Consider the following 54,948-nt stretch of genomic DNA (forward strand, 5'->3'; position numbering starts at 1 on the left):
GCTCAGGTGCGAGAAAACCGTCAGTTCATTCGAAGCCTTCGTCAACCTCGCATGTACAATGGCATGGATCGCTTAAATGCAGACGCTGCCTAGGGCTATCACTGCAAAGCACGAGTTCATTGGCATTCTCGAGTTCAACGAGTGACTTGGCAATTGCTTGAGCAAGGCTTCTTTCATCTGCTATCAATTTGCACCTATCCGATACACGACCATAGCAACCCAAGTTCGCACGAGCTAGGCGAGCCTCCCTGTCATTTACAGCAGTATCTTCAAGCTCTGGGAAGATCGCAAGAGCTGCCTTCCAAACATCGTGCAGTATCTGTCAATTTGAGCTGATTGTGTTGAGAAACTCTGCAACCTGAAAATCGCCTCAATCCTGACATCGCTGTAATTGGTGCCGATGGCTCTCATGCGAACTTCGCCCTCGCCCGACCACACCCCGTAATGCCATATCCTTCACCTCGCCTAATCACGGCCTGCACACCGCGTGCCGACACCCCGGTTATGACGCAAACTGATTAACCGGGCGTTACCCCGAGGCGCGCCGGTTTCCGCAACGCCCCAAACACCCCGGTTTGCGCCCCTCATGGACGCAAATTCCCGAACACCCCCCGATTTTCGTACAAAACCCGCGTACACATCGTACAAAACGTACGAAACTCAGACCGGCTTGGCCTCGGGCTTGGGTTTGGGCTTGAGCACCTCCAGCGGGCGGCGCACCGTCTCGCGCAATCCCGGCCCCGACGGGGCCTGCACCCGCTTGGTCGCCTCGACCAGCAGCACGCCCCCCGACACCACCATCGAGAATCGTCCGCCCAGCCGCTCCCACATCCCCGCCGTCCTGCGCCAGAACCGCCCTTCCGAGGGCGGCTGGTACAGGGTCGTCGCATGGCCGATGGGCAGAAAGCTGTGCAATTTCAACTGGTTCTCAAGCTGGCTTTGCGAATAGGGGCGGCCGTATCCGAACGGTGTCTTGTCCGAGCGCGACCACAGCCCGGCCCGGTTCGGCACCATGAACAGCGCCGATCCCCCCGGCCCCAGCACCCGCCAGCATTCCTCCAGCAGCGCACCGGGGTTCTCGCTGGTTTCCAGCCCGTGCATCACCAGCAACTTGTCCACCCGCCCCGTTTCCAGCGGCCAGAGGGTCTCCTCGCACAGCACCGAGACATTCGCCATCCCCTGCGGCCAGCCGATAACCCCTTGAGGTCCCGGCATTAATCCGATCACCCGCCGCGCATCCTGGAGGTAGGGGCGCAGGAAGGGCACCGCGAATCCGAACCCCACCACCGTCTGCCCCTGCGCCTCGGGCCAGAACTGCAACACCTGTTCACGCACCGCCTTCTGCACCGCCCGCCCCAATCGGCTGCGATAATAGAAGTTCCGAAGGTCCTGCACGTCCAGATGCATTGCAGCCAAGCCCATGATCGGTCAGTCTTGGCTTATCATTAACCGGCAATCGGGAAAACACCATGACCCTTGAGATCGAAACCATTCCCTGCCTTTCGGACAATTACGCCTATCTGGCGCATGACCCCGATACCGGCATGACCGCGGCCATTGACGTCCCCGAGGCCGCGCCCATCCTCGCCATGCTGGACGAAAAAGAGTGGCTTCTCAGTCATGTGCTGATCACGCATCATCATGCCGACCATGTGGATGGCCTTCCCGAACTGCTGGAAAACGCGCCCGCCAGGGTGATCGGCGCCGCCGTCGACGCCCACCGCCTGCCCCCCCTCGACATCGCGGTCGAGGACGGAGACACGATCACCATCGGCAACGCCACCGGCCATGTCATGGACGTATCCGGCCACACCGTCGGCCATATCGCCTTTCATTTCCCCGAAAGCGCCGCCGTGTTCACCGCCGACAGCCTGATGGCGCTCGGCTGCGGGCGGGTGTTCGAGGGCACGATGGAGCAGATGTGGAACAGCCTGTCCAAGCTCGCCGCCCTGCCCCCCGAAACCACCGTCTGTTCAGGCCATGAATACACGCAGGCAAACGCAAAATTCGCGCTGACTATTGACCCCGACAATCCTGCGCTTACATCACGTGCAGCCGCGGTGGACGCCGCCCGCGCCAAGGGCCACCCCACCGTTCCCTCGAAACTGTCCGAGGAACTGGCCACCAATCCGTTTCTGCGCGCTGCAGACCCCGCGATTCAGGCCAACCTCGGCATGACCGGCAAGGACCCAGCTGAGGTGTTTGCCGAAATCCGGCGCCGCAAGGACCGGTTCTGATGTCCGATATGCCGCAAATCCCGTCTCGCGCCGCGAAAGTGAACGGATTTGTCCAAAAAAAACTTGAAGCCACGGCCATATCGACCAAACTTTAATACTATGAGGCCACGGTCGGACCGACGCCTCCGACCCAGATCAGAAGGAGCATCCTCGTGCCTTCATTCTCGAACACGCTGGAACAGGCAATCCACGCGGCACTGGCCCTGGCCAATGCCCGCCAGCACGAATTCGCCACGCTCGAACATCTTCTGCTGGCACTGATAGACGAACCCGACGCCGCCCGCGTTCTCAAGGCATGCAGCGTCGACACCGAAGATTTGCGCGGCACCCTGGTCGAGTTCATCGACGAAGACCTCTCCAACCTCGTGACCGACATCGAAGGCTCCGAGGCCGTGCCGACCGCCGCCTTCCAGCGTGTGATCCAGCGCGCGGCGATCCATGTCCAGTCCTCGGGCCGGACCGAAGTCACCGGCGCAAACGTGCTGGTCGCGATTTTCGCCGAGCGCGAATCGAATGCCGCCTATTTCCTTCAGGAACAGGACATGACGCGCTATGACGCGGTGAACTTCATCGCCCATGGCGTGGCCAAAGACCCTGCTTATGGCGAGGCCCGCCCGGTCAGCGGCGCCGAAGAAAACGACACCGATAACTCACACACGCAGTCCGAATCCGACGCGGTCGAAGCCAGTGAATCCGCGCTTGCCAAATATTGTGTCGACCTGAACGAGAAATCGCGCCGCGGTGACGTGGATCCGTTGATCGGGCGCGCCTCCGAGGTCGAGCGTTGCATTCAGGTGCTGTGCCGCCGCCGCAAGAACAATCCGCTCCTGGTCGGCGACCCCGGCGTCGGCAAAACCGCTATCGCCGAAGGCCTGGCGCACAAGATCGTCAAGGGCGACACGCCCGAGGTTCTGGCCAACACCACGATCTACAGCCTCGACATGGGGGCGCTTCTGGCCGGTACACGCTATCGCGGCGATTTCGAAGAGCGGCTCAAGGCCGTTGTGACCGAGCTCGAGGCCCACCCCGACGCGGTGCTGTTCATCGACGAAATCCATACCGTGATCGGCGCGGGCGCCACCTCGGGCGGGGCGATGGATGCCTCGAACCTGCTGAAACCCGCGCTTCAGGGCGGCAAGCTGCGCTGCATGGGCTCGACCACCTACAAGGAATTCCGCCAGCATTTCGAAAAGGACCGCGCGCTGTCGCGCCGGTTCCAGAAAATCGACGTGGTGGAACCCACCACCGACGATACGGTCAAGATCCTCAAGGGCCTCAAACCCTATTTCGAGGAACATCACAGCGTCAAATACACCAATGACGCCATCAGGACCGCCGTCGATCTGTCGGCGCGTTACATCAACGACCGCAAACTGCCCGACAAGGCCATCGACGTGATTGACGAGGCCGGTGCCGCCCAGCATCTGTTGGCCGCCTCCAAACGCCGCAAATCCATCGGCACCAAGGAGATCGAGGCGGTTGTCGCCAAAATGGCCCGCATCCCGCCCAAGAACGTCTCCAAGGACGATGCCGAGGTGCTGAAAGACCTTGAGAAAACGCTCAAGCGTGTCGTGTTCGGACAGGACAAGGCGATCGAAGCGCTGTCGAGCGCGATCAAGCTGTCGCGCGCGGGCCTGCGCGAGCCGGAAAAACCCATCGGCAACTACCTGTTCGCCGGTCCCACCGGCGTGGGCAAGACCGAGGTCGCCAAGCAACTGGCCGATACCCTGGGCGTGGAACTGTTGCGTTTCGACATGTCCGAATACATGGAGAAACACGCCGTTTCGCGCCTGATCGGCGCGCCTCCGGGCTATGTGGGCTTTGATCAGGGCGGTCTGCTGACCGACGGTGTCGATCAGCACCCGCATTGCGTGCTGCTGCTGGACGAGATCGAAAAAGCGCACCCGGATGTCTACAACATCCTGTTGCAGGTGATGGATCACGGCACGCTGACCGATCACAACGGCCGCACCGTGGATTTCCGCAATGTCGTGCTGATCATGACCTCGAACGCGGGCGCCACCGAACAGGCGAAATCCGCCGTGGGCTTTGGCCGCGACCGCCGCGAGGGCGAAGACACCGCCGCGATCGAACGCACCTTTACGCCGGAATTCCGCAACCGTCTGGACGCGGTGATTTCCTTCGGCCCGCTGCCGAAAGAGGTGATCCTGCAAGTGGTCGAGAAGTTCGTGCTTCAACTCGAAGCGCAACTGCTGGATCGCAACGTGACCATCGAACTGACCAAACCCGCCGCCGAATGGCTGGCCGACAAGGGCTATGACGACAAGATGGGCGCTCGCCCCTTGGCCCGCGTCATTCAGGAACACATCAAGAAACCCCTGGCCGAGGAATTGCTGTTCGGCAAACTGGCCAAGGGCGGTTTGGTCAGGGTTGGCGTCAAGGACGGTCAGATCGACCTGCACCTCGCCGGACCGGACCGCCCGCGCCTGTCGGGCAAGAAACCACCCTTGCTGACGGCGGACTGATGCCGGGCCTGCGGGCTGCGTTCTGTACATTCCTGCTTTCGGCGGCCGCCCCCGCGGTCGCCGAAATGCCGCGTTTGTCCCTGCCCATCGACTGTGCGCTTGGCGAAACCTGCTATGTCGAGGATTACGTCGATACCGATCCCGGCTCCGGACAGCGCGACTATGCCTGCGGCTTGAAAAGCCGCGACGGCCATCGCGGCACCGATATCGTCCTGTTGTCCTTCGAGGCGATGGACCAGGGTGTCAGGGTTCTGGCCGCCGCACCGGGTATTGTTGCCGCCACCCGCGATGGTGTCACGGACGTGGCCGTTACGCCGGATAACCGCGCCGGTATCGAGGGCCGCGAATGCGGCAATGCCGTGCGGATCGACCATGGCGATGGCTGGCAGACGCTCTATTGCCACATGAAACAGGGCAGTATCGCGGTTGAAAAGGGCCAGAAGGTGCAGTCGGGCGACATTCTCGGGCTCGTCGGCCTCAGCGGGCTGACGAACGTGCCCCATGTCCATCTGGGCGTGCTGAAGGACGGGCAGATCGTCGATCCGTTCCAGCCGCAGGCCACCGATACATGCGGCATGGCCTCGGGCGGGGGCATGTGGCGCGATGCCCCCGGCTATGACCGCGCGGGCCTGTTCACCGCCGGGTTTTCCACGGCAGTTCCCGGGTTCGACGCCGTGAAATCGGGCGCTGCACGGGTGCGCGAAACCGCACCGGATCAGGCACTGGTCCTCTATGGCCACGCCTTCTATGCCAAACCGGGCGATGTCCTGACCCTCAGCGCCGCTGGCCCCAAGGGTGAGATTTTCCGCCAGGAGATCACACTGGAAAACCCGCAGGCGCAACTGTTCCGGGCCTTCGGGCGCCACGCCCCCGAAGATGGCTGGCCCCAGGGCGATTATCGCGGCTATGTCCGGCTGACGCGCGACGGGCGGGTGATCGCCGTGCGCCACGCCGATATCGCCGTTACTTCCCGGTAAATTTCAACTCGATCCGCCGGTTCTGCGCCCGCGCCTCCGCTGTATCGGCGGGGTTGACCGGCTGGTATTGCCCGAACCCGTTGGCCGACAGCCGCGCGGGCGGCAGCCCAAGCGCGTCGATCATATAACGCACCACCGACAAGGCCCGTGCCTGACTGAGTTCCCAGTTGTCGGCAAAGGCCGCGCCGGGGCGAACCGGCACATCGTCCGTATGCCCATCCACCTGCAAGACCCAGTCGATCTCGGGCGGGATATCGTCGATCACATCGCTCAGAATGTCGGCGACATTGGCGATCTGCCCGCGTCCGGCAGCAGACAATTCCGCCTCGCCCGGCGCAAACAACACCTCCGAGGAAAACACGAACCGGTCGCCTTCGATCCGAATCCCCTGATGCGTGCCCAGAACGTCGCGCAACCGCCCGAAGAATTCCGAACGATAGCGTTCCAGATCCTCTTTCTGCTCTTCCAGCAATTTCGCACGGGCCTCTTCGGCCTCGCGGCGGCGGCGTTCTTCAGCGGCGACACGGGCAAGCGCGGTGTTCAACTCGTTACCGAGCGATTGCAACTGCACGTCCGAGGCCGCCTCACGCGCCCGCGCGTCATCCAGCAATCCCTGCAATTGCGATAACTGCTCTCGCAACGCGGCGACCTGACGGTTCAAAAGTGCCTGCTGCTTCTGCGCTTCGCTGGCGACCTCCTGTTGCTCGGCCAGTTTGTCCCGCGCCTGCGCCAACAGCACAGCGCGCTGTTCGGCTTCGCTCATCCGGTCTTCGGCGCGTGTTTCGGCCTCGGCCCTGGCCGCCAGGGCCGCAGCCAGACGCGCACGCAGATCACCGACATCGCCCATTTCGGCCAGTTGCGCCTCAAGCTCGGCAATCCGCGCCTCGCTCTGCGCCAGATCCTCGCCGGTCTCCTCCCGTGCCAGCAGCGCGGCAGCCAGACGTTCGTCCAGATCCTCTTGCGCGACCTCGGCAGCGGCCAGCAGCGTCAGGGTTTCCTCGGCGCGCTTGCGCTGTTCCTCCAGTGCCAAGGTCATCGAGGTCAGTTCCGCATCGGCATTCTTCAGCTTTTCACGCAACGCTTCGGCGGCGGCGGCCTCGGCCAGACGCGCCTTTTCCTCTTCGCTCAACTCGGTCTCAAGCTGATTGACCTGCCGTGTCAATTCCGCCTGCTCCGCTTCGCTGTCCGCCGCGTCGGCACGCAGATCGGCCACCAAAGCCTCGAGCGCCTCGCGTCTGGCGGCGGCCAGACGGGCGGCCTCTTCGCCTGCGCTCACCTCGTCCCGCAGGTTCGACAAGGCCAGTTGCAGCGCCTCCTGCTCCGAGATCAACTCCGCCCGCTCGCTTTCCAGATCGGAAACCTGCCCAAGCGCGCGATCCCGCTCCGACAGCAACCCGGCGACCTGTTCCTCGAAACTTGCGATCCGGCCCTGCGCCGCACCGAGGGCTGCCGCCTGCTCCTCGGTCTGGCTGCGCAGGGTCGCGATCAGAGCCGCCTGTTCTTCCTGCCGGGCGCGGGCATCGCCAAGCGTGACCGTCAACTCACCCACGCGCTCGCTCAACGTCGCATTGCGGTCGCGCTCCAGCCCTAGCGCCTGCGCCAGCGCATCCACCTCCGCCGACAATTCATCCAGTTTGCTGGCCTGCCCGGTGATGGTTTCCCGCAGAGCGAACTGCACGATCATGAAAATGGTCAGCACGAACATCAGAACCAGCAACAGGCCGGTCATCGCATCCACGAATCCCGGCCAGATCGAAGCCTGGAAACGTGCGCCGGTGCGCCGGGACAGCGCCATCGCCTAGCTCTCCTGCCTGTCGTCGGCGTTCGGATGCATGGGCGGTGTCATACCGGGCCGCGTGTCGCGCATCTGGTTGAAAATCCGGGTCAACGCCGCCAGATCGGTGCGCAGTTCGGTCATCGTTTCCTGACGCCCGGCGCTGATCTCCTCGAGAATGCGCAGCATCTGCACGTCGATCGAGCGCAGGCGCATCCGGCTTTCGGCATCCAGACCGGACTCCCCGCCACTCTTGACCTGGTGCTCCTGAATAACGTCGATCAAACGTTCCTGCCCCTCGGCCACCCGTGTCAGGGCCGCGTTCACCGGGTTTGAGCCGCTCATCCGGTGGGTCAGGCGTTCGATGGAATCCGCCAGAACGCCCAGTTTTTCATCCACCATGGCACGGCTGACATCGGATTGGGTCAGCACCGTCTGAAGGCTGTCCATCTGCCCGGCCATGTAATCCAGCACATGTGCCACGGCACCGGCCTCCCCGCTTCCTTCCCCGTCCCCCGAGGAAAAGCCGACCCGCGTGATCGTGGACATCCATTCCTCGAGCTCGCGATAGAACCGGTTCTGCCCGTGACTGGCGAACAATTCCAGCAGGCCCACCACCAAAGACCCGGCCAACCCAAGCAGGGACGAGGCAAAGGCCACGCCCATGCCGCCAAGCTGCGCCTCCAGCCCGGTCATCAGCCGGTTGAACACCTCGACACCGCCTTCGCCCTCTTGCGGGGCAAGGCTCCGGATCGTGTCGACCACCGCCGGAACAGTGGTGGCAAGACCATAGAACGTCCCCAGAAGGCCAAGGAAAATCAGCATGTTGACGATATAACGCGTGATCTCGCGCGCCTCGTCGATCCGCTGCGCCACCGAATCCAGTATCGACCGCGCCGAGGTCGAGGCGATCTGCATCCGCTTGCCGCGCTGGCGCAACAAGGTGGCCAGCGGCGCCAGCAACAGCGGCGCCTTGATCATCTCGTGGCCCGGATACTGGGCGGCAAACCCTTCGATCCAGCGGACCGATCCGATCAGCTGGAACACCTGCCAGAAACAGGCCACCACGCCGATCACGAACACGAACAGGATGAACCCGTTCAGCCACGGATTGGCCTGAAATACCGGCAACACCCGCGGCAGGGCCAGAAAGGCCCCGGCGGCTGTCAGCCCCAGAACGATCAGCATCAGAACGATCTGGCGAACAGGGCGTGAAAACTGCGGCTCGACCTCGCGGTCCGGCTGGTCCATCTGGACGGCTCCCGGCTCTGGTTCTCGTTGCGCCAACCCTACGCGCACACGGCTTTCAAGCCAAGGGCTTATGCGCCGATCGCCCGCACCCGCCGCGTCAGCCACGCCAGATCGCTGTCGATGATGCCCAACTCGTCCAGATGAGCGGCAGTGTTGAACAGATATTCGGTGTTCGGCCCGCGCCCGCCCACGGCCCGCGCGATGATATGCGCCTGCTCTTCCAGGTCCATCCCCCCGCAATACTGCACATGATCCGGGTCGATCACATAGGTCAGCGCCTCGACCTCGCGGCCATCGGCCAGATGGATGGTCAGCCGTTTTTCCAGATAGGCCGACGAAATGAGTTCCCGCTCGCGCAGATAGGCCAGAACCTGATCCTGCTCGTGATCGGCCACCGACAGGCCCACGCCCCGGCACTGCGCGCCCTCGGCAGCATCCAGCGCCAGCACGAGGCCCGGCTCGGCCTCGGTGCCCCGGTGATGGATCGAGCGCATGCAGAAACTGCGGTGATAGCCCGGCAAGGTGGCGATCACCCGATCCTGCACGTCAAAGCCCGGATTCCACACCAGCGATCCATAGCCAAAGACCCACATCGTCATTTTACTGTCCCTCGCGCTTTTGAAGTCTTAAACACCATCGCGAACCGTCATGAAAGGGCGCGCAATGCTGAGATTCCTGATCACCGTGATTCTGCTCGCCGCCGCGGCCTGGGCCGGGTACTGGTTCATCGGCTCGACCGGCGTGCAATCGGGCTTTGCCACGTGGTTCGATCAGCGCCGGGCCGAAGGCTGGGTCGCCGATTACACCGCGCTCGACGTCCAGGGCTTTCCCAACCGGTTCGACACGGTGGTCACCGGCCTCACGCTGGCCGACCCCGACACCGGGCTGGCCTGGGACGCGCCGCAATTCCAGATCAACGCGCTCAGCTACCGGCCCAACCACGTGATCGCCGTCTGGCCCGAGACGCAGCGCCTTGCCACCCCGCTGGCGAAATACGACCTGCAAAGCCAGGACATGCGCGCCAGCCTCGTGCTGGAACCCAACACCAGCCTGACCCTGCAACGCACCACCCTGACCGCCAAGGAACTGGAGATTCACCCGCTGGACGACAGCGGCGACACATCGCTGCAAGCGTTGCGGCTGGCCGCCGATCACGTCCCGATGCAGAATCTCGCCACCTACCGGCTGGGTCTGGCCGCCGATGGGCTGTCCCCCGCGTTGTCCTGGCGCGAAACCGTCGATCCCTCAGGGCGCCTGCCCGAAACCTTCGACGCACTCAACATCGACCTGACCGTCGAATTCGACAAGCCATGGGATCGCACCGCCATCGAAGACGCCCGCCCGCAACCGCGCCGGATCGACATCCGGCTGGCCGAGGCCCGCTGGGGCCGGCTGGAATTGCAAATGGCCGGCGAAATGAGCGTCGATGCCTCGGGCCACCCCGAGGGCGAGGTCATGATCAAGGCCCGCAACTGGCGCGATATCCTCGATCTGGCGGTGAATGCCGGGGCGATGCCGGAAGGCATGGCCGGAACCGTGGCTGACGGACTGGGCCTGATTTCGCAAATGGCGGGCAACCCCAGGACACTGGATATCCCGCTGAACCTGCGTAACGGCAGTGTTTTTCTGGGGCCGGTCCCCATCGGCCCCGCACCGGTGCTGCGCCTGCGATAACCGGGACAAAGGGGGCGTTGCCCCCTCGGCCTGCGGCCTCACCCCCAGAGTATTTCAGGAAAGATGAAGATACGCCTCAGCGGCAATACGGCCCATAGCCGTGTTCGGCCGTATCGAAATGGAAATGGTCCTGATGGTGCGGGTCCGAGTTCGGCCCCAGAACCGTCCCGAACGGCCCGCAGGCTGCGCCGTGCAATTTCCGCAGGATGCGCCCGTGCTTGCCCCGCCCCCAATCCTTCAATACCGAAATTTCCGACCCGTCGGCCAGTTGGATGGCGGCGATGTCGATGGCCTTGCCCTTGGCGTGTTCGGACAGGCGCGCGCCGGAGCGGTGATTGCGCGTCCGGCAGGCGTAATGCGCCGGCACCCGCAGGGCCGTGGCCCCGCCGCCGGTCTTGCCGACCGCCGGAATCATGTCGCGGTCGATCCACCCCTTGAGGGTGCGCGCGGTGTTGCATTCCATGGCCGACGGCTGGCTCAGCGCAATTCCGCCGATCCGGCGCACGCGCACGGCCGCCTGTATTCCGCAGCCCCCCGGCCCCGGCAACTCGCCCACGATTTCGCCCTTGATCGAAGGATCGCCGCAAACCGATCCGCGGCTGGAGACGACCGGCTCTTTCTGGCCGCCACCGGGGATCATGGAACATCCCATGAGGATCAGTGGGATAAGCAGGATCTTGCGCATCTCGTCAGCCTTTTTTTACCCGTCCGAAATCCGGCGCATCGGTATCCTGCCCCGCTTCGATAATCCCGCGCCGGATGGCGCGCGTGCGGGTAAAATACGCGAACAGGTGATCGCCGTCACCGGTGCGGATCGCGCGTTGCAGCGCGAACAGCTCTTCGGTGAAGCGGCCCAGGATTTCCAGCGTGGCCTCCTTGTTGTTCAGGAATACGTCGCGCCACATGGTCGGATCGCTGGCGGCGATCCGGGTGAAATCGCGAAACCCCGCGGCGGAATACTTGATCACCTCGCTGTCGGTCACCCGGCGCAGATCGTCGGCCACGCCCACCATCGTGTAAGCGATGAGGTGGGGCGCGTGGCTGGTCACGGCCAGAACCAGATCGTGATGCTCGGCATCCATCTCATCGGTCTGCGCGCCCATGCCCTGCCACAGGGCCTCGACCCGCGCCACGGCATCGCGATCGCTGCCCTCGACCGGAACGATCAGGCACCAGCGATTGTCGAACAACTCGGCAAAGCCGGCGCGCGGGCCGGAATGCTCGGTGCCCGCCAGCGGGTGGGCGGGCACGAAATGCACCCCCGCGGGCAGGTGCGGGGCAACGGCCTCGATCACCGCCTTCTTGACCGATCCGACATCGCTGACCGTCGCACCGGGCTTGAGGGCCGGGGCGATCTCGGCCGCGACCGCGCCCATCGCGCCCACGGGAACGCACAGCACCACCAGATCGGCGCCTTCGACGGCCTCGGCGGCGCTGTCGCAAACCCGGTCGCACAGGCCGATTTCGCGCGCGGTATCGCGGGTTTCGACCGAGCGGGCATAGCCCGTCACTTCACCGGCCAGCCCCGCGCGCCTGATCGCCCAGAACATGGACGAGGCGATCAGCCCCAGACCGATCAGCGCGACGCGGTCATATACCTGCGCCATCACTCATCCCCCATGAACTGCCCCACCGCATGGGCCACCCGGCGGCAACTGGGCTCATCGCCCACGGTGATGCGCAGGCAATTGGGCAGCTTGTAGCCATGCACCCGGCGCACGATCAGCCCCTCGGATTTCAGGTATTCGTCGCAGGCCTCGGCCTCTTCCCGGCTGGAAAACCGCGCAAGGATGAAATTCGCCATCGACGTGTCCGACGGCACCCCGTGCCCGGCCAGAGCCTCGGCCAGCCAGGCGCGCAGGCGCGTGTTGTCGTTGCGGCACTTCTCGGCCCAGGCGGTATCGCGCACCGCGGCCTCGGCCGTGACAAGGGCGGGCTGCCCGAGGTTGAAGGGGCCGCGAATGCGGTTCAGCACGTCGATCACATGCTGCGGGCCATACCCCCAGCCCACGCGCAACCCGCCAAGCCCGTAGAGCTTGGAGAACGTGCGCGTCATCATCACGTTTTCGCGGCTCTCCACCAGCCGCGCGCCGCCATCGTAGCCTTCGACATATTCGGCATAGGCCCCGTCGATCACCAGCAGGACATGATCGGGCAGGCCATCGGCCAGCCGCGTCAGTTCGCCCTCGCCGATCATCGTGCCGGTGGGATTGTTCGGATTGGCGATGAACACCAGCCGCGTGGCGTCGGTGCAGGCGGCCAGGATGGCATCCACATCCGTGACCCGCTCGCGCTCGCGCACCTCGACCGGGGTCGCGCCATTGGCCAGCGCGCCGATGCGATACATCGCAAAGCCATGCTCGGTGTGGATCACCTCGTTGCCCGGCCCGGCATAGGCCTGACACAGAAAGGCGATGATCTCGTCGCTGCCCGCGCCGCAGATCACCCGCGCGGGATCGAGGCCGTGCACCTCGCCGATCGCCTCGCGCAGCGCGCGGTGATCGGTCGAGGGATACCGGTGCAGGTCGAACCCGGCCTTGCGGAACGCGTCCTTGGCGGCCTCGCTCGGACCGAACGGGTTTTCGTTCGAGCTGAGCTTGACCACGTTCGACACTCCCTCGATATGCGAGGCCCCGCCCTGATACAGGTCGATCTCCAGAATACCCGGTTGTGGCGTGATCTTGGTCATGGCGCATACTCCCCTGCCGGTGTTCTAGCTTTGCCCCCTGGCCTTGGCCAGCTTCAAAAGACACGGCGCAAGGCTGGCGTCCAAACGTGGCAGCTCTGCCACTCCTGCACATCGGCACAAATGAGAAAGGCCGCGCCGGGCATCCCCGTCGCGGCCTTTTTCCAGCGTATGCAGAACGCTTAGTTCTGCGCGTAGAATTCGATGACGAGGTTCGGTTCCATCATCACCGGATAGGGCACGTCGCCCAGGCCGGGGGTCCGCACGAAGGTGGCGGTCATCTTGGAATGGTCGGCCTCGATGTAATCGGGCACGTCACGCTCGGGCAGTTGGGTGGCTTCCAGAAGCGCCGCCATCTGCTTGGAGCGGTCGCGCACTTCGACCACGTCACCCTCTTTCACGCGGTAGGAGGGGATGTTGACCTTCTTGCCGTTCACCCGGACATGGCCGTGGTTCACGAACTGACGCGCGGCAAAGATCGTGGGCACGAACTTGGCACGGTAAACGACGGCGTCCAGACGGCGCTCCAGCAGGCCGATCAGCAATTCACCGGTGTCGCCGCGCAGACGCTCGGCTTCGGCATAGATACGGCGGAACTGTTTTTCCGTCAGATCACCGTAATAGCCCTTCAGCTTCTGCTTGGCGCGCAGTTGCAGGCCAAAGTCGGACATCTTGCCCTTGCGGCGCTGACCGTGCTGGCCGGGGCCGTATTCGCGGCGGTTGACGGGGGATTTCGGACGGCCCCAGATGTTTTCGCCCATCCGGCGGTCGATTTTGTACTTGGCAGACGTGCGTTTGGTCACGGCTGATCTCCTTCGTTCAGGTTTCGAAGGGCGTTGTCCTCTTCCCGGTATTTGCCGGGATGACAGGAATCCCCTTGCGGGGGCCACCAACACCAATGAAGCCGCGCTTATACGCCCCTTCCGGGCAGAGTCAACCGCTCATCGCCCAAACGCCGGAGCCCTGCCGGGTCAGGCCGCCTCATACCGCAAAACCGCGGCTTCCGACGCACTCAGGCTGCGCCGGGCAAAGCCGCCATAGCGCTGCGGTTCGGCCTCCAGCGACGCATCCAGCGCCAGCAGGCGCGCCCGGTCTTCGCCATCCAGCGTCGACAAGGCCGTGCTGGCGGGATGGAAGCTTTCGGTTTCGATCCCGTTGGCCCATAGCACAGCATGCGCGGGCAGCAGCAGGTGAATATAGGTCACCTCGCGCACCGCGACATCCACCGCGATCGTGCCGTTATTGATCAAATCGCGCGCCCGCACCAGAACCTCGGGCGTGTTGAACAAGGCCCTCGCCTCGTCGCCCTTGATCAGCATGCGATGCTCGGGCGAGACCAGCAATTCCTGGTCGGGCCGCTCCACACCCAGGGCCCCGGCCCGGATACGCACCGGCCGCAAATGCGGCATCGCGAACAGGCGCGCGCCGCTCATCCGGCGGCTGCCGATCCACTGCACCTCCTGCGCGCCGTTATCCTTGGTCTGCACCAGATCGCCCTCGCGCAGGTCCTGCACCAGTCGCGGCCCTTGCGGCGTTTCCAGCCGCGTCCCCGGCGTAAAACAGATCACACCGCCGGTTTCCGGCCCGGTCGAGGCAACCTTCTGCGCCGCCTCGAAGGAATGATGCACCACCCACATTTCGGTATCCGAAGGCGGGATATCGTCCACGAACAACAGCAAGGGCGGCGCGCCGCCTCCGACTTCGATCATCGTGACCGTGAAACTGCGCGATCCGTTCGTGACCACGAAACCGCTATCCGTCAGCGGATCGTCCACGTCGATCCCGTTCAGGTTTCGCTGATTTGTACGCGCGGCCCCCACCAACCGCCGCACCAGCCGTGCCGCTCGCTTGCGGCAATTCATATCGCCGTCTGCCCGCTCAAGGCGCAGTACTTCATTTGGGCCATCCACCCGAACAAGATCGCCCCGCCAGGACCATGCGGCCCCGACGCTCAGCGCCTGTACCGGAGCGGAAACCAATCCGTCCACTTCCGTCTGCGACCAGGAGATGACAAACGCGCCTCTAAAGCCCGTTTTCATAGCCTGTATGCCTGCCTTTTATTTTTTTATTAACCAGAGGTTAGCAGACGCGAATCACCCTGGGAAGTCCTGCAAAGACCTTTGTTGCCAAAAAACAGATGGCGTCACCCGCAGCCCACAACCGGCACCTAAACGACATGCGGCCCGTAGGGTGTATCGTTCAGCACTTCGGCCCCGTCCGGCCCCAGCAGAACGGTATTGGAGACAAAGAAATTCCCGCGCCCGGTTTCGGTGAACCATGACATCAGGTGAAACGTCATGCCCTCCTGCATCTCAAGCTCCGAGTCATGCCGCAACCCCGTCACGCGCGGCCCGCCCGTCCATGACGGCGGAAACCCGATCCCCACCAGATACCCGCAATGATGCCGCCGGTACTCCGGCATCCCGGCAGCATCGACCACAGCCTGCCATCCATCGTACACATCGCGCGCCCGCACACCGGGGCGCAGCGCCGCCAGCGTCGCATCGAAGGCCCGCTTGCTGATGTCGGCCATCGCCGCATCTTCGTCGGATATCTGCCCGATGCTCACCAGCCGCCCCATCGGCGCGTTGTAGCGGGCAACGCACCCGGCGACTTCCAGAAACACCGCCCCTTCATGGGTGCCCTCGCCCCAACTGGTATGCTCTTCGGCCATGCGGGCCGCCGGGCGCAGGAACGGGCCGAACCCTGGCGGCGTACCGCCTGCACGGGTCATCGCCGACAGGCATTCGGCGGCAACTTCCGCCTCTTGCGCGCCATCGTGAATGGCCGCAATCGCCGCTTGTGTTCCCGCATCCGCCGCCCTGGCCGCCCGGCGCATGAATCCCTCTTCCTCGGGCGATTTCACCAGCCGCAGGGTATCGACCATGCCGGTGATGTCGCGCCATTCGGCCCCGGCGATCCCCTCTTTCAACGCCTCGCCCATGGCCAGCGACAACCCCGATGACCACGCCTCGTGTCCAACCGCCTTGCCCGCGCAAGACCCGGCCAGATGCCCGATCACCACATCCGCCGCCGTTTCAGAGTCGCTGTGCCCAAGAAAGCGCGCATTGCGCACCATGTTGGCAATCGCCACCTGCTCCATCTGGCGCGTGACCAATACCATATCGCCCTCGCGTGGCACGATCAGAACATGCGGCGCGAAATATCCCCAGTGATCCAGCCCGATCAGGTAAAAGATGTTTTCCGGCGCGCTCAGCAGGATCAGGTCGAGCCCCCGCGCCTCCATCTGCTGTCGGGTCGCGGCCACACGGCGGGCCAGTTCGCCATCGCTGAACGGGTTGGAATGCATCGCGGCGGCCTCCTGCTGGCAACGATCGGGGATAGCCGATGGTCCGCGCCTTTGCCCGCCAGGCCTGTCGCGTTCCCGCCATTTCCCGGTCAGTCCGCGACCTGTCTCATGCTTTCGGGGCGTGACAGCACGTTTGTACGAAACAGGGGTGGGTTTTGTACGAATTTCGCCGCGCGCCCTGTTAACCCGGCGGATTTACCGATCCGATACCGACGCAATACCGACGTGATACCGATGCAATACCGAACACGGTTTTTCATTGTTAACCAATGGGTTGGACCCGATTCGCCGCTCAGAGCGCCCGCATCCAGAATTGCAGCGGATGCTCCGTTTCCTCGGGCTGGTCTGTATCCTTCCAGCGAAACTGCGCGACCGCACCTTTCAGAGGCGCATACCCACGCTTGCGCCAGAACGGGTCAAGCGGTTGATATTGCTCGGGTTTCAAAGGATGATCCGCAGGGCGCACCACCCCGCAAAAGGCCACATACCGCCGCCCCATCTCCCGCGCATGGGCCTCGCGCGCATCGAAAAACGCATGCCCGATCCCCCGACCCCGGTATCCGGGCAGCAAGACACTTTCCGCACAGTAGAAAATGTCTTTCAGATCAATGTCTTGCCCATCAAACGCCGCCGCGAAATCCTCGGCATGATCTTCCATCGGCGTCCCCGTCGAAGCCCCGATCAGACGATCCCCGTCAAACGCCGCCACCAATATGGCGTTTTCGCTTTCGCGATAGATCTGTAGATAGTGTCTCTCATAGGCCTCATCCCCATCATATAGATAGGGCCAGGCCCGAAACACCTCGATCCGCAGCCGCGCCACATCGTCCAGCGCCTCAGCCAGATCCTCGCCCGTCAGCCGCTCGACCCGGATCATCCTTTGACCTGTCGCATCCAGTCAGCCAGGTTATAATAGGTGACGATCCGGGTTATCTTGCCGTTTTTCAACGAAAAAAACGATCCGGCAGGCAAACGGTAGGTTTGCCCGTTCGCCTCGGGCAAGCCTTCGTCGGTTTCCAGATACGTCCCGTTCACCACATATTCCGCCGCCGCGCGCGCCCCACCCTCGGCGTCGAAGATCACCATATCGGTCAGTTCTTCGCGGTAGCAGCGATTCATATGCTCGCAAAAGGCCCGGAAGGCCTCCTTCCCGGTGCGAACCTGCCCCTCGTTCACATGATGCGCCACATCATCGCTCAGGCAGGCCAGCATCGTCGCCACGTCCCCCCTGTTGAAGGCATCGAAATAGGATTTAACCGTTGAATTCATTGCATCTCCTTTGGCTCGCCCCACCTCTCCCTGAGGTGGGAAATGATCTGATCGCGGGTCTGCCGGTAGGCGTCCAACTTGGCCTCCCGTGTCTCACCGAGGCCCGTAGGGTCCATGATCGGCCAATAGATGACATCCAGATGAAACACCCGCGTCAGCTCCAGCGCCCTGCGCTGGCTGGCCGGGCTGAGCGCGACGATCAGGTCGAACGACGACAGGTCATCGCCCCATTGCTCCATCTCGTCGAAACTGCGGGTACGATGCCGGGCCAGTTCCACCCCGACCTCATCGCAGACCGCGATGGAAAATCCGTCGATTTCCATGTCACTTTTGACACCCGCCGACTGGACGTAAACATCTGTTCCATAAAACTTTTTCATGAGACCTTCGGCCATCGGCGAGCGCACTGCATTATGATCGCAGCAAAACAAGACCGATTGGGGAAGCTCACAGGCCACCGCCATCAGCCCCCAAAATGCAGCACGCAGATCAGCGTGAACAGGCGCCGTGCGGTATCGTTGTCGACCTTGGCCTTGCCGTCCAGCCGCTCTTCCAGAATACGCGCGCCTTCGTTGTGAATCCCCCGCCGCGCCATGTCGATGGTCTCGATCTGGGCCGGCGGCATGTTCCTGACCGCGTCGAAATAGCTTTCGCAAATCTGCCAGTAATCCTTGACCACCTGCCGGAACGGCGACAGCGACAGATGAAACTCCGCCGCCGGGTTTTCATCCTCCGTGCGGATATCGAAGACCAGCCGCTTGTCACGGATCGACAGGCCAACACGATAAGGCCCGTCCGGCACCACCCGATCATCGCGTTTTGGCAGGGCAAAGGAATTTTCCTCGATCAGGTCGAACATGGCGACCTTGCGCTCCTGCTCGATCTCGGGGGTTGGCGGGGGCAGGTTGGCGTCGTCCAACTCGATATGGCAGATACGCGACATTTTCATTGCTCGTTCAAATGGTTAAGGCGGGCTGTCACTGACAGGCCATGCGCCTCGAGGCTTTCGGAAGTGGCCAGCGTCTCCGCAACCGGTCCAATCGCGCGCAGCGCGGCCGGTGTCATGCGGGCCATGGTGGTGCGTTTGACGAAATCCATCACGCTCAAACCCGACGAGAAGCGCGCCGAACGCGCCGTCGGCAATACGTGATTGGGCCCGCCGACGTAATCGCCGATAGCCTCCGGCGTCCATGCCCCGAGGAAGATTGCGCCCGCATGGGTGATCTTTTTGGCCAGAGCTTCCGCATCGCTGACGCATAGTTCAAGATGCTCCGGCGCGATCCTGTTCGACAATTCGGCGGCAGTATCCATATCCGGCACCGTGATGATGGCCCCGAAATCGCGCCAACTGGCCCCGGCGATCTTGCGCCGCTCAAGCGTTTGCAAATGCCGGTCGATTGCGGCCTCGACGGCCTTGGCCATGGCCGGATCGTCCGTAATAAGAATGGATTGCGCGCTTTCGTCGTGTTCTGCCTGGCTGAGCATATCAAGCGCGATCCAGTCGGGATTATTGTCCCGGTCCGCAATCACGAGGATTTCCGACGGTCCGGCAATCATGTCGATCCCCACACGCCCGAACACGCGCCGCTTGGCCGCCGCAACAAAGGCATTTCCCGGCCCGGTGATCTTGTCCACCGGCGCGATGGTTTCGGTCCCATAGGCCAGGGCGGCAATCGCCTGCGCACCGCCCACGCGGTAAACCTCATCCACGCCAGAAAGGCGCGCGGCCAGCAAAACCAGCGGATTGGCCTGACCATCAGGGGTCGGCACGGTAATGGCCAGCCGTTCGACACCCGCAACTTTGGCCGGAATCGCATTCATCAGAACCGATGACGGGTACGAGGCCAGCCCCCCCGGCACATAGAGCCCCGCCGCACTGACCGGCGTCCAACGCCACCCCAGTGTCGCGCCAGCCTCGTCGGTCCAACTGACATCCTCGGGCAGTTGGCGTTCGTGATAGGCACGAATGCGATCCGCAGCGATCTGCAAAGCCTCGCGTTCATGCGCAGGAACCTCCGCGATCAGCGCATCGACCTCTTCGCGGGAAAAACGCAGCGTTTCCGGCGTCAACTCCAGCCGGTCGAACCTGGCCGTCAATTCGATCACCGCCGCATCGCCCCGCGCACGAACATCGGCGATGATCGCGGCAACCGCATCGTCCACATCGGCAGACTCTTCGCGTTTCGCCCCCAGAAGGGCGGTAAACTCAGCCTCGAAACCGGCGTCGGTCGCGTTCAGATAGACGGGCATTTCACCTCTCCTTGCAGGGCAACCCCTTAAAACGAACCGTAACGCGGCACAAGCCACGAGCCTTGTGGCAAAGCTCTTTTCGACACGACCTGTCTACGGATAATGCAGAGCGCGAAAGGCGTTGCGCCTTGCGCGACGGGAAAGCCGCCAGGACCATGGCGTGCGGAGGTACCCTGTTCTTGGCCTGATATCCGGGATCGGCCCCGAGATGTACGTCCGGTGGCCGGTGCCTCAATCCCCGTGTTCCGGCCTCTTGCCCGAAGGTGCCCGATACGGGCGCGTCACGTCTTTCAGCGTGACTTCCAGCGCCTCGACCTCAAGGCGCAAGGCCCCGTCACCCGCCAGGGTCAGCAACAGGTATCCCATCCCTTCCTCGCCCGGCTGGAACTCGATGGACAACAGCGACAGGATCGTCCCCTTGTCCGAGCGGTCGATACCCTGGCTGGCAACGCGCAACACGTTGTCGACGGCCAGAACGGATTGCACACGCTCGGGGGCGTGGCGGGACTGCCCTTGGTCCTCCCACCGGAAGCGGTTAAGAAGTAACGCAAAACGCCCCTCACCGGAACGCCACGTCATCTCCGTGATCGGAAAGACTGCATCCTGCGCAAGCGACGAGATCACCTGCAAATCCTCGGGGTCCATCGCCCCGAGGTTTACCGGCGCCTCGCGCCCCTCTTCAAATGTTGCATCGTTCGTCACTGTCCTGACACCCGTTCAATCCGTGCCCCGAGGTTCCCGAGCTTTTCCTCGACCCGCTCATAGCCGCGATCAAGATGATATACGCGGTTCACAATCGTTTCTCCTTCGGCGGCCAGACCGGCCAGGATCAACGATACGCTGGCCCGCAGGTCCGTGGCCATTACCGGCGCGCCCTTCAACCGTTCCACCCCCGTCACCGTGGCCGTTCCGCCATGAACGTCGATCTGCGCCCCCATGCGCATCAGCTCCGGCGCATGCATGAAACGGTTTTCGAAGATTTTCTCTTCGAGAACGCTGACACCTTCGGCGGTACACATCAAGGCCATCATCTGCGCCTGCAAATCGGTCGGGAACCCCGGAAACGGCTCGGTCGTGACGTCCACGGCCTTGATGCGGCCATTGCGACGCGCGACTTTCAGGCCCTTTTCGGTCTCGGAAACCTCGATCCCTGCTTCGTCCAGTTTTTCGCAGAACGCGCCAACAAGGTCGATGCGCCCGCCAAGGCATTCCACCTCGCCACCACAGATTGCCGGCGCCAGCATGTAGGTGCCCAATTCGATCCGGTCCGTCACCACAGGATGAGTCGCCCCGCCCAACCGGTCGACACCCTGAATGGTGATGGTATCTGTCCCGTCACCATCGATCTGCGCGCCCATGCGGCGCAGGCAATCGGCCAGATCGACGATCTCGGGCTCGCGCGCGGCATTTTTCAGCACCGTCGTTCCCTTGGCCAGCGTGGCCGCCATCAGCGCGTTTTCGGTCGCGCCGACCGACACCAGCGGAAAATCGACGATCCCACCCTTCAAGCCACCCGGTGCCTTGGCATGGACATAACCGTCCTTCAGGTCGAGTTCCGCGCCCATGGCCTCGAGCGCGCGCAAGTGCAGATCGACGGGCCGCGCCCCGATGGCGCATCCGCCCGGCAACGAAACGACGGCATGCCCGTCACGCGCCAGCAAAGGCCCGAGCACGAGAATCGAGGCGCGCATCTTGCGCACGATCTCGTAGTCGGCAACGTGACTGCTCAATGCGTGGCTGGACATCGCCAACACCTGACCGTCCTGCAATTGCGACACCTCGGCCCCCAGAGATTGCAGCAGTGCCGACATGGTCTTGATGTCGCTCAATCGTGGCGCATTGGTCAAAGTCAGCGGCTCGTCACTCAGCAATGTGGCCGGCATCAGGGTCAGGCAGGCGTTCTTGGCCCCCGCAATCGGAATCTGGCCATTCAAGGGGCCATTGCCCGTAACGATAATCGAATCCATACTGCTCTAGTCCTTGTCCTCGGAGGGGCTTGCCGAATTATCCGGCTCACGACCGCGCTGCTGCGCCTTACGGCGCGCCAGATTGGCCTTCAAGGCCGCTTTCAGACGGTCCTCGCGGTCTGCGGCGTTTTTGTCGGGCTTTTTGCCGGGCTGTTTTTCTTTCATGGTCCCTTCTCTACAGCAGGTGTAAAAAAGCGTCCAGATTACGCTTGCACCGTCGGACAGAAGCGTCTAATCAGCGCGCCACGATGTGCTGCTGTAGCTCAGTGGTAGAGCGCACCCTTGGTAAGGGTGAGGTCGGGAGTTCAATCCTCCCCAGCAGCACCATTTCCCTTCCCGGCAATTTGACGCTCAACCTCGGAAAGTGGCCCTTTAACCGCTTGCTGCACCGCACTATAAGGACATCCGGTCCCGACTAACGAGTCGCGGGCCTGTACATCTATTCGACGACAGGAATCGAGCGCCAATGCCAATCTTCCAAAATATCCCTGGTCTGTTTTCCTCTGACATGGCGATCGACCTGGGAACCGCGAACACGCTGGTCTACGTGAAGGGGCGAGGCATCATTCTGTCGGAGCCTTCGGTCGTGGCGTATCATGTCAAGGATGGCCAGAAAAAGGTTCTCGCGGTCGGCGAAGACGCCAAGCTGATGCTGGGGCGCACCCCCGGCAGCATCGAGGCGATCCGCCCGATGCGCGAAGGCGTGATCGCCGATTTCGACACCGCCGAGGCCATGATCAAGCACTTCATTCGAAAGGTGCACAAACGCTCGACATTCTCCAAGCCCAAGATCATCGTCTGCGTCCCTCATGGCGCGACTCCGGTGGAAAAACGCGCCATCCGTCAATCGGTATTGTCTGCTGGCGCCCGCCGCGCGGGATTGATCGCCGAGCCCATCGCCGCGGCAATTGGCGCGGGTATGCCGATCACCGATCCGACCGGTTCGATGGTCGTGGATATCGGCGGCGGGACAACCGAAGTGGCCGTTCTGTCCCTGGGCGATATTGTCTATGCCCGTTCGGTCCGGGTGGGCGGCGACCGCATGGACGAAGCGATCATCAGCTACCTGCGCCGGCAGCAAAACCTGCTGGTCGGTGAAGCGACAGCCGAACGCATCAAAACCTCGATTGGCACCGCACGCATGCCCGATGACGGGCGCGGCAGTTCGATGCAGATCCGTGGCCGCGATTTGCTGAACGGGGTCCCGAAGGAAACCGAGATCAGCCAGGCCCAGGTCGCCGAAGCCCTGGCCGAGCCGGTACAGCAGATTTGCGAGGCAGTGATGACCGCGCTCGAAGCCACCCCGCCCGATCTGGCGGCAGACATCGTCGACCGCGGCGTGATGCTGACCGGCGGCGGCGCGTTGCTGGGCGATCTGGACCTCGCCCTGCGTGAACAGACCGGACTGGCCGTTTCGATTGCCGATGACAGCCTGAACTGTGTCGCGCTTGGCACCGGCAAGGCCCTGGAGTTCGAAAAACAGCTGCGCCACGCAATTGACTACGACAGCTGAAACACCCACCCTTTGCTGCAAAGGGGGCGAACTTGGCAAAGGACCGCGCACAGTCTGAAGACTTTACCGGCCCGCTCAAGCGATTGTTGCTGGGCGTTGTCTTTTTGTGCCTGCTTGGGCTGTTTCTGCTCTGGCGCATCGACAGCCCTCGGGTCGAACGCTTCCGCGCGCAGGTGGTGGACCGTGTGGTGCCCAGTTTCGACTGGGCCATGGCGCCCGTCACGGCAACCGTGAACATCCTGCGTGATTTCCAAAGCTATCAACGCATCTATCAGCAAAATCAGGAACTTCGCCGCGAACTACAGCAGATGAAGGCCTGGAAAGAGGCCGCGCTGCAACTGGAGCAGGAAAATGCCCGCCTGCTTGACCTGAACAACGTGCAACTCGATCCGCGCCTGACCTTCGTCACCGGCGTGGTCATGGCCGACAGCGGTTCGCCCTTCCGGCAATCGGTGCTGATCAATGTCGGCAGCCGGGACGGGATCGTCGATGGTTGGGCCGCCATGGACGGGCTGGGGCTGGTCGGGAGGATTTCAGGTGTGGGGAACAACACCGCGCGTGTCGTTCTGCTGACCGACACCTCCAGCCGCATTCCGGTAACGATACAGCCCTCGGGCCAGCGCGCACTGTTGATCGGTGACAATACCGCGGCACCGATCGTTGATTTCATCGAAGCCCCGGAAACCGTTCGACCGGGCGACCGTGTGATGACCTCGGGCGACGGCAATGTTTTTCCAGCGGGTCTTCTGGTCGGGCAACTGGCTCAGGATCCCGGCGGGCGCATGCGGGTACGCCTGTCTGCCGATTACGAACGGCTGGAGTTCCTGCGTGTTCTGCGCAGCTATAGCAACGAAACCATTGATCATCCGGGACGCCTGATCGCCCCAGAGGTTCTGCCTGAAACATCGGGAAGCCCGGCCCCCGAAAACACCATCGGCGAGGCAGGCGATGGCTGAGCGGAAATCCCCCAATCGCTGGAGCATGCGTGTTCTTTATCTGGCGCTGTGCCTGACGCTCGTTTTCTTGCATCTGCTACCGCTCGATACCCTGCCGCGCGGTTGGGCCGGGCCTGATCTGATGCTGGCCCTGACATTCGCCTGGGTGCTGCGCCGTCCCGATTATGTTCCGCCGCTGCTGATCGCTGGCGTTTTCCTTTTAACCGATCTTCTGTTCCAGCGTCCGCCCGGTCTGTGGGCCGCCTTCGTCCTGATCAGTTCGCAAACTCTGCGCAACCGGGAAGCAGGCCTGCGCGACCTGACTTTTGCAATGGAATGGCTGAATGTGGCGACAACGCTGGTTGCCCTGACAATCGGCTATCGGATCGTTCTGACTATCATGCTGGTCGATCAGGTGCCGCTTGGGCTAAGCTTGATGCAACTGGTGGCGACGCTTGTGGTTTATCCTCTGGTCGCCTTCGCTTCGCAGACCGTGCTGCGCGTACGCAAAATCGCACCGGGCGATGTCGATGCACTTGGAGGCCGAACATGAGGCGCCCCCCCCGCGATAACGCCGAAAGCCTTCGCCGGATCACCCGGCGCGCCATGATCCTCGGCGGTGCGCAAGCCGCTTTCGTAGGCGTGTTGGGATTGCGGATGCGGTTCATGCAGGTCGATCAGGCCGACCAGTTCCGCCTGCTGGCCGAAGAAAACCGCATCAAGATTCGCCTGATCCCTCCGGCCCGCGGTCGTATCTTTGACCGAAACGGCGCCGTCGTCGCGGAAAACGTCCCCAGCTATCGCATCACCATGGTTCGGGAAGAGGTCGGCGATATAGACGAGGTCATCAGCCGTCTCGCCAGGCTGGTCGAACTGGACCCCGATGAACTGGAACGCGCCCGCCGCGATCTTGAGGAATTGCGTGGCGACACCCCGGTAACCGTCGCCGACAGGGTCAGTTGGGGCGATATCAGCCGCGTTGCGGTGAATACCCCGGCCCTTCCGGGCATCACCCCCGAAGTCGGCCTGTCCCGCCGCTATCCTCAGGGAACCGATTATGCGCATGTCATCGGCTATGTCGGTCCGGTCAGTGATCGCGATCTCGAACAGATCGACGCCCCCGATCAACTGCTGCTGATCCCCCGGTTTCAGATCGGCAAGATCGGTCTGGAGGCACAGCGCGAAAACCTGTTGCGTGGCAAGGCAGGCAACAAGCGGGTCGAAGTCAACGCCTCGGGCCGCATAATGCGCGAACTGGATCGCCAGGAAGGCCAGGCAGGGTCCGATTTGCAGATCACGATCGACAACGCCCTGCAATCCTATACCCACGCCCGCCTGGCCGAAGAAAGCGCCGCCGCCGTGGTGATCGACTGTGAAACAGGCGATCTGCTGGCCTGCACCTCGTCCCCCAGCTACGATCCCAACCTGTTTGTGCGCGGCATTTCCGTGACCGAGTACAAAGCGCTGCTCGACAACAAATACCGCCCCCTGCCCAATAAGGCGGTGCAGGGTATCTATCCCCCCGGCTCCACTTTCAAGATGGTCACCGCCCTGGCCGCACTGGAAGACGGACAGATCGATCCCGCCGAAACCGTCTATTGCCCCGGCCACCTCGAAGTCAGCGGGCGCCGGTTCCACTGCTGGAAACGCGCCGGTCATGGCAATGTGGACCTGCACCGGTCCTTGCGCGAAAGCTGTGACATCTATTACTACGAACTGGCACTGCGCACCGGCATCGAAAAGATCAGCGCCATGGCCCGGCGGCTGGGGCTGGGTGTCCAGCACGATCTGCCGATGACCTCCGTTGCGGCGGGGCTGGCCCCGACCAAGGACTGGAAGCTGATCAACAAGGGCAATGACTGGGTGATCGGCGACAGCGTCAATGCGGCCATCGGACAGGGTTTCGTCTTATCGTCGCCCCTGCAGCTTGCCGTGATGACGGCACGTCTGGCGACGAACCGCCAGGTTGCCCCGCGCCTGATCAAGTCTATCGACGGTGTCGAACAGCCCACAGGCCACGGCGAAGACCTTGGCCTGAACGAGAACATCCTGCGCGAGGTCCGCAAGGCGATGTTCGCTGTCTCGAACAATCGCCGCGGCACGGCCTATTCCAGCCGTATCATCGAAGATGCCTTTCGCATGGCGGGCAAAACCGGCACCAGTCAGGTCCGCAACATCACCGCTGCCGAACGAGCCCGTGGCGTAACCCGAAATTCCGACCTGCCCTGGGAAAGACGCGATCACGCCCTGTTCGTGAATTTCGCTCCGTTCGATGCGCCCAAGGTGGCCGTTGCCGTAGTCGTCGAACACGGCGGCGGAGGCTCGACAGCCGCCGCGCCGATCGCCCGCGACATCACCTTGCAGGCCCTTTATGGCGAAGACCCGCCGCTGACGGCCTACCCCGCCAAGGACCGGGGCCGCATCAAGACACAACAAGAGCAGTTGCGCCGCGCCCGCCCCTCGCAGGATGGCAGCGGGAGCGATCGGGCATGAGCTATCTTGAGTACACGGTCAAAACGACACCGAGCGGTTTACGAAAGATTCTGTATCTGAACTGGCCGCTCGCCATTTTGCTGACCACTGTGGCAGGCGTCGGGTTTCTGATGCTCTATTCGGTGGCGGGCGGGTCCTTTACGCCCTGGGCCGAGCCGCAGATGAAACGCTATGCGCTCGGCTTTGTCATGATGTTGGCGGTGGCGGTGATCCCGATCTGGTTCTGGCGCAACATGGCCGTGCTGGCCTATGTGATATCGGTGCTTTTGCTGTTGGCGGTCGAGTTCTTCGGAACGGTCGGCATGGGGGCGCAGCGTTGGATCGACCTCGGATTCATGCGGCTGCAACCTTCGGAACTGATGAAGATCACGCTGATCATGATGCTGGCCGCCTACTATGACTGGCTCCCGATGAACCGCGTGTCACGTCCTCTGTGGGTCTTGTTTCCGGTCGGGCTGATCCTGCTGCCGGTGGGGCTGGTATTACGCCAGCCCGATCTCGGCACCTCGATCCTTTTGATTACCGGTGGCGGGGTATTGATGTTTGTCGCCGGTGTTCACTGGGCCTATTTCGCCGCCGTCATCGCGCTTGGAATTTCCCTGGTCACGGCGGTCTTTCAAAGCCGCGGCACGGATTGGCAATTGCTGGCCGACTACCAGTATCGCAGGATCGACACGTTTCTCGATCCGTCCTCCGATCCATTGGGGGCCGGGTATCACATCACCCAGTCCAAGATCGCACTTGGCTCGGGCGGCTGGACGGGGCGCGGGTTCATGCAAGGCACGCAATCGCGGCTGAACTTCCTGCCGGAAAAACATACCGACTTCATCTTTACCACGCTGGCCGAAGAGTTCGGTTTCATCGGTGGTGTCTCCCTGCTCGGTCTGTATACGCTGATCCTCGTGTTCTGCATCGCTACAGCCCTGAACAACCGTGATCGGTTTTCATCGCTCCTGACCCTGGGGATCGCGATCACGTTCTTCCTGTTCTTCGCCGTCAACATGTCGATGGTCATGGGGCTGGCTCCTGTCGTCGGTGTGCCGCTCCCCCTGGTCAGCTACGGCGGGTCAGCCATGCTGGTGCTGATGATCGGCTTTGGATTGATCCAGAGCGCCCATATTCACAAACCGAGGTAAGACCGATGCCCGTCAATGTATTGTTCGCGGCCAGCCCCGACCGATGGACCACCTACGAAACCCCGTTGAAAAGGGCGTTTTCAGAGGCCGCCCTGGATGTGAATCTTGCCACCGACATTGTCCCGGAGCAGGTGGATTACATTGTCTACGCACCAAATAGCGACCTACAGGATTTCACGCCTTACACCCGCACCAAGGCCGTATTGAATCTTTGGGCCGGGGTCGAAGGGATTGTGGACAACCCCACCCTGACTCAGCCACTGGCGCGTATGGTCGACAACGGCCTGACGCGTGGCATGGTCGAATGGGTCACCGGTCACACTCTGCGCCATCATCTGAACACCGACCTGCATGTTCTCAATCAGGACGGGGTGTGGCGCAAAGAGGTGCCGCCATTGGCCTGTGATCGTCCTGTCACCATCCTTGGGCTTGGAACACTGGGGCAAGCCTGCGGCGAGTCATTGGCCAACCTGGGCTTTCCCGTCACCGGCTGGAGCCGCTCGCAAAAAGATGCCCCCGGCATCACCTGCCTGTCAGGCGAGACCGGGTTGCAAAAGGCCCTGTCCACGGCGCAGATCCTGATCCTGCTTTTGCCGCATACGCCCGACACCGAAAACGTGCTGAATGCCGAAACGCTGGCCCAGATGCCCAAGGGGGCGATCATCATCAATCCGGGGCGCGGGCCTTTGATAGACGATGAGGCGTTGCTTAAGGCGTTGGACACGGAACAGATCGGACATGCGACGCTGGACGTGTTTCGCACAGAACCATTGCCAGCCTCTCATCCCTACTGGGCCCATCCCAGGGTCACGGTGACTCCGCATATCGCCTCGGAAACACGGCCCGCTTCGGCATCGCGCGTGATAGCCGAGAATATCCGGCGCGGCGAAGCCGGAAAGCCGTTCCTGCATCTTGTGAACCGCGATCTAGGCTATTGATCGGCGTAATCGCCTGCCAGGGTTCTCCGCTTACTTGAGACGCGGTGGCCGGTTCGGGTCCATCCCCGGATTGGCGCCCGGTACACGGGTGTCCGTTTCCGGTTTCGGCAGATCGAACCGCAACCCGACCCGCGCCAATCGTGCCGCAACCGGATCGGAACCCTGGAAAAATCCCACATCCAGCGCCGCGGCCTCGAGCCCGGAAAAACTCAGCACATCGGACACCGCACGCGCCAAAGCGCCCTCTGCCCCCGGCACCGCATCCACGACTCCCAGCATGTGGCCCCTTGCCCCGCTGTCATAGGTCACGCCCACGAGATATGCCAGATCGGCCAGACCCGCCGCACTGGCCAGCCGCATATCCAACGCCTGAAGCAGGCTGTCGGGCAACCCGGTGGGGGCATGGAAGGCCTGCGCTTTGGCCTCCATCTCGGCGGGATCGCCCGCCAGCGTTTCGGCCATCCAGTTCATCGCCTCGGGCGGCAGCAAGATCGACGACGACGCGACTTGCAGGTTCACCCCCATGCCCAGTGTTTCAGGGGCGAGCATACCCACCACGGCTCGTCCCGACAGCGCGGCATAAGGGGCCTCGCCGCCCGCGAAATCGGCCAGGCGCTCCTCGCGGTCGAAAACCAGAACAAAACCCTGCCCTTCCACCTCGAACACCCTCGGCGTCACGGTTTCACCGCTGGCCTCTTCCTCCAGCAACAGGAACAACTCGGACGCCACCAAGGTCTCGTAAAACCGTAGCCGCGCCTGTGCGTCTTCGGGTGCGGCCTCCATCGCCCTGTGGGCGGCATCCAGAACGGTGGTGTCAGTCATCCAGAACCTCGCGCACTTTGCCACGCAACACCGGCAGAAGATCCGCCTCGAACCACGGGTTGCGCCTCAGCCATGCGGTATTGCGCCACGACGGATGAGGCAAGGGAAAGAGACGCGGCGCATGGTCCCGCCAGCCTTTTACCGTGTCGGTCACGCCGCTTTTCACGCCCATATGATAGCGCTGTGAATACCCGCCAACGATCACCGACAACTGCACATCGCGCAGCTCCTCCATGACCTTGTCATGCCATGTCCGCCCGCAGATTTTCGGCGGTGGCAGATCCGATCCCCTGGCGTCATATCCCGGAAAGCAGAACGCCATGGGCACGACCGCCACGCGTGACATGTCATAAAACTCGTCCACACTCATCCCCAGCCAGTCGCGCAGCCTGTCGCCCGAGGGATCATCGAACGGCCTGCCCGATTTGTGCACCCGCATTCCGGGGGCCTGCCCCGCAATCAGGATACGCGCACCGGGGCGAAACCAGACAACGGGCCGGGGCGCATGGGCCGTTTCGGTCCGGGAAAAGCTTTCGGCACAAAGACGACAGGCTTTGATTTCGCGAACAAGGCCGGACATCGCTCAGGCGATCCTGACGCCCGCGTCCTTCATCCCGTTCATCGCCGCCTCAAGCGAACCGTCAAGGTCGATCGCCTTGCACAGCCCTTCCCGCACCAGCACGTCATAGCCCAGTCTCGCGGCATCGACCGCCGAGAAATTCACGCAGAAATCGGTGGCCAGTCCGACCATCGTCAGTTCGGAAATCCCGCGTTCTTCCAGATAGCCATGCAAGCCCGTGGGTGTCCTGTGATCATTCTCGAAAAACGCCGAGTAACTGTCGATGGAGCGGCGAAACCCCTTGCGCACGATCATGTCGGCCCGGTTGGTATTCAGATCGGGATGAAATGCGGCGCCCATCGTGCCCTGCACGCAATGATCGGGCCACAGAACCTGGGGGCCGTATGGCATCTCGGTCATCTCGAAAGGCGCCATGCCCGGATGCGAGGACGCGAACGAAGAATGCCCTGCCGGGTGCCAATCCTGCGTCAGGATTACCGTCGCGAACTCCTCCATCAGCGCATTGATACCGGGGACGATCTGATTGCCCTCGTCCACCGCAAGGGCGCCGCCGGGGCAGAAATCATTTTGCACGTCGATCACGATAAGGGCTTGGGTCATGTGTCCGGGCCTCCTTGTCCCGTAAGGTGGGCTGTTTCCAGATTGCGTCAACGGCGCCATATTGTCCACTTGCCCAAACGCCCGTGTCCGCTTAAATCCCGCGTCATGTACACGATTGCCGCCCTCTATCATTTCACCCGCTTTGACGACCCCGCCGCTTTGCGCGGACCGCTGTACGATCTGTGCGATGCGCAAGGGATTTCCGGATCGCTGCTGCTGGCGCATGAAGGGATCAACGGCACCATTGCCGGGCCCCGCGCAGGGATCGACGCCGTGCTCGCTCATATCCGTGCCCTGCCTGGCTGTGCCGATCTGGAGTGGAAGGAAAGCATCAGCGACGATCAACCCTTCCGCCGCCTCAAGGTACGCCTGAAGAAAGAGATCGTGACGATGGGCCAGCCCGACGTCGATCCGCTGGCGCGCGTGGGCCATTACGTGGAGCCGCAGGACTGGAACGAGTTGATCCTCAGCCCGGATGTGGCCGTGATCGACACCCGCAACGATTACGAAGTCGCCATCGGCACGTTCGAAGGCGCGGTCGATCCCGAAACGGACTCATTCCGTGACTTTCCCGCCTGGTGGGAGGAAAACCAACACCGCTTTCACAACAAGCGCATCGCGATGTTCTGCACCGGCGGTATCCGATGCGAGAAATCCACCAACTACCTGTTGGGGCAAGGGGTGGACGAGGTCTACCACCTCAAGGGCGGCATCCTGAAATACCTCGAAGAGGTTCCACAGGAAGACAGCACATGGCGCGGCGAATGCTTTGTCTTTGATGGGCGCGTGTCGGTAGGGCACGGCCTGCAGGAAGGCCCGCATGAGCTGTGCTTTGCCTGCCGCCGCCCGATCCTGCCCGAGGACATGAAGCGCCCCGAATACGAACACGGCGTGTCATGCCACCTATGCGCCCACGAAACGACGCCCGAGGACAAGGCCCGTTTCCGCGAACGGCAAAAACAGATTTCCCTGGCCGAAGCGCGTGGCGAGCGGCATATCAAGGTTGTCCACGAAGGCTGAACGCGCCCTATTCAGGCCACTGCCACATTGCGGGGTTTGCGCGGTCGTGTCCGCATCAGGATCATCGCCATGATCGCGATGTTCAGGAAGTTCCAGATGATCCCGTTGATGAACGCCATCTGATAGCTGCCCGTCACATCGAAAATCCAGCCCGACATCCAGCCGCCAAGCGCCATGCCGAGGATGGTCATCATTAGAACGAACCCCACGCGTTGCCCCGCCTCCTGGCTGGGCATGTATTCCCTCACGACCAAGGCATAGCTGGGCACGATCCCGCCCTGCGACAGACCGAAGATCATGCTGACCGTATACAGCGATACCAGCCCGCCCGCCGGCAGGTACAGGAACAGGGCCAGACATTGCAGGCCCGAGCCGATCAGCAATGTCATCACCCCGCCCAACCGATCGGCCACGAACCCGGACATCAGCCGTGAAACCACCCCACCGAGAAGCATCAGCGACAGCATCTGTCCACCGACGGCCGGCCCGTATCCCAGATCGACGCACAGGCTGACGATATGCACCTGTGGCATCGACATGGCCACGCAACATCCAATCCCCGCCGCCCCCAGCAAGAACATCAATACGCGCGGCGAAAACCCCGCAGCCTTTGCCCTGACCCCCGATACCTGATCGGCATGGGCACGCGCTCCAAGCGGCACGCGCCGCCGGAGCAACAACGCCAGCGGCACCACGGTGGCCAGCGTTACAACAGCCAGCACCACATAGACCGCACGCCAGCCCTGTTCGGCCAATACACTTGCCAGAATGATCGGCCAGATTGCACCGGACAGGTAATTGCCGCTGGCCGTGACCGCCACGGCGATCCCCCGGCGTTTCAGAAACCACAGGGACACGTCGGCCATTAGCGGCCCGAAACTGGCCGATGAGCCGAATCCGATCAGCAACTGGAGAACGGACAGCACAAGAACCGAAGGGCTGAGCGCGGCAAGTGCAGTGCTGCCCGAAATAAGCAGAGCCGCCGCGATGAGCGCCGTCGTGATCCCGAGACGGTCCACGATCCGGCCAATCAGCAGATTGCCAACCGCAAACCCCACCATCGTCATCGTATAGGGCAAGGATGCATCGGCGCGCGCAATCCCGAACTCGGCCTGCACTGCGGGCATGATAACGACAATGGCCCACATCCCCACATTGCCGATCGTGGCAATCGTCAGGGAAATAGCCAACCGTACCCAGGCGTATCTGCTGTCGAGAATGTCCGCGTCCGTCATGAGCGCGACGTTAGAGCGGCCTCACAAGATACACCAGCCCCGTTTGCGGCAGGGCTTGGCCTCGATGCGCGCCCGCGCTATGACCGCAATCACCAAACCGGAGCCGGACCATGACGACAACGCCCCGCCCCACCGACATCGCCCGCGATGTCCTGATGATCGAACGTGATGCCCTGGGCATCCTGCACGACCACCTCCCACCGGCCTTTGACGATGTCGTTTCACTGCTGCTCACGGTCCCCGGACGCGTCATCGTATCGGGCATGGGCAAGTCCGGTCATGTCGCCGCCAAGATCGCAGCCACGATGGCCAGCACCGGCACTCCGGCACAATATGTGCACCCCGGCGAGGCCAGCCATGGCGATCTGGGCATGATCACGGCACAGGACGCGGTAATCCTGATTTCCAACTCGGGCGAGACCCGCGAACTGGCCGATATCATCGCCCATACCCGCCGGTTTTCGATTCCCCTGATCGCGATCACCAAGAAATCAGGCAGTACGCTGGCCACGCAAGCCGACCACCTGCTGCAACTGCCAGATGCGCCCGAGGCCTGCGCCATCGGCATGGCGCCCACCACCTCGACGACCTGCACGATGGCGCTTGGCGATGCGCTGGCCGTGGCCCTGATGCGCTTGCGCGGGTTCGAGCGGGAAAACTTCCTGGCCTTCCATCCCGGCGGCACCCTGGGGGCGCAACTGCTCAAGGTTTCCTCGGTCATGCATACCGGCACCGACCTGCCGATCGTGGCCGAAGACACGCCCATGGGCGATACCCTGCTTGAAATGACGGCCAAGGGGTTCGGCGTCGCCGCGCTTGTCGAGGACGGACGCCTGACCGGTGTCATCACCGACGGCGATCTGCGGCGCAATCTTGCAAATTTGATGGATCACAGCGCCGGTCAGGTCGCCACCCGCGGTCCGCGCACCATTTCACCCGACGCCTTGCTGTCCGAGGCACTTGGCGTGATGAACACCAACAAGATCAGCGCGCTTTTCGCCGTTGACGATACGGGACAGTTGCGCGGTCTCGTCCATATCCACGATGCCCTGCGCGCCGGGGTCGCCTGAACCTGCAAAGGCCCATACCCTGTGCGATCAACACGACAGTGGCTTTTGGATTGTAAACTTGATATTCCGCGCTGCAACGCAGCAGAACCCTGGACAACATCATGAGCGCAACCGCCCGTAAAACCGCCCCCCTGCCCGACGATATCCGGGCGATGAAAGGCGGCACGCCGATTGTCAGCCTGACAGCCTATACGACCCCCATGGCAAAAATGATGGACGGCGTCTGCGACTTCGCTCTCGTTGGCGACTCGGTCGGGATGGTGTTGCATGGCATGCCCTCGACCCTTGGCGTGACCATGGAGATGATGATCCTGCACGGGCAGGCGGTGGCCCGTGGGCTGAGCACCACGATGATGGTCATCGACATGCCCTTCGGCAGCTACGAAGAAAGCCCGCAACAGGCCTTTGCCAATGCCGCCCGGCTCATGCGCGAAACCGGCGCGGCAGCGGTCAAGCTGGAAGGCGGGCGGCACATGGCCGAAACCATCGCCTTTCTCGTCGCGCGCGGTGTGCCGGTCATGGCCCATATCGGCCTGACACCGCAGTCGATCAACACGCTTGGCGGCTACAAGGTCCAGGGCCGCGCCGATCAGGCCGACGCGCTGCGCGCCGACGCCCGCGCCATTGCCGAAGCTGGCGCATTCAGCGTGGTTCTGGAAAAAGTCCCTGCCACACTGGCCGACCAGATCACGGATGAGATCGACATTCCCACAATCGGTATCGGCGCCTCGGCGGGCTGCGACGGTCAAATCCTTGTGGTCGACGACATGCTGGGCCTGTTCACCGCCTTCAAACCCAAGTTCGTCAAACGCTACGCCACATTGGGCGAGGACGGCAAAGCCGCGATTTCCGCCTATGCCGACGAGGTTCGCGCCCGCCAGTTCCCCGCTTCCGAACATACCTTTGCAGACAAGGCCTCCGGCAAATGAACACTCCTGCCCCTATCATGCGCACTCTGGCCGAGATGCGCGCCGCAACCCTGCCCTGGATTCGGGCCGGAGAGACCATCGGCGTCGTTCCCACGATGGGCGCGCTGCATGACGGACATTTGTCGCTGGTCGAAGCCGCGAAAAAGACCTGTGACCGGGTGATCGTCACGATTTTCGTGAACCCCAAGCAGTTCAACAATCCCGACGATCTCAAGAACTATCCCCGCACCGAAGTGGACGACGCCCGCAAACTCACCCGTTTCGCCGTCGACAGCCTGTACGTCCCCAACGCCGATCAGATGTATCCCGATCGGTTTTCCACGACGGTTTCGGTCGACGGGCTGACCGATGTGATGGAGGGCGCACACCGCCCCGGTCATTTCGACGGGGTCGCGACGGTTGTGACCAAGCTGTTCCTGCAAAGCGCGGCAACCGATGCGTTTTTCGGCGAAAAGGACTATCAGCAATTGCAGGTGGTGCGCCGCATGGCCGGTGATCTGGACATTCCGATCACCGTACATGGCTGCCCCACGATCCGCGAAATCGACGGGCTGGCCATGTCCTCACGCAATTTGCTGTTGTCGGATCGCGCGCGCGTCACCGCGCCATGCCTGCACGAGGAAATGGAAAAGATCGCCGAGGGCATCGCCGCCGGGCAGTCTTTCGGGGACTTGCAGCGCGCGGCCATCGCGCGGCTGGAAAATGCGGGCTTCACCGAGGTGGATTACCTTGAAATCCGCGCCAATGACGATCTCAGCCTGCTCGATACGCCATCGCGCCCCGCGCGCCTGTTCGCCGCCGCATGGCTGGCCGGAGTCCGGCTGATCGACAATATCGCAATCTGAACGCCCCCGGTTTCATCGCTTCCGAAATACGCAGCTTCCACCGCGCGCCCCAAGCGCCGGATATGAGTCTGTCGGGGACAAGCGAAATCAGGCGCGGCCCTCAGGCAACAGAAGTTCAAGCAAAGCCAGCGCCATGACCTGCGCTGACTGAATCATATCGTCGATCCCGACATATTCGTCCGGCTTGTGCGCCAGATCCAGAATACCCGGCCCGTAGGCGATACAGTTCTTCAACCGACCGATCCGGTCGATATGCTTCTGATCATAGGTGCCGGGGCTGACCACGTAGTCGGCCTCTCGCCCGAACACCTGCCGGACGGCGCGCGCCACGGCCCCGACCACCGGGGCGTCCTTTTCGGTCATCGTGGGCAGGACGCGGTGCAACTCGCGAATATCATAGTCGAAACCGGGCCGCCCGCGCCGCACGGTTTCCAGAACCTCGCGGATTTCGGCCTGAACGTCGGCAATATCTTCTTCGATCAGAAACCGCCGGTCGATCACCATGCGGCAGCGATCCGGCACGCAGGGGCTGGGCAGGCCGGTATAGTCGGCGTCCTGTTCGGCCTCGCCACCATGGATCGAATTGATGTTCAGCGTGGATTGCCGCGCGCCTTCGGGCACAACGGGCATATCCGTGCGTTTCTGGGCAAGCGCCGGGAACAGGCTGTCTTCCATCTCGCGCAGGACAGCCCCCATATGCCGCACCGCGCAATCCCCCAGAAACGGCATAGAGCCATGGGCGATTTCGCCCTTGGTTTCGATCTCGGCCCACCAGACACCGCGATGCCCGAGGCAAATGCGATCCTTGTTCAACGGTTCGGGGATAATGACATGCTGGACCCGTTCCGGCGTGAAATAGCCCCTCCCGGCCAGGTAGGCGACACCGCCAAAGCCGCCGGATTCCTCGTCTGCCGTCCCGCTGATTTCAATCGCGCCGGAATAATCCGGGCAAACCGCAATAAAGGCTTCGGCCGCAACGATACTGGCCGCCAGCCCGCCTTTCATATCGCAGGCCCCACGCCCGTAAACGCGGCCCTCTTTCACCTCGCCGCCAAACGGATCGACCGTCCAGCCATGGCCCACCTCGACCACGTCGATATGGCTGTTGAAATGCACGCACTCGCCCGCGCCCTGCCCTTCTCGGCGTGCAACGATATTCCAGCGCGGGTGTTTGTCGCTGTCCCCGACGGCGCCCCTGGCACGGATCAGTTCGGTATGAAACCCGGCACGTAACAGGCGGCGATCCAGATAATCGCAAATCTCGCGATAGTTCTCACCCGGCGGGTTCAGCGTGGGAATACGGATCAGGTCCTGGGTCAGCGCAACCAGATCGTCGCGCCGCGCAGCAATTTCCGCCGTCAGTCGTTGCTGTAAATCCATGACCCGACTCTGCCCCGAGGTCACTTCCGGTGCCAGAGAAAACTTGCCGTGCCTCCGGTCAGTTCCCGCAGGCGGCCCGGATGGCGCGAATATTTTCACCATAGGGGCCCGGGTCATCGACGCTGCCGCCCTTGAACACCGCCGATCCGGCAACCAGTACATCGGCCCCGGCCTCGACCATCAAGGGGGCGGTTTCGGGGGTGATGCCACCGTCGATCTCGATATGGATGGGCCGATCGCCGATTTTCTCGCGCAGGCGGCGCACCTTGTCGATCTGGCTGTGAATGAATTTCTGTCCGCCAAAGCCGGGGTTCACGGTCATCACGCAAATCAGGTCCACCATATCGAGCAGGTAATCGACATCCTCGATCCCGGTTCCGGGGTTCAGTGCCAGACCGGCCTTGCATCCCGCTCCGCGAATGGCCTGCAAGGTCCGGTGCACATGCGGCCCCGCCTCGAGATGCGCCGTCAGCACATCCGCCCCTGCCTCGGCAAAGGCGTCGATATAAGGATCGACCGGCGCGATCATCAGATGAACGTCCATGACCGTGTTGATATGCTTGCGGATCGCGGCACACATCGGCGGGCCGAATGTCAGATTGGGAACAAAATGCCCGTCCATGACATCCACGTGAACCCAATCGGCCCCCTGCGCCTCGACGGCCTGAATCTCCTGACCGAAATTGGCGAAATCGGCACTCAGAATGGAGGGGGCGATCTTGAGCGATCTGTCGAATGTCATGGCAGCACCTCGTTTTCCCTGCTCTGCTCATGCGGCCTTGGCCCGCCGAGGTCAAGGCCCGCAATGGAATTGAGACCGGCGACCATCCCCGCCACTGCCCCAGTGCATCGCAAGCGTGCCATGTTCGCGCTCCCCGATCTTTCCCCCGGCGAAGATCGCCGTCACGGGAAACGGCCGGTTCTCGAAAGATTTGAATTTTGCCGCGCCTTCTGTCATTTCCGCATGGCCGCTATCGTGCAGGGGGCACGAGACGCGCGGGACAGGAACGCTTCGACTCCTGAATACGGACTGCAACCGGGCGCGGATACGCCCCAATTCGCCCGTCAGGGGCTGGAGATCACCAACCGATGAACGACGACAATTCTCACCTGTTCGAAGCGCCTTCGGCGATAGCGACCCATCTGGGAATCGAGATGACCGGCTGGCGCAAAGGCTGGGCACGGGTCGAGACCGCCAATTCCCCGAATATCCAAAACCGCCAGGGGCTGCCTCATGGTGGCCTGCACGCGACATTGCTGGACACCGCGATGGGCTTTGCCGGATGTTTCACGGGCGATCCGAACCTGCACCAGATGGCGCTGACGCTCTCGATGACCGTGAACTACCTGGGGCAAGCGCAGGGGGAGCGGCTGATTGCGACAGCCCGTGTCACCGGCGGCGGGCGCAAGACATATTTTGCCGAAAGCGAGGTGCGCGACGAAACCGGCGCGCTGCTTGCGACGGCAACCGGGGTTTTCCGTTATCGCGGTGCACCTTATCGCGACACACCCCCGGACTGATCGCTCAGGCCAGAAAGCGGCGCGCGGCCTCTCCGCTCAGGTAACTGATCTGACCGCCTGAAAGGGTGGCGCAGACATTGCAGGTTTCGGCGTCCAGAACGACCAGATCAGCCCGGTTGCCAGCTGTCAACTCGCCCCTGTCCGCCAATCCCAAGACTCGGGCCGGGCCGCTGGAGATCAATCCCCAGGCTCCGGCCAGATCCAGAACGCCGCTGTCCGCCAGTTGCAGCGCGGCACGGCGCAACGAAGGGTAATGATAGTCCGACGCCAAAGCATCGCAATAGCCCATCACCACCAGATCCGTTGCGCTGACATTGCCCTTGTGCGACCCGCCCCGCACCGTGTTGGGCGCGCCCAGCAACACCGCATCGCCCGCGCCATGCGCGGCTTCGGCAGCCTCCAGGGTTTCGGGAAACTCGGCAATCCGCACCCCGCGCGCACGCCAGTTGGCACGATCGTCCGCAGTATGATCGTCATGGCTGCCCAACAGAACCCCACGCGCCGTCAGATCGGCGCAAAGCTCGTCCAGCATGGCAGGCACCTCGTCCATTCCGGCATGCAACGCCTGCATGTATTCCAGATGCTTTTCCGGGTTCCGTCCGATCCGCAGGGCCTGCCCTGTCAGGCGCGGCGGGCGTTTGCCCCTGGCCAGTTCCTCGTGCGGCAGGTGATCGTTGAACACCAGATAGGGAATGCGATGCGCCGCCACCATCTCGGTCACTGCCGGATATTCCCCGGTCATCGAGATTTCGAACCGCAATTGCGGGCGCATGTCGGTCACCAGACGATCACGCACCTGCTCCAGCGTAGCAAAGACACGACCGGCAAATTCCGCCCCGCGCATCCCCCCTTCCCAACTGTAGAACTGTGCCAGAATAGCGGTGGTGATCCCGCTTGCCGCCAGTTCGGCCTCGGTCGCGATCAGGCCCTGATCCAGATCCTTCATCGCACCACGGCGAGGCGCGAGGTGCTTTTCAAAGGCGTCGCCGTGAATATCCACGATACCGGGCATCACCATGAACCCGCTCAGGTCCACATCGCGCGCCTTGCCGCCATCGACGATGCGCCCACCGGCCAGCGCCAGCGGCTGATCGGCCAGGCCATCAGAGGTCAGCACCTGCGCACCGACCAGTCGCAAATCGGGCATCGTCATTGTGATCCTCTCCGAAACAGATCGCCTATTCCCATCTCGTGATCGAACTTGCCGTCGCGCAAAAACGCTTCGGTCTGCGCGATCACCATGGGATTGTTCATCATAAATGTATGCGTGACCGGCAGGGTGATGTGATCGGCCATACCTTCGACGCGTGTCGAAGCGACCGAAACCTTGCCGTCATCCGCCCCCTCGATCAGGGTCGAGAAATACGGGTTGAGCGAGCGTGTGCCCGCGATCACCCCCAGTTCGAAATCCACCGGCGGCAATTGTTCGGGCACGCCGTCCTGCCCGGTCTCAAGCTGCATACTCGCAGGGCCGTTCAGCCACTCGAACAATTCCAGACCGCCCAGTTCGTCTACCAGTTCCGAACCGTGGTTCGGCGTCCCCAGCATGACAACGCGCCCCATTTTCTCGGGGCGATGGTCCTGCAACCAGAACCGCAGCAAAATCCCCCCCATCGAATGCGCGACGAAATGAATACGGGCATCCCCGCAGACCCGCACGGCATAGGGCAGTGTCTCTTCGGCCAGTTGCTGAATGTCCAGCTCGGTCGACGGATAGTCGGAACGAAACGTCGTATACCCCTGCGCCTGCAAGACCTCTTCCATGACGATGAAGGACGCATCGGTACGCGCCAGCCCATGCAGCAAGACAACGCAATCGGCCAGCGCAGCGGGCGCTGACAGGATCACGGCAAGGGTGGCAAGGATCGCTTTCATGCCGCTTGAGATAGGCTTATTTCCCCCGTTGCAACAGCCCCAATATCGCTTGAAAGGGGCGCATGTTCCCATGCCCGATGAGGGGGGCGAACACCCGGTAGCCCACCCAATCTCGCGTTTTGAGATGCTGTGGGCTATGATCCACCGGCAATATCGGTGAAGTAAGACGATGAACAAGGCCTTTACCAAGGAAGAGGACGGCACGACGCCACAGCGCCTGCCCGACCTTCCGATCAGCGAGCACCCCAATCACGTCACTCCGCGAGGATTGGCGCAACTCAAAGCGCGTGCTGACAAACTGGAGGCCGAGATCGCCCGCCTGCGTGCAAATCGCGACTATATGGCTGACAGCTATCCATTGGCCGTGGCCGAACGCGACCTGCGTTATGTCGAGGCCCGGCTGGCTTCGGCCATTCTGGTCGAACCACCCGAAGACCCACCCGGCCATGTCAGTTTTGGCGCCACTGTGACGGTCGTGGATGAGGACGGCATCGAGACATCCTACACCATCGTGGGCGAGGATGAATCCGACCCCAATCAGCATCTGATCGCAGCCTTTTCACCGCTTGCGCGGGCATTGATGGAGGCCCGTGTCGGCGACGTGGTGGAATGGCCCAGGCCCTCGGGGCTTGTCGAACTGGAAGTTCTGGCGATTTCTTTTGAGGGGTGAGGCGCTCAAAGGGCCTCGAAGGGTTTGGGATACACAAGCGTTTCGCGCGGCGCATCGGTTCCCGGACCGGCCAGCAGCGTGTGGTCCAGAGGATAAGGCGACCCAAACCGTGCGGCGCGCCCGGCGCTGAAACCCGCCTTGCCGTAGAATTCGGGCTGGCCCAGCACCACCACATAAGTGCCACTCAGACGCGCCCATTCCGTCAACTGGCCGATCATCCGCTTGCCGTGCCGCATCCCTTGCCAGTCAGGGTGGATCGCCACCGGAGCAAGACACAACCAACCCTTGGGCCGGATGAAACGCGACAGGGCGTAATACCCGATAATCTCGCCCTCACAGGGCAAAACCATCTCGCCCGCCATCGCACCGCATTTGCGCAGGGCCGCAACCAGCCGCGCCTCATCAGCGCCGCCAAAAGCAAGACGCAGCAGGGCCTCGACACCGGCCTCCTCGCCGCGGCGCATTTCTCGGGTGAAACCGGGGGCTTTGGTCATCGCATCCTCGCAAAGAAAAGGAGCCGCCCCGAAAGGCGACCCCGATCCGTTAGCACAGATGTGCGGATGATTACATCATGCCGCCCATGCCGCCCATGTCGGGCATGCCGCCACCGGCAGCACCGTCTTTTTGCGGCTTGTCGGCCACCATCGCTTCGGTGGTGATCAGCAGACCGGCAACCGATGCCGCGTCTTCCAGAGCGGTACGAACCACTTTGGCAGGGTCGATCACGCCGAAGGTGAACATGTCGCCATATTCTTCGGTCTGAGCGTTGTAGCCGAACTTGACGTCGTCGCTTTCGCGGATCTTGCCAGCCACGACCGAGCCGTCGACACCGGCGTTCTCGGCGATCTGGCGCAGCGGAGCTTCCAGAGCCTTGCGCACGATGGCAACACCGTTGTTCTGATCGGCATTGGCGCCTTCGACGCCTTCCAGAACCTTGGCGCCCTGGATCAGGGCCACGCCACCGCCGACAACGATGCCTTCCTGAACGGCCGCGCGGGTCGCGTTCAGCGCGTCATCGACACGGTCCTTGCGCTCTTTCACTTCGACTTCGGTCATGCCGCCAACGCGGATGACGGCCACACCGCCTGCCAGTTTGGCAACGCGTTCCTGCAACTTCTCACGGTCGTAGTCGCTGGTGGTTTCTTCGATCTGGGTGCGGATCTGGCCCACACGCGCCTCGATTTCAGCCTTGTCGCCGGCACCGTCGACGATGGTGGTCTCGTCCTTGGTGATCGACACTTTCTTGGCCGAACCCAGCATGTCCATGGTGACCGATTCCAGCTTCATGCCCAGGTCTTCGCTGATGACCTGACCGCCGGTCAGGATTGCGATGTCCTGCAACATGGCCTTGCGGCGATCGCCGAAGCCCGGAGCCTTGACGGCAGCGATCTTCAGACCACCGCGCAGCTTGTTGACCACCAGCGTGGCCAGGGCTTCGCCTTCCACGTCTTCGGCGATGATCAGCAGAGGCTTCTGCGACTGGATGACCTGCTCGAGCAGCGGAACCATCGGCTGAAGGCTCGACAGTTTCTTCTCGTGCAACAGGATCAGGCAGTCTTCCAGATCGGCAATCATCTTGTCCGAGTTGGTGACGAAATAGGGCGACAGGTACCCACGGTCGAACTGCATGCCTTCGACAACGTCGGTCTCGGTTTCCAGACCCTTGTTTTCCTCGACGGTGATAACGCCGTCATTGCCGACCTTCTGCATCGCGTCCGCGATCTGACGGCCGATTTCGGCTTCGCCGTTGGCCGAAATGGTGCCGACCTGGGCAACTTCGTCCGAGTTTTCGACCGGACGCGCAGCGGCCTTGATCGCTTCGACGACCTTGGCGGTGGCCAGGTCGATACCGCGCTTGAGGTCCATCGGGTTCATGCCCGCGGCCACGGCTTTCATGCCTTCCTTGACGATGGCCTGCGCCAGCACGGTGGCGGTGGTGGTGCCGTCACCGGCTTCGTCATTGGTGCGGCTGGCCACTTCCTTGACCATCTGCGCGCCCATGTTCTCGAACTTGTCTTCCAGTTCGATTTCCTTGGCGACCGAAACACCGTCCTTGGTGATGCGCGGCGCGCCAAAGGACTTGTCCAGAACCACGTTGCGGCCTTTCGGGCCGAGCGTCACCTTGACCGCATCGGCCAGGATGTTGACGCCGCGCAGCATCTGGTTGCGGGCTTCGGTGTCGAATTTGACGTCTTTAGCAGACATGTGTGTCTCTCCTGACTATCAGTTCAGTAGTGTGCGTTACGGATAAGGCGATCAGGACATTACGCCCAGGATATCGCTTTCCTTCATGATCAGCAGCTCTTCACCATCGAGGGTGATCTCGGTGCCCGACCATTTGCCGAACAGCACGGTGTCACCGGCTTTCACGGCCATCTCGATCAGTTCGCCGCTGTCCTTGCGGCCGCCTTCGCCAACGGCGACGACTTCGCCCTGCTGGGGCTTTTCCTTGGCGCTGTCGGGGATGATCAGGCCGCCTGCGGTTTTCTCTTCGCTTTCAACGCGGCGGACGAGCACGCGGTCATGCAGCGGTTTGAATGCCATGTCTTTGGCTCCTTGGCTCAAAGTTTCTCCCTAAATGGCCCCGTCATGGGGCCGTTAGCACTCCTCGCATTCGAGTGCTAACGGCGCATAGCTAAGGAGGTCCGCGAAAGCTGTCAACAAGTCCGGCAAAATTTTTTGGAACTCCGATTGCAGGCCGGTACACGGCGCTCTAGCCTGTCCGCGTTCCCAGCCGGAGAAGACGATGCTGCGTGTACTGATCATTCTGGTCCTGAGTCTGCACCCCCTTACCGCCTTCGCCCGCTGCGAAGGCACCGACCTGATTGCAGCCATGCCCAAGGCCGAACGCGATGCGCTCGAATCGCAGGCCGCCGCAATGCCGCATTCCGAAGGATTGCTGTGGCAGGCCACCCGTGGCGACACGCGGATCACGCTTTTCGGCACGTACCATTTCCCGCACGATGAAACGCTGCGGCATCTCGAGAACCTGAAACCGATGATCCAGACCGCCGGAGCCGTCTATCTGGAAGTCTCGAACGACGATCAGTCCGCAATGGAACGCGCGCTGGCCGAAGACCCCTCGTTGATGTTCATCACGGAGGGCAAAACCCTGCCAGACCTGCTGGAAGAGGACGAGTGGCAGCGTTTCTCGGACGAAATGCGCGCCCGCACCATCCCGCCGTTCTTTGCGGCCAAGTTCAAACCGGTCTGGGCCGCGATGATGCTGGGCATCGGCCCGTGCGAGGCGCGCAACGGCGCGATGGGCGGTGCGGGGATCGACAAACTGATCGGCGATCATGCCGCCTCTCTTGGCACTCCGTCCCGGTCTCTGGAAGATTTTCGCACCTTGCTGGAGATGCTCGACAGCTTCCCAATGGACGAGCAACTCGACATGATCCGCTTGTTTTTTGCCTGGCCCGGAAATCCCGACGACATGGCGTATACCCTGCGGCAACGTTATCTGAATCAGGAAATCGCCCTGATCTGGAGCTATTCGCGCGCCGTCTCGGTCACGTTCGGCGGCGACACCGCACAAGAAGACTTCGAGCGGTTCGAACGCCTGCTGCTGACCGACCGCAACACCGGCTGGATCGACGTTCTGCTGAATGCGCCCGAAGACGTCCTGTTCGCCGCCGTCGGCGCGGCCCACCTGCCCGGCGAGAACGGTGTTCTGCACCTGTTGGAGAACGAGGGTTTCACGATCGAGCGCCTGCCGTTCTGAAATATCCATCCACCGATCATCCGGCGGTCGGCAAACCCCGGCCGATCCGCGCCGCCGCAGCGCGGCATGGATGGGTGACAAGCACGGATCATGCCCCTATAAGGCGCGCAAATCCGTTCCAAACGTTCAAGGACAGCGACAATGACGCAACTCGTTTTCGGCCATAAATCCCCCGATACCGATTCCACCGGCTCGCCCATTGTCTGGGCCTGGTACCTCAACGAGGTTCAGGGCACCAAGGCAGAGCCCGTTCTGCTGGGCGAACCCAACACCGAAGCCGCCTTCATGCTGGACAAGTGGAACCTGCCCAAACCGCGCATCATCGACGATGTCGAAGCCGATCAGCCCTGCGTGATCGTCGACACCAACAACCCCGCCGAACTGCCCGCATCCATCAACGATGCCGATGTGCGTGCGATCATCGACCATCACAAACTGGTCGGCGGCCTGGAAACCAAAGGCCCCATCGACATCACCGTGCGCCCGCTGGCCTGCACAGCGACAATTCTGGTCGACCTGATGGGCGATGACGCCGCCAAAATGCCCGAAGCTATCAAAGGCGCGGCGCTGACCTGCATCCTGTCCGACACGCTGGAATTCCGCAGCCCCACCACCACCGACCACGACCGTGACGTCGCCACCAAGCTGGCCGCCGATCTGAACGTCAATATCGGCGATTACGCCGCCGAAATGTTTGCCGCCAAATCGGATGTCAGCGCCTTTTCCGACGCCGAATTGCTGCGTATGGATTCCAAGGAATATGCCGTGGGCGACACCAAGTTCCGGGTCAGCGTTCTGGAAACCACCGCGCCCGGCATGGTTCTGGACCGCAAGGCCAGCCTGATGGACAGCATGACCACCGTCGCAGGTGAGGATGGCGTCGATCAGGTTCTGCTGTTCGTGGTCGATATCCTCAACGAGGAAGCCACCCTGCTGGTGCCCAACGATCTGGTGAAAACCGTGGCCGAGAAATCCTTTGGCGCGAAAGTGGACGGCGACAGCGTCGTTCTGCCCGGCGTGATGAGCCGCAAGAAACAGATCATCCCGAACCTGGCCGTCTGAACTCACAAACGGTCTGCAAACAGATCAGCGCCCGCAGTTCCGGCTGCGGGCGTTTTTCATGCGCTCAACGGTCCGTCTTGGGACGAACGACATGAAACGCGCCGTGCATGTAGGTCAGCGGCTTTTCCCCGGCATTGGAAATACCCGTCACCGCACCAATACAGATCAGATGAGTGCTGTGAATATAGCTTTGCTCAAGTCGGCAGGTAAACGCCGTGGCACGCGGCAGGATCGGCCCGAATTCGGTCGGCGTCACCTCGGTTCCATGGAACCTGTCGGGCGTTTCATCGTCGAAAGCCCCGGCAAACCGCTGCGCCAGTTCGATTGCATCCTCGTGCAATACGTTGACCGTAAAAACACCATTGGCGGCAACCGACTTGGCGATGCGGCTGTCGGTCTTGAGGCAAACCAGAACTGTCGGCGGATCAGCCGACAATGAGGTAAACGCGCTTACCGTGGCGCCCATATGCCCGGCCGGTCCATCGCTTGTCACCACGGTCACCGTGGCCGCCACCTGCCGCATGGCGGCCACGAAAGCATCGCGTGCCGCGCTCATGGCATTCCCTTCGCTTTCAACACAGCACTCCTCATCCCGCTCAGTCTCTCCTGTTCGTCAGACATCTGCCCGCTCAACGAGGTCCGGGCGTAAAGCGGAACCGGCATTCTTTCAAGACATAGACGGATTACCACTCTGCCCAAGAAATGAATCTGCAAACGTATGAAAACCTTATCGGCGCCGGGTAGAAAACACGAAGACAATTCCCTGTGGCCAATCCGTTGCCGCGCTGCCATAGCTAGGGAACCACTCCCACAATTCCCATACGAAGAACCATGACCCAGATTATTCAATCGCTTTCCGAGATTTCAGACCGCTATGACGCGCTGTTCGTCGATCTGTGGGGCTGCGTGCACAATGGGGTGCGTGCCCTGCCCGCCGCCGTGACCGCCCTTCAGGCCTACCGTGAGTCCGGGGGCGTGGTGGTTCTGGTCACCAATTCGCCACGCCCGCGTCTTGGGGTGGAAAAGCAACTGGATCATTTCGGCGTGCCGCGCGATTGCTGGGACAGCATCGCCACCTCGGGCGACAGCGCCCGCGCCGCGATGTTCCGTGGCGTGGTCGGTGAAAAGGTCTATTTCATTGGAGAAGATCGCGACGCCAGGTTTTTCGAGCCCATGCAGGTCATCGAAGATCCGGTCGATGTGCGGATCGTACCTCTGGATCAGGCCGAGGGCATCGTCTGCACCGGCCCGTTCGACCCCACGGCCGATCCCGCCGTGTATCGCCCCGATTTCCTGTACGCCAAGCAGAAGGGGCTGAAACTGCTATGTGCCAACCCCGACATCGTCGTCGACAGGGGCGATCACCGTGAATGGTGCGCCGGGGCCCTGGCGCGGCTCTATACCGAAATGGGCGGCGAAAGCCTGTATTTCGGCAAGCCCCATCCGCCGATCTACGATCTGGCCCGCCGCCGTCTGGCCGCAACCGGCCATGACGTGGAGAACGGCGCGATTCTGGCAATCGGAGACGGGATTCACACCGACATCGCTGGCGCCTTGGGGGAGGATATTGATTCCCTGTTCATTTCCGGCGGGCTGGCAGCGACGGAAACCAGAACCTCGCACCAACCCGATGAAAAGGCGCTGATCGCCTTTCTGGAAAACGAGAAAATGCTTCCGACCTATACCATCGGGCAGCTTCGCTAGGTAAAATAGGCCTTGATTTTCTGCGCCCGCAAAGCAATAAAGTTCCAACATTTGACGCAATAGCGTCTCGATTATTACCCACCGACCAACCAGGAGGGTCGAATGTTGGATAACTTGCCGCGCGGAACCATCACCATCGAAGAAATCGAGATGGGCATGACGCGCAGCCTGCGCAAAGTCGTGACGGACGAGGATATCGAAATGTTCGCGCAGGTGTCGACCGACCGAAACCCGGTCCATCTGGATGACGCCTATGCGCAGGATACGATCTTCGAAGGGCGCATCGCACATGGCATGCTGACCGCCGGGCTGGTTTCAGCGGTGATCGGGGAACAGCTTCCGGGGCACGGCACCGTTTATATGGGCCAGACACTCAAGTTCCTCGGGCCGGTCCGCCCCGGCGACACGGTTTTCACCGAAGTCGAGGTCATCGGCATCGACCACGCCAAGCGGCGCGTGCAACTGGATTGCCGTTGCCTTGTAAACGGTAAGAAGGTTCTGATCGGCGAGGCCACCGTTCTGGCCCCCTCGGGCAAATTCGACTGATCGGCACACTCGTACCAGTCCGGTCGCGCACCGACATCATACCGACACGATACCGACGTTATACCGATACGGATTTATGGCTCGATTCGGGCCGGTTCACTCACCCAGGGCGATGCCTTCGCGCCTTGGATCGGCCCCGCCACGCAACACCTCGCCAATGGAAATGGCATGCAGGCCGGAAACCAGAGGCTGCCGCGACACCTCGTACCCCATCTCCGCGAGGTCCGATGCCAAACTAGGCGATACGCGGCCTGCCTCGACATCGAACTCACCGAAGCGATTGACCATATTGGGCAGGCTAACCGCCTGTTGCACATCCATTTTCCAGTCCAGATGCGCGATGATCGCCTTGACCACATAGCCGATGATCCGGCTGCCGCCGGGGCTGCCCACGATCAAAACCGGCTCGCCATCCTTCAAGACAATCGTCGGCGCCATCGAGGAACGCGGCCGCTTGCCCGGCTCTACCCGGTTGGCCACCGGAACGCCGTCTTCATGACTTTGAAAGGAAAAGTCGGTCAGTTCGTTGTTCAACAAGAACCCGCGTACCATCAGACGCGACCCAAAGGCATTTTCAATCGTCGTCGTCATCGACAAAGCATTGCCATACCGATCCACGATGGAGATATGCGAGGTCGAAGGAAACTCGATCGCCGCGTCGTCCGCCAGGTTCAGGCTATGGTCGAATTCGGGCTTTCCGGGCGCCACCTCGGGCAAAACATCGTCACCACGCAACAATTCTGAACGTGTTTTCATATAGTTACGCGACACCAACCCCTGAACCGGCACCGGCACGAAATCACTGTCCGCCATGTATCGGCCCCGGTCCGCAAAAGCCAGACGGCTGGCATCGCCGATCAGTCGCCACGCCTGCGCACTGTCCGCCCCCATAGCCGCCAGGTCATATGGCTCCAGCATCCCCAGAATTTGCCCGACCGTCAGCGCCCCCGATGACGGCGGGCCCATACCGCAGACTTCATACACACGATATGGAACACAAACCGGATCACGTTCCCTGACCCGGTAAATGGCCAGATCGACCTCGCTCATCACGCCGGGATTGCCCGGCGCGGATTGCACCGTCTGAACGATGTCTCTTGCGATATCGCCTGTGTAAAAGGCTTCGGCCCCCTCTTCGGCAAGGCTGCGCAGACTGCGGGCATAAGCCGGATTTTGCAGGCGCGCACCGACTTCGAGCAAACCGTCATCGGGGAAAAAATATGCGCGTGTCGACTCGAAACGCGATAGTTTCAGCGCATCCCCCGCCACCATCAACGCCAGCCTCGGGCTGACCTCAAACCCGTCTTCGGCCAGCCGAATGGCATCATCGAACAATCCGGCCCACTCTGCACGGCCCCACCGGTCATGCGCCGACTGCATCAGCGCGGGCGTGCCCGGCACCCCGACCGACCGGCCACCGACAACCGCGTCATAGAAAGACAGCGGCTGACCTTCGGCATCCTGAAACAGCCTCGGTGTCGCCGCCAGCGGCGCGGTTTCGCGGCCATCCAATGTGGTGATTTCCCCCGTCGCGCCATCGCGCCAGACCAGAAACGCGCCGCCTCCAAGCCCGGAACTCTGCGGCTCGACCAGCCCCAGAACGGCCTGGACCGCCACCATCGCATCCGCGGCCGTCCCGCCGGCTTTCAACACCGTTGCCCCGGCATCGCTGGCCAGTGGATTCGCGGCAACCACCATCCAGTTTTCGGCCACAACCGCACGGCCATCGGCCTTGGCGTCCTGCGCGGCCCTGACTGCCGGAGACACCTGAACGAGCCCCGCACCGGCTCCTTCGGGCGCGACCGTATCAGCCGCCTGCTGCCCCCATACCGGCGCGCCCGCCAACATGAAACACGCGAGAATGTGCAGTAACTTCATCTTTTGCGCCTCCCCTGCCCGACCGGGACACAGGCATCGGGCATGATGCTATAACATCGCCGGGACCACCTGATCGGGCGGACGATGCCCGTCATCGAAAGTCTTGATGTTCAGGATCACCTTTTCGCCCATTTCAAGACGCCCCTCGACCGTCGCCGACCCCATATGAGGCAACAAAACAACGTTGTTGAGTTCACGCAAACGCGGGTTCACATCCGTCCCGTTTTCATAGACATCCAGCCCCGCGCCAGCGATCTCGCCCGCCCGCAACATGCGCGTCAGGGCATTTTCGTCGATCACCTCGCCCCGGCTGGTGTTCACGATCACAGCGTCTGGCTTCATCAGTTTCAGTCGCCGGGCATTCATTAAATGGAAGGTCGAAGGCGTATGCGGGCAATTGATGCTGATCACATCCATCCGCGCCACCATCTGATCCAGGCTCTCCCAATACGTGGCCTCGAGCTCTTCCTCGATCTCCGGGCGCAGACGGCGGCGATTGTGATAGTGGATCTGCATACCGAAGGCCGATGCGCGGCGGGCGACCGCCTGACCGATCCGCCCCAGCCCCAGAATACCCAGCCTGCGCCCCGCCACACGACCGCCCAACAGGGCCGTGGGCGACCATCCCTGCCAGTCCCCCGATTGCATGATCGCAAGCCCCTCGGGGATGCGCCGCGTCACACCGAGAATCAGCGCCATGGCCATATCCGCGGTATCCTCGGCCGCCACACCGGGGGTATTGGAAACCAGGATGCCGTGCTGCCGGGCGGTCTGAACATCGATATGATCGACCCCCGCGCCATAGTTCGCGATCAGCTTCAAGCGATCCCCCGCCTGTGCGATCAGGGTCGAGTCGATCCGGTCGGTCAGGGTGGGCACCAGGATATCGGCCTGCTGGACGGCCTGCGTCAGCTCGGAGCGGCTCATCGGGCTGTCATCCTCGCGCAGAGTAACGTCGAACAATTCCTGCATCCGCCGTTCGACCGCGTCAGGCAAGCGTCGCGTTACGACAACACTCAGGCGTTCAGATGGCATCGGGCCCCTCCTTTCCCTTTCAATCGCTCTTGTCTGATGTCAGAGTGGCGCAGGAAAGCGCGGGGCACAAGAACCCCATCGCATCCGCGGGCAGAAATCGGATACCAGACATGAAATCAGTGCTTTCGCTGCTGAGCGTTCTTCTGCTGTCGGCAGGCGCAATCCTGATCCCTTCGACCTCCGGGGCGCAGGAGCGCGGCCCCGTGACCAATCTTCCCCTGCCCCGGTTCGTTTCGATGAAAGCCAGCGAAGCGAACATTCGTCGCGGCCCCAGCCTGACTCATCGCATCGACTGGGTGTTCAAACGCAAGGACGCACCGCTGGAAATCACTGCGGAACACGGCCATTGGCGCCGCGTGCGCGACCGCGACGGAGCGGGCGGGTGGGTCCACTACTCCCTCCTGTCCGGTGTCCGAACAGTGATTGTGGAGAAAGACATGCTGGACCTTCTGGCGCGCCCGCAACCCGACACCATGGTCATTGCCCGGCTGGAACTCGGAGTCATCGCACGGATTTCATCCTGCCAGCGTGACTGGTGTGAATTATCCGCAGGCGGCTACGAAGGCTGGGCGCCCAAAACGGATATATGGGGCATCCGCGCCGACGAAATCCTCGATTGACGGCTGTTTCAAGAAAGCTGGATTTTTTTCGTTTCGGGCCTTGAACCACCCCGAGGTCCAGAGTAATTAGCGCGTCACCGTTGGGGTGTAGCCAAGTGGTAAGGCAGCGGTTTTTGGTACCGTGTATCGTAGGTTCGAATCCTACCACCCCAGCCAGGTCCTTCCGAATGATCAACCGATGAACCGAGCGGGATACCCCTCGCTCGAAAGTGCCCCGAACAATGCCCCCGCTCCGGGTGTCTCGGGTGACGGGTTCGATCGGCCCGGCGGGGCCTGTCCCACGCGGTCGTCGTCAGAGATAATCCGGATCGGACCCGTAGGCCCAGTGCTCCCAGTCGTCGCGCTTGTTGTCCTGTTGCGAGCCGATCTCCAAGTGTTCGGGGTTGATGCAGCTACGGTTATGGCACCGGTGGCGGACGACGCGGTCGCGTGAGGCGATCTCTTGGTTCAGGACGCAGTAGATGAAGCGATAGGCCTCCCACTGGTGTCCGTTGAAGCGGACCTTCTGGGGCTTCACCGTGTCGGTCACCCGACAGCCATTCTCATCCACCCGCGCAGCCTCAATGAGAGAGAAGGCCCGTCGCCGGGCCTCCTCAAGATGGTTTTCGATTATGTCACGAAACCGTTCCTCGCTGTCGTCTTCGAAGTATTCCAACATTATCTTCTCCTTACGATCATCAGCGGGTCCGGTTCCGGTGATCAGTCAAATGCGAGACGCACGTCTGTGGCCATTCCGAAATGCTCCGCAAGATTCTCTTCGAAGCCGTCGGGACCTTTCAGCTTTCCGCGATCCGCGCAGTAGCCTTTCTCTACCCATATTGCTCTCACGTAATCGCATCCGCCCCATTTGACTTTGTCTTTCCACCAACCAAGTTCGGACATCAGATGTTTGGTGGATGAGATGTTGCCATCCAAGTCCCCCTTCACGATCTTTACGATGTCCTGCTCAGGCAACGCGTGGATACCTCGTTCGGCGAGACATTCGCGCAGCAAAGTCTTTCGCGTCGCTTCGGATGCGCCGTGAACCCGCCTCATCAGCGGTGTGGCATCATCGACGACGTTTAGAGTCCTCGCGTTGAAGCCCGGAGACTGCTTCCGCTCCATAAGCGCCCGGTAAAGGGCGGCGATCTTACGGTCGTCCTGCATGAACTCGTGGAGTCCTCCGACAATCCCGGAGAACTCGAGCGCATTCTGCCCGGATGCGTGGCCGTCATGGTCGACCTCGATCAGGTAGTACCTGCGATCTGCGGCCTCGATCCAGAGTGGCAGGTGGTTGGTCGTAAACAGGAAGCAGCAGAACTGCTTTACCTTTTCGGCGTCTACCCCCTTTCGTTCGGAAACGGTCGCAGTCTCAGTGATGTAAGTCTTCAACGCATTACCTTGGGACGAGCCACCCTTAAGGTTGACTTCCTCCGAGATCACCAGTTTGCTGGTCAGAACCGGCATGTTGAAGCGTCCTGTGAGCTTCTCAACGCTGTTCTGGACCAAGGTGTTCTCCTCGCCGAAGAGCCTCGCCACCAGCTTGCAAAGCGTACTTTTCCCGGAGCCTTTCGTTTCCGAGTAGAGCAGCGGTGCCCAAGCCGGTTTGTCGTCTTCATTCTGCAAGCTCCAGGACAGCCAATCCAGGAACTTTTTGCGCTCCTCGTCGCGGGTGAAGAAGACATCGAGGAAGTGTCCCGCAAGACCGAAATCCGCTTTCACGTCTTTCTCGTCCCGATAGGCAGGCTTTTTCCACGTGTTGACCTCTACGGTCCCGTTTCGCCATACGTACCGGTCGTCATGCCGGGGACGACAGACCATGCCTCCGCTCCAAACCGGAATCGCCTGTTCCCGGTCGAAGTGCTTGGCTTCGAAGGTCCGTCTGAAGACATCCTTCAGGATCGCAGGTTCGCAGTACATTTTGCCATACTCCTCCTTGATCCTGATCAGACAGGCATGCTGGACGTCGTCTTTCGACAGCTTTACGTTCAACCGATCCACGGCGAAGTATTTGCTGTCTTTGCGGACGTACCACGAGCTGATCGCCGTCGAGAGAGCGCTTACCGCCGCCTCGCGATCTTCGTCCGTGGTCTGCCTGTCATCACCTCCAACTTTCTGAGTTGCCGTTTCGTTCTTAATGAGTTTCAATTGTTCAGTCATAGAATTTGGTTCGCCTTATTATTATTGATTATGCCGTCACGAGCACCGCGACGGTGGCTTTGAACCTCCCGCTTCAACCTCTTCTCGCGTTTCCGAAACGCTTTATCAGGAGGTTCGTTGAAGTTTCGGGGAAACCGCCACACCGCTGGTTGGCGGGTCTGCTGCGTACTAGTCGGTGGCCCCTTTCGCCGCAACAAGGAGCGAGACATAGGAGCGCTCCCGGACGTGTTCAAGAGGTCGGCCCCAAAAAAATCCACGCGACCGCGTCGTCCGCCACCGGTGCCATAACCGTAGCTGCATCAACCCCGAACACTTGGAGATCGGCTCGCAACAGGACAACAAGCGCGACGACTGGGAGCACTGGGCCTACGGGTCCGATCCGGACTACCTCTGACGACGACCGCGTGGGACAGGCCCCGCCGGGCCGATCGAACCCGTCACCCGAGACACCCGGAGCGGGGGCATTGTTCGGGGCACTTTCGAGCGAGGGGTATCCCGCTCGGTTCATCGGTTGATCATTCGGAAGGACCTGGCTGGGGTGGTAGGAGACCTTCGAAGCCGAAGATAACCATCCGAAACCGCCGACGACGCTCCCGACCGGGGCATTATCCGGGGGCGGTTTGGTCGGAAAAACAGAAAGGAAGGGTCCCGCAGGTGACCTGACCGGGGACGGCGAAGGCGGCTGTCTCACGCGTTCCCGAAGTAAGCGACGGCTGCAGGGCACGTGCATTTCAGCTTGACGAGTCGAAGTTCCACGGGAGGAGGTCGTCGATCTGGCTTTTGGGATGTCCTGCGGC

At 62.1% G+C, this 54,948-nt stretch carries 56 protein-coding genes, 2 tRNA genes and 1 pseudogene; 25 read left to right on the top strand and 34 right to left on the bottom strand.

Going from position 1 to position 54,948, the window contains the following annotated elements; translation table 11 throughout:
* Positions 1-660: 660 nt before the first annotated feature.
* On the bottom strand, positions 661-1,407 hold the full coding sequence (locus tag BUB53_RS19105) for a methyltransferase domain-containing protein (RefSeq protein WP_073037168.1): 747 nt from the start codon (positions 1,405-1,407) through the stop codon (positions 661-663).
* 62 nt (positions 1,408-1,469) lie between these two features.
* Here BUB53_RS19105 and gloB point away from each other — a divergent pair, with 62 nt between their 5' ends.
* From gloB to BUB53_RS19120, 3 genes are all read left to right on the top strand, one after another.
* Complete coding sequence (gloB, locus tag BUB53_RS19110) at positions 1,470-2,237, top strand: hydroxyacylglutathione hydrolase (protein ID WP_073037170.1); 768 nt, start codon at positions 1,470-1,472, stop codon at positions 2,235-2,237.
* A 152-nt stretch (positions 2,238-2,389) separates the two neighbouring features.
* Positions 2,390-4,723 (top strand): ATP-dependent Clp protease ATP-binding subunit ClpA, encoded by a 2,334-nt coding sequence (clpA, locus tag BUB53_RS19115; protein ID WP_073037172.1) that lies wholly within the window; start codon positions 2,390-2,392, stop codon positions 4,721-4,723.
* Positions 4,724-4,788: 65 nt separating this feature from the next.
* Positions 4,789-5,700, top strand: a complete 912-nt coding sequence (locus BUB53_RS19120) for a M23 family metallopeptidase (protein WP_229709597.1) — start codon at positions 4,789-4,791, stop codon at positions 5,698-5,700.
* Here the strand turns inward: BUB53_RS19120 and BUB53_RS19125 are convergent.
* The 3 genes from BUB53_RS19125 to BUB53_RS19135 form a co-directional block, all read right to left on the bottom strand.
* Complete coding sequence (locus tag BUB53_RS19125; protein ID WP_073037176.1) at positions 5,687-7,495, bottom strand: peptidoglycan -binding protein; 1,809 nt, start codon at positions 7,493-7,495, stop codon at positions 5,687-5,689. The genes BUB53_RS19120 and BUB53_RS19125 overlap by 14 nt on opposite strands.
* Positions 7,496-7,498: 3 nt before the next feature.
* Complete coding sequence (locus BUB53_RS19130) at positions 7,499-8,725, bottom strand: biopolymer transporter ExbB (protein WP_073037178.1); 1,227 nt, start codon at positions 8,723-8,725, stop codon at positions 7,499-7,501.
* 68 nt (positions 8,726-8,793) lie between these two features.
* Positions 8,794-9,324, bottom strand: a complete 531-nt coding sequence (locus BUB53_RS19135) for a gamma-glutamylcyclotransferase (RefSeq protein WP_073037181.1) — start codon at positions 9,322-9,324, stop codon at positions 8,794-8,796.
* Between the two features lie 64 nt (positions 9,325-9,388).
* Here BUB53_RS19135 and BUB53_RS19140 point away from each other — a divergent pair, with 64 nt between their 5' ends.
* Positions 9,389-10,399: a DUF2125 domain-containing protein gene (locus tag BUB53_RS19140; protein ID WP_084729350.1), complete on the top strand. Its 1,011-nt coding sequence runs from the start codon at positions 9,389-9,391 to the stop codon at positions 10,397-10,399.
* Positions 10,400-10,475: 76 nt separating this feature from the next.
* Here BUB53_RS19140 and BUB53_RS19145 read toward each other — a convergent pair whose 3' ends face one another.
* The 14 genes from BUB53_RS19145 to BUB53_RS23065 form a co-directional block, all read right to left on the bottom strand.
* On the bottom strand, positions 10,476-11,084 hold the full coding sequence (locus BUB53_RS19145; protein WP_073037184.1) for an extensin-like domain-containing protein: 609 nt from the start codon (positions 11,082-11,084) through the stop codon (positions 10,476-10,478).
* 4 nt (positions 11,085-11,088) lie between these two features.
* A complete protein-coding gene (locus tag BUB53_RS19150; protein ID WP_073037186.1) occupies positions 11,089-12,006 on the bottom strand; it encodes a prephenate/arogenate dehydrogenase family protein in 918 nt (305 codons plus the stop codon).
* Positions 12,006-13,088, bottom strand: a complete 1,083-nt coding sequence (gene hisC, locus BUB53_RS19155; protein ID WP_073037188.1) for a histidinol-phosphate transaminase — start codon at positions 13,086-13,088, stop codon at positions 12,006-12,008. The genes BUB53_RS19150 and hisC overlap by 1 nt, the downstream gene beginning before the upstream one ends.
* Before the next feature lie 179 nt (positions 13,089-13,267).
* On the bottom strand, positions 13,268-13,888 hold the full coding sequence (gene rpsD, locus BUB53_RS19160; RefSeq protein ID WP_073037190.1) for a 30S ribosomal protein S4: 621 nt from the start codon (positions 13,886-13,888) through the stop codon (positions 13,268-13,270).
* 168 nt (positions 13,889-14,056) lie between these two features.
* Positions 14,057-15,124: a Hint domain-containing protein gene (locus tag BUB53_RS19165; protein ID WP_073037192.1), complete on the bottom strand. Its 1,068-nt coding sequence runs from the start codon at positions 15,122-15,124 to the stop codon at positions 14,057-14,059.
* 128 nt (positions 15,125-15,252) lie between these two features.
* Positions 15,253-16,395, bottom strand: a complete 1,143-nt coding sequence (locus BUB53_RS19170; RefSeq protein WP_073037194.1) for a M24 family metallopeptidase — start codon at positions 16,393-16,395, stop codon at positions 15,253-15,255.
* A gap of 292 nt (positions 16,396-16,687) precedes the next feature.
* Positions 16,688-17,272: a GNAT family N-acetyltransferase gene (locus tag BUB53_RS19175; RefSeq protein WP_073037196.1), complete on the bottom strand. Its 585-nt coding sequence runs from the start codon at positions 17,270-17,272 to the stop codon at positions 16,688-16,690.
* Complete coding sequence (locus BUB53_RS19180) at positions 17,269-17,664, bottom strand: ketosteroid isomerase-related protein (protein ID WP_073037198.1); 396 nt, start codon at positions 17,662-17,664, stop codon at positions 17,269-17,271. The genes BUB53_RS19175 and BUB53_RS19180 overlap by 4 nt, the downstream gene beginning before the upstream one ends.
* Positions 17,661-18,128, bottom strand: a complete 468-nt coding sequence (locus BUB53_RS19185; protein WP_073037201.1) for an arsenate-mycothiol transferase ArsC — start codon at positions 18,126-18,128, stop codon at positions 17,661-17,663. The genes BUB53_RS19180 and BUB53_RS19185 overlap by 4 nt, the downstream gene beginning before the upstream one ends.
* Positions 18,128-18,607 (bottom strand): UPF0262 family protein, encoded by a 480-nt coding sequence (locus BUB53_RS19190; protein ID WP_073037275.1) that lies wholly within the window; start codon positions 18,605-18,607, stop codon positions 18,128-18,130. Before BUB53_RS19190 ends, BUB53_RS19185 begins: the two co-directional genes overlap by 1 nt.
* A 2-nt stretch (positions 18,608-18,609) precedes the next feature.
* Positions 18,610-19,914 carry a histidinol dehydrogenase gene (hisD, locus tag BUB53_RS19195; RefSeq protein ID WP_073037202.1) on the bottom strand — a complete coding sequence of 435 codons (1,305 nt, stop codon included), beginning with the start codon at positions 19,912-19,914 and terminating at the stop codon, positions 18,610-18,612.
* A gap of 231 nt (positions 19,915-20,145) precedes the next feature.
* A complete protein-coding gene (locus BUB53_RS19200) occupies positions 20,146-20,616 on the bottom strand; it encodes a DUF2948 family protein (protein WP_229709598.1) in 471 nt (156 codons plus the stop codon).
* Positions 20,613-21,881, bottom strand: coding sequence for a UDP-N-acetylglucosamine 1-carboxyvinyltransferase (gene murA, locus BUB53_RS19205; protein WP_073037204.1), 1,269 nt, complete (start codon positions 21,879-21,881; stop codon positions 20,613-20,615). Before murA ends, BUB53_RS19200 begins: the two co-directional genes overlap by 4 nt.
* A gap of 6 nt (positions 21,882-21,887) precedes the next feature.
* Positions 21,888-22,046, bottom strand: a complete 159-nt coding sequence (locus BUB53_RS23065; RefSeq protein WP_188745036.1) for a hypothetical protein — start codon at positions 22,044-22,046, stop codon at positions 21,888-21,890.
* 87 nt (positions 22,047-22,133) lie between these two features.
* Here BUB53_RS23065 and BUB53_RS19210 point away from each other — a divergent pair.
* The 7 genes from BUB53_RS19210 (at position 22,134) to BUB53_RS19240 (ending at position 28,896) form a co-directional block, all read left to right on the top strand.
* Positions 22,134-22,208: transfer RNA gene (locus BUB53_RS19210), tRNA-Thr, on the top strand.
* A gap of 139 nt (positions 22,209-22,347) precedes the next feature.
* Positions 22,348-23,394 carry a rod shape-determining protein gene (locus BUB53_RS19215; protein WP_073037207.1) on the top strand — a complete coding sequence of 349 codons (1,047 nt, stop codon included), beginning with the start codon at positions 22,348-22,350 and terminating at the stop codon, positions 23,392-23,394.
* Positions 23,395-23,426: 32 nt separating this feature from the next.
* Positions 23,427-24,350 carry a rod shape-determining protein MreC gene (gene mreC, locus BUB53_RS19220; RefSeq protein WP_073037209.1) on the top strand — a complete coding sequence of 308 codons (924 nt, stop codon included), beginning with the start codon at positions 23,427-23,429 and terminating at the stop codon, positions 24,348-24,350.
* Positions 24,343-24,882, top strand: a complete 540-nt coding sequence (locus BUB53_RS19225) for a rod shape-determining protein MreD (RefSeq protein WP_073037211.1) — start codon at positions 24,343-24,345, stop codon at positions 24,880-24,882. Before mreC ends, BUB53_RS19225 begins: the two co-directional genes overlap by 8 nt.
* A complete protein-coding gene (gene mrdA, locus BUB53_RS19230; RefSeq protein ID WP_073037214.1) occupies positions 24,879-26,822 on the top strand; it encodes a penicillin-binding protein 2 in 1,944 nt (647 codons plus the stop codon). Before BUB53_RS19225 ends, mrdA begins: the two co-directional genes overlap by 4 nt.
* On the top strand, positions 26,819-27,958 hold the full coding sequence (gene rodA / locus BUB53_RS19235; RefSeq protein WP_073037216.1) for a rod shape-determining protein RodA: 1,140 nt from the start codon (positions 26,819-26,821) through the stop codon (positions 27,956-27,958). Before mrdA ends, rodA begins: the two co-directional genes overlap by 4 nt.
* A gap of 5 nt (positions 27,959-27,963) precedes the next feature.
* Entirely contained in the window at positions 27,964-28,896 is a 933-nt protein-coding gene (locus tag BUB53_RS19240; RefSeq protein ID WP_073037218.1) for a 2-hydroxyacid dehydrogenase, read from the top strand.
* Between the two features lie 30 nt (positions 28,897-28,926).
* Here the strand turns inward: BUB53_RS19240 and BUB53_RS19245 are convergent, their stop codons facing one another.
* The 3 genes from BUB53_RS19245 to pncA are packed head-to-tail and all read right to left on the bottom strand — an operon-like array spanning position 28,927 to position 30,898.
* Entirely contained in the window at positions 28,927-29,718 is a 792-nt protein-coding gene (locus tag BUB53_RS19245; protein ID WP_073037220.1) for an SseB family protein, read from the bottom strand.
* Positions 29,711-30,298, bottom strand: coding sequence for a uracil-DNA glycosylase family protein (locus BUB53_RS19250; RefSeq protein ID WP_073037222.1), 588 nt, complete (start codon positions 30,296-30,298; stop codon positions 29,711-29,713). Before BUB53_RS19250 ends, BUB53_RS19245 begins: the two co-directional genes overlap by 8 nt.
* Before the next feature lie 3 nt (positions 30,299-30,301).
* Positions 30,302-30,898, bottom strand: coding sequence for a bifunctional nicotinamidase/pyrazinamidase (gene pncA, locus BUB53_RS19255; RefSeq protein ID WP_073037224.1), 597 nt, complete (start codon positions 30,896-30,898; stop codon positions 30,302-30,304).
* A 105-nt stretch (positions 30,899-31,003) separates the two neighbouring features.
* Between pncA and trhO the strand changes: the two genes are divergently transcribed.
* Positions 31,004-31,918, top strand: a complete 915-nt coding sequence (trhO, locus tag BUB53_RS19260; protein ID WP_073037226.1) for an oxygen-dependent tRNA uridine(34) hydroxylase TrhO — start codon at positions 31,004-31,006, stop codon at positions 31,916-31,918.
* A gap of 11 nt (positions 31,919-31,929) precedes the next feature.
* On the opposite strand, the gene BUB53_RS19265 is transcribed toward trhO, so the two are convergent.
* Positions 31,930-33,153, bottom strand: coding sequence for an MFS transporter (locus BUB53_RS19265; RefSeq protein ID WP_073037228.1), 1,224 nt, complete (start codon positions 33,151-33,153; stop codon positions 31,930-31,932).
* A gap of 110 nt (positions 33,154-33,263) precedes the next feature.
* On the opposite strand from BUB53_RS19265, the gene BUB53_RS19270 reads away from it, so the two are divergent.
* From BUB53_RS19270 to panC, 3 genes are all read left to right on the top strand, one after another.
* Complete coding sequence (locus tag BUB53_RS19270) at positions 33,264-34,223, top strand: KpsF/GutQ family sugar-phosphate isomerase (protein ID WP_073037230.1); 960 nt, start codon at positions 33,264-33,266, stop codon at positions 34,221-34,223.
* 101 nt (positions 34,224-34,324) lie between these two features.
* Positions 34,325-35,152, top strand: a complete 828-nt coding sequence (gene panB / locus BUB53_RS19275) for a 3-methyl-2-oxobutanoate hydroxymethyltransferase (RefSeq protein ID WP_073037232.1) — start codon at positions 34,325-34,327, stop codon at positions 35,150-35,152.
* On the top strand, positions 35,149-35,997 hold the full coding sequence (gene panC / locus BUB53_RS19280) for a pantoate--beta-alanine ligase (protein WP_073037234.1): 849 nt from the start codon (positions 35,149-35,151) through the stop codon (positions 35,995-35,997). Before panB ends, panC begins: the two co-directional genes overlap by 4 nt.
* Positions 35,998-36,084: 87 nt before the next feature.
* On the opposite strand, the gene BUB53_RS19285 is transcribed toward panC, so the two are convergent.
* Together BUB53_RS19285 and rpe are read right to left on the bottom strand one after the other, a co-directional pair.
* Positions 36,085-37,377 carry an acetylornithine deacetylase/succinyl-diaminopimelate desuccinylase family protein gene (locus BUB53_RS19285; protein WP_073037236.1) on the bottom strand — a complete coding sequence of 431 codons (1,293 nt, stop codon included), beginning with the start codon at positions 37,375-37,377 and terminating at the stop codon, positions 36,085-36,087.
* 58 nt (positions 37,378-37,435) lie between these two features.
* The gene (gene rpe, locus BUB53_RS19290) at positions 37,436-38,119 is read right to left on the bottom strand and encodes a ribulose-phosphate 3-epimerase (protein ID WP_073037239.1); all 684 of its coding nucleotides are present in this window, start codon (positions 38,117-38,119) and stop codon (positions 37,436-37,438) included.
* A gap of 63 nt (positions 38,120-38,182) precedes the next feature.
* Between rpe and BUB53_RS22585 the strand changes: the two genes are divergently transcribed.
* Positions 38,183-38,470, top strand: coding sequence for a hypothetical protein (locus BUB53_RS22585; protein WP_159437876.1), 288 nt, complete (start codon positions 38,183-38,185; stop codon positions 38,468-38,470).
* Positions 38,467-38,898, top strand: a complete 432-nt coding sequence (locus BUB53_RS19295) for a PaaI family thioesterase (RefSeq protein ID WP_073037241.1) — start codon at positions 38,467-38,469, stop codon at positions 38,896-38,898. The genes BUB53_RS22585 and BUB53_RS19295 overlap by 4 nt, the downstream gene beginning before the upstream one ends.
* 4 nt (positions 38,899-38,902) lie before the next feature.
* On the opposite strand, the gene BUB53_RS19300 is transcribed toward BUB53_RS19295, so the two are convergent.
* Complete coding sequence (locus tag BUB53_RS19300) at positions 38,903-40,051, bottom strand: alpha-D-ribose 1-methylphosphonate 5-triphosphate diphosphatase (RefSeq protein WP_073037243.1); 1,149 nt, start codon at positions 40,049-40,051, stop codon at positions 38,903-38,905.
* Positions 40,048-40,773: an alpha/beta fold hydrolase gene (locus tag BUB53_RS19305; RefSeq protein ID WP_073037245.1), complete on the bottom strand. Its 726-nt coding sequence runs from the start codon at positions 40,771-40,773 to the stop codon at positions 40,048-40,050. The genes BUB53_RS19300 and BUB53_RS19305 overlap by 4 nt, the downstream gene beginning before the upstream one ends.
* Positions 40,774-40,942: 169 nt before the next feature.
* Here BUB53_RS19305 and BUB53_RS19310 point away from each other — a divergent pair, with 169 nt between their 5' ends.
* The gene (locus BUB53_RS19310; RefSeq protein WP_073037247.1) at positions 40,943-41,443 is read left to right on the top strand and encodes a GreA/GreB family elongation factor; all 501 of its coding nucleotides are present in this window, start codon (positions 40,943-40,945) and stop codon (positions 41,441-41,443) included.
* Between the two features lie 5 nt (positions 41,444-41,448).
* Here the strand turns inward: BUB53_RS19310 and BUB53_RS19315 are convergent, their stop codons facing one another.
* The 3 genes from BUB53_RS19315 to groES form a co-directional block, all read right to left on the bottom strand.
* A complete protein-coding gene (locus BUB53_RS19315; RefSeq protein WP_073037249.1) occupies positions 41,449-41,937 on the bottom strand; it encodes a GNAT family N-acetyltransferase in 489 nt (162 codons plus the stop codon).
* Between the two features lie 70 nt (positions 41,938-42,007).
* Positions 42,008-43,648, bottom strand: coding sequence for a chaperonin GroEL (gene groL, locus BUB53_RS19320; RefSeq protein ID WP_073037252.1), 1,641 nt, complete (start codon positions 43,646-43,648; stop codon positions 42,008-42,010).
* Positions 43,649-43,699: 51 nt separating this feature from the next.
* Complete coding sequence (groES, locus tag BUB53_RS19325) at positions 43,700-43,987, bottom strand: co-chaperone GroES (protein WP_073037254.1); 288 nt, start codon at positions 43,985-43,987, stop codon at positions 43,700-43,702.
* 202 nt (positions 43,988-44,189) lie between these two features.
* Between groES and BUB53_RS19330 the strand changes: the two genes are divergently transcribed.
* Together BUB53_RS19330 and BUB53_RS19335 are read left to right on the top strand one after the other, a co-directional pair.
* A complete protein-coding gene (locus BUB53_RS19330; protein ID WP_073037256.1) occupies positions 44,190-45,167 on the top strand; it encodes a TraB/GumN family protein in 978 nt (325 codons plus the stop codon).
* A gap of 141 nt (positions 45,168-45,308) precedes the next feature.
* Complete coding sequence (locus BUB53_RS19335; RefSeq protein ID WP_073037258.1) at positions 45,309-46,229, top strand: manganese-dependent inorganic pyrophosphatase; 921 nt, start codon at positions 45,309-45,311, stop codon at positions 46,227-46,229.
* A 64-nt stretch (positions 46,230-46,293) separates the two neighbouring features.
* Here BUB53_RS19335 and BUB53_RS19340 read toward each other — a convergent pair whose 3' ends face one another.
* Positions 46,294-46,785 (bottom strand): flavin reductase family protein, encoded by a 492-nt coding sequence (locus BUB53_RS19340; protein WP_073037260.1) that lies wholly within the window; start codon positions 46,783-46,785, stop codon positions 46,294-46,296.
* A 275-nt stretch (positions 46,786-47,060) separates the two neighbouring features.
* Between BUB53_RS19340 and BUB53_RS19345 the strand changes: the two genes are divergently transcribed.
* Together BUB53_RS19345 and BUB53_RS19350 are read left to right on the top strand one after the other, a co-directional pair.
* Entirely contained in the window at positions 47,061-47,933 is an 873-nt protein-coding gene (locus tag BUB53_RS19345; RefSeq protein ID WP_073037262.1) for a TIGR01459 family HAD-type hydrolase, read from the top strand.
* A gap of 102 nt (positions 47,934-48,035) precedes the next feature.
* The gene (locus tag BUB53_RS19350; RefSeq protein WP_073037264.1) at positions 48,036-48,479 is read left to right on the top strand and encodes a MaoC family dehydratase; all 444 of its coding nucleotides are present in this window, start codon (positions 48,036-48,038) and stop codon (positions 48,477-48,479) included.
* 96 nt (positions 48,480-48,575) lie between these two features.
* Here the strand turns inward: BUB53_RS19350 and ggt are convergent, their stop codons facing one another.
* Both ggt and BUB53_RS19360 read right to left on the bottom strand, forming a co-directional pair.
* Positions 48,576-50,357 (bottom strand): gamma-glutamyltransferase, encoded by a 1,782-nt coding sequence (ggt, locus tag BUB53_RS19355; RefSeq protein WP_073037266.1) that lies wholly within the window; start codon positions 50,355-50,357, stop codon positions 48,576-48,578.
* Positions 50,358-50,405: 48 nt separating this feature from the next.
* Positions 50,406-51,392 carry a 2-hydroxyacid dehydrogenase gene (locus BUB53_RS19360; RefSeq protein WP_073037268.1) on the bottom strand — a complete coding sequence of 329 codons (987 nt, stop codon included), beginning with the start codon at positions 51,390-51,392 and terminating at the stop codon, positions 50,406-50,408.
* 110 nt (positions 51,393-51,502) lie between these two features.
* Here BUB53_RS19360 and BUB53_RS19365 point away from each other — a divergent pair, with 110 nt between their 5' ends.
* The gene (locus BUB53_RS19365) at positions 51,503-52,012 is read left to right on the top strand and encodes an SH3 domain-containing protein (RefSeq protein ID WP_073037269.1); all 510 of its coding nucleotides are present in this window, start codon (positions 51,503-51,505) and stop codon (positions 52,010-52,012) included.
* 81 nt (positions 52,013-52,093) lie between these two features.
* A tRNA-Gln gene (locus BUB53_RS19370) sits at positions 52,094-52,168 on the top strand.
* Between the two features lie 136 nt (positions 52,169-52,304).
* Here BUB53_RS19370 and BUB53_RS19375 read toward each other — a convergent pair.
* Together BUB53_RS19375 and BUB53_RS19380 are read right to left on the bottom strand one after the other, a co-directional pair.
* Positions 52,305-52,670 (bottom strand): HNH endonuclease, encoded by a 366-nt coding sequence (locus tag BUB53_RS19375; RefSeq protein WP_073037271.1) that lies wholly within the window; start codon positions 52,668-52,670, stop codon positions 52,305-52,307.
* A gap of 41 nt (positions 52,671-52,711) precedes the next feature.
* Positions 52,712-54,139: a primase-helicase family protein gene (locus tag BUB53_RS19380; protein WP_143163287.1), complete on the bottom strand. Its 1,428-nt coding sequence runs from the start codon at positions 54,137-54,139 to the stop codon at positions 52,712-52,714.
* Between the two features lie 283 nt (positions 54,140-54,422).
* Here BUB53_RS19380 and BUB53_RS23525 point away from each other — a divergent pair.
* A pseudogene (locus BUB53_RS23525) lies at positions 54,423-54,545 on the top strand (hypothetical protein); the annotation flags it as partial.
* Positions 54,546-54,948: the final 403 nt, after the last annotated feature.

It is taken from the genome of Roseovarius pacificus (assembly GCF_900142665.1).
Taxonomy (GTDB): Bacteria; Pseudomonadota; Alphaproteobacteria; order Rhodobacterales; family Rhodobacteraceae; genus Roseovarius; species Roseovarius pacificus.

Bases quoted from the DNA above. Each gene is read 5' to 3' on its own strand.
- murA (WP_073037204.1), bottom strand. From the start codon at position 21,881: ATGGATTCGATTATCGTTACGGGCAATGGCCCCTTGAATGGCCAGATT.
- BUB53_RS19240 (WP_073037218.1), top strand. From the start codon at position 27,964: ATGCCCGTCAATGTATTGTTCGCGGCCAGCCCCGACCGATGGACCACC.
- BUB53_RS19365 (WP_073037269.1), top strand. From the start codon at position 51,503: ATGAAATCAGTGCTTTCGCTGCTGAGCGTTCTTCTGCTGTCGGCAGGC.
- BUB53_RS19185 (WP_073037201.1), bottom strand. From the start codon at position 18,128: ATGGCGGTGGCCTGTGAGCTTCCCCAATCGGTCTTGTTTTGCTGCGAT.
- BUB53_RS19150 (WP_073037186.1), bottom strand. From the start codon at position 12,006: ATGGCGCAGGTATATGACCGCGTCGCGCTGATCGGTCTGGGGCTGATC.
- panB (WP_073037232.1), top strand. From the start codon at position 34,325: ATGAGCGCAACCGCCCGTAAAACCGCCCCCCTGCCCGACGATATCCGG.
- BUB53_RS19130 (WP_073037178.1), bottom strand. From the start codon at position 8,725: ATGGACCAGCCGGACCGCGAGGTCGAGCCGCAGTTTTCACGCCCTGTT.
- BUB53_RS19250 (WP_073037222.1), bottom strand. From the start codon at position 30,298: ATGTCCGGCCTTGTTCGCGAAATCAAAGCCTGTCGTCTTTGTGCCGAA.
- BUB53_RS19125 (WP_073037176.1), bottom strand. From the start codon at position 7,495: ATGGCGCTGTCCCGGCGCACCGGCGCACGTTTCCAGGCTTCGATCTGG.
- BUB53_RS19165 (WP_073037192.1), bottom strand. From the start codon at position 15,124: ATGAAAACGGGCTTTAGAGGCGCGTTTGTCATCTCCTGGTCGCAGACG.
- BUB53_RS19285 (WP_073037236.1), bottom strand. From the start codon at position 37,377: ATGGATTTACAGCAACGACTGACGGCGGAAATTGCTGCGCGGCGCGAC.
- mrdA (WP_073037214.1), top strand. From the start codon at position 24,879: ATGAGGCGCCCCCCCCGCGATAACGCCGAAAGCCTTCGCCGGATCACC.
- panC (WP_073037234.1), top strand. From the start codon at position 35,149: ATGAACACTCCTGCCCCTATCATGCGCACTCTGGCCGAGATGCGCGCC.
- trhO (WP_073037226.1), top strand. From the start codon at position 31,004: ATGTACACGATTGCCGCCCTCTATCATTTCACCCGCTTTGACGACCCC.
- BUB53_RS19270 (WP_073037230.1), top strand. From the start codon at position 33,264: ATGACGACAACGCCCCGCCCCACCGACATCGCCCGCGATGTCCTGATG.
- hisD (WP_073037202.1), bottom strand. From the start codon at position 19,914: ATGCCCGTCTATCTGAACGCGACCGACGCCGGTTTCGAGGCTGAGTTT.
- ggt (WP_073037266.1), bottom strand. From the start codon at position 50,357: ATGAAGTTACTGCACATTCTCGCGTGTTTCATGTTGGCGGGCGCGCCG.
- BUB53_RS19340 (WP_073037260.1), bottom strand. From the start codon at position 46,785: ATGAGCGCGGCACGCGATGCTTTCGTGGCCGCCATGCGGCAGGTGGCG.
- BUB53_RS19190 (WP_073037275.1), bottom strand. From the start codon at position 18,607: ATGTCGCGTATCTGCCATATCGAGTTGGACGACGCCAACCTGCCCCCG.
- BUB53_RS19105 (WP_073037168.1), bottom strand. From the start codon at position 1,407: ATGCATCTGGACGTGCAGGACCTTCGGAACTTCTATTATCGCAGCCGA.
- rpe (WP_073037239.1), bottom strand. From the start codon at position 38,119: ATGACATTCGACAGATCGCTCAAGATCGCCCCCTCCATTCTGAGTGCC.
- BUB53_RS19145 (WP_073037184.1), bottom strand. From the start codon at position 11,084: ATGCGCAAGATCCTGCTTATCCCACTGATCCTCATGGGATGTTCCATG.
- BUB53_RS19120 (WP_229709597.1), top strand. From the start codon at position 4,789: ATGCCGCGTTTGTCCCTGCCCATCGACTGTGCGCTTGGCGAAACCTGC.
- BUB53_RS19265 (WP_073037228.1), bottom strand. From the start codon at position 33,153: ATGACGGACGCGGACATTCTCGACAGCAGATACGCCTGGGTACGGTTG.
- pncA (WP_073037224.1), bottom strand. From the start codon at position 30,898: ATGACCCAAGCCCTTATCGTGATCGACGTGCAAAATGATTTCTGCCCC.
- groES (WP_073037254.1), bottom strand. From the start codon at position 43,987: ATGGCATTCAAACCGCTGCATGACCGCGTGCTCGTCCGCCGCGTTGAA.
- BUB53_RS19245 (WP_073037220.1), bottom strand. From the start codon at position 29,718: ATGACTGACACCACCGTTCTGGATGCCGCCCACAGGGCGATGGAGGCC.
- BUB53_RS19375 (WP_073037271.1), bottom strand. From the start codon at position 52,670: ATGTTGGAATACTTCGAAGACGACAGCGAGGAACGGTTTCGTGACATA.
- BUB53_RS19170 (WP_073037194.1), bottom strand. From the start codon at position 16,395: ATGCATTCCAACCCGTTCAGCGATGGCGAACTGGCCCGCCGTGTGGCC.
- groL (WP_073037252.1), bottom strand. From the start codon at position 43,648: ATGTCTGCTAAAGACGTCAAATTCGACACCGAAGCCCGCAACCAGATG.
- BUB53_RS19360 (WP_073037268.1), bottom strand. From the start codon at position 51,392: ATGCCATCTGAACGCCTGAGTGTTGTCGTAACGCGACGCTTGCCTGAC.
- BUB53_RS19215 (WP_073037207.1), top strand. From the start codon at position 22,348: ATGCCAATCTTCCAAAATATCCCTGGTCTGTTTTCCTCTGACATGGCG.
- BUB53_RS19310 (WP_073037247.1), top strand. From the start codon at position 40,943: ATGAACAAGGCCTTTACCAAGGAAGAGGACGGCACGACGCCACAGCGC.
- BUB53_RS22585 (WP_159437876.1), top strand. From the start codon at position 38,183: ATGGAATTGAGACCGGCGACCATCCCCGCCACTGCCCCAGTGCATCGC.
- BUB53_RS19305 (WP_073037245.1), bottom strand. From the start codon at position 40,773: ATGAAAGCGATCCTTGCCACCCTTGCCGTGATCCTGTCAGCGCCCGCT.
- BUB53_RS19350 (WP_073037264.1), top strand. From the start codon at position 48,036: ATGTTGGATAACTTGCCGCGCGGAACCATCACCATCGAAGAAATCGAG.
- BUB53_RS19300 (WP_073037243.1), bottom strand. From the start codon at position 40,051: ATGACGATGCCCGATTTGCGACTGGTCGGTGCGCAGGTGCTGACCTCT.
- BUB53_RS19175 (WP_073037196.1), bottom strand. From the start codon at position 17,272: ATGATCCGGGTCGAGCGGCTGACGGGCGAGGATCTGGCTGAGGCGCTG.
- BUB53_RS19335 (WP_073037258.1), top strand. From the start codon at position 45,309: ATGACGCAACTCGTTTTCGGCCATAAATCCCCCGATACCGATTCCACC.
- rodA (WP_073037216.1), top strand. From the start codon at position 26,819: ATGAGCTATCTTGAGTACACGGTCAAAACGACACCGAGCGGTTTACGA.
- gloB (WP_073037170.1), top strand. From the start codon at position 1,470: ATGACCCTTGAGATCGAAACCATTCCCTGCCTTTCGGACAATTACGCC.
- BUB53_RS19140 (WP_084729350.1), top strand. From the start codon at position 9,389: ATGCTGAGATTCCTGATCACCGTGATTCTGCTCGCCGCCGCGGCCTGG.
- BUB53_RS19225 (WP_073037211.1), top strand. From the start codon at position 24,343: ATGGCTGAGCGGAAATCCCCCAATCGCTGGAGCATGCGTGTTCTTTAT.
- BUB53_RS19330 (WP_073037256.1), top strand. From the start codon at position 44,190: ATGCTGCGTGTACTGATCATTCTGGTCCTGAGTCTGCACCCCCTTACC.
- BUB53_RS19135 (WP_073037181.1), bottom strand. From the start codon at position 9,324: ATGACGATGTGGGTCTTTGGCTATGGATCGCTGGTGTGGAATCCGGGC.
- BUB53_RS19315 (WP_073037249.1), bottom strand. From the start codon at position 41,937: ATGACCAAAGCCCCCGGTTTCACCCGAGAAATGCGCCGCGGCGAGGAG.
- BUB53_RS19345 (WP_073037262.1), top strand. From the start codon at position 47,061: ATGACCCAGATTATTCAATCGCTTTCCGAGATTTCAGACCGCTATGAC.
- BUB53_RS19295 (WP_073037241.1), top strand. From the start codon at position 38,467: ATGAACGACGACAATTCTCACCTGTTCGAAGCGCCTTCGGCGATAGCG.
- BUB53_RS23065 (WP_188745036.1), bottom strand. From the start codon at position 22,046: ATGAAAGAAAAACAGCCCGGCAAAAAGCCCGACAAAAACGCCGCAGAC.
- BUB53_RS19180 (WP_073037198.1), bottom strand. From the start codon at position 17,664: ATGAATTCAACGGTTAAATCCTATTTCGATGCCTTCAACAGGGGGGAC.
- hisC (WP_073037188.1), bottom strand. From the start codon at position 13,088: ATGACCAAGATCACGCCACAACCGGGTATTCTGGAGATCGACCTGTAT.